The sequence below is a fragment of the Leifsonia sp. Root227 genome (assembly GCF_001428745.1).
GTDB lineage: Bacteria > Actinomycetota > Actinomycetes > Actinomycetales > Microbacteriaceae > Leifsonia.
On sequence record NZ_LMIO01000002.1, the window covers coordinates 572,097 to 629,767 of the forward strand.

50 protein-coding genes and 1 pseudogene (2 of these 51 cut by a window edge) are annotated in these 57,671 nt (G+C 68.8%); 41 read left to right on the forward strand and 10 right to left on the reverse strand.

Features of this window, described 5'->3' with window-relative positions; translation table 11 throughout:
- The 7 genes and pseudogenes from ASE16_RS07595 to ASE16_RS07610 form a co-directional block, all read left to right on the forward strand.
- Window positions 1-513: the 3' portion of a hypothetical protein gene (locus ASE16_RS07595; protein ID WP_157480195.1), read on the forward strand. It extends 228 nt beyond the left edge of the window; 513 of the gene's 741 nt are visible here — the last part of the coding sequence; its start codon lies off the left edge, out of view; it ends in the stop codon at window positions 511-513.
- A gap of 8 nt (window positions 514-521) precedes the next feature.
- Complete coding sequence (locus ASE16_RS19740; protein ID WP_157480197.1) at window positions 522-689, forward strand: hypothetical protein; 168 nt, start codon at window positions 522-524, stop codon at window positions 687-689.
- The gene (locus tag ASE16_RS19745; RefSeq protein ID WP_157480199.1) at window positions 686-931 is read left to right on the forward strand and encodes a hypothetical protein; all 246 of its coding nucleotides are present in this window, start codon (window positions 686-688) and stop codon (window positions 929-931) included. Before ASE16_RS19740 ends, ASE16_RS19745 begins: the two co-directional genes overlap by 4 nt.
- An 839-nt stretch (window positions 932-1,770) precedes the next feature.
- A pseudogene (locus ASE16_RS20360) lies at window positions 1,771-1,890 on the forward strand (ATP-binding protein); the annotation flags it as partial.
- A 6-nt stretch (window positions 1,891-1,896) separates the two neighbouring features.
- Complete coding sequence (locus tag ASE16_RS07600; RefSeq protein WP_055893117.1) at window positions 1,897-2,379, forward strand: hypothetical protein; 483 nt, start codon at window positions 1,897-1,899, stop codon at window positions 2,377-2,379.
- A 235-nt stretch (window positions 2,380-2,614) separates the two neighbouring features.
- Complete coding sequence (gene dprA, locus ASE16_RS07605) at window positions 2,615-3,883, forward strand: DNA-processing protein DprA (RefSeq protein WP_082581300.1); 1,269 nt, start codon at window positions 2,615-2,617, stop codon at window positions 3,881-3,883.
- Between the two features lie 127 nt (window positions 3,884-4,010).
- On the forward strand, window positions 4,011-4,916 hold the full coding sequence (locus ASE16_RS07610) for a tyrosine recombinase XerC (RefSeq protein ID WP_055893120.1): 906 nt from the start codon (window positions 4,011-4,013) through the stop codon (window positions 4,914-4,916).
- A 65-nt stretch (window positions 4,917-4,981) separates the two neighbouring features.
- Here ASE16_RS07610 and ASE16_RS07615 read toward each other — a convergent pair whose 3' ends face one another.
- A complete protein-coding gene (locus ASE16_RS07615; protein WP_055893125.1) occupies window positions 4,982-5,500 on the reverse strand; it encodes a M23 family metallopeptidase in 519 nt (172 codons plus the stop codon).
- A 594-nt stretch (window positions 5,501-6,094) separates the two neighbouring features.
- On the opposite strand from ASE16_RS07615, the gene ASE16_RS07620 reads away from it, so the two are divergent.
- From ASE16_RS07620 to ASE16_RS07670, 11 genes are all read left to right on the forward strand, one after another.
- On the forward strand, window positions 6,095-7,615 hold the full coding sequence (locus ASE16_RS07620; protein WP_082581302.1) for a sugar porter family MFS transporter: 1,521 nt from the start codon (window positions 6,095-6,097) through the stop codon (window positions 7,613-7,615).
- A gap of 274 nt (window positions 7,616-7,889) precedes the next feature.
- The gene (gene rpsB, locus ASE16_RS07625) at window positions 7,890-8,855 is read left to right on the forward strand and encodes a 30S ribosomal protein S2 (protein WP_055893132.1); all 966 of its coding nucleotides are present in this window, start codon (window positions 7,890-7,892) and stop codon (window positions 8,853-8,855) included.
- Between the two features lie 48 nt (window positions 8,856-8,903).
- Window positions 8,904-9,731, forward strand: a complete 828-nt coding sequence (tsf, locus tag ASE16_RS07630; RefSeq protein WP_055893137.1) for a translation elongation factor Ts — start codon at window positions 8,904-8,906, stop codon at window positions 9,729-9,731.
- 115 nt (window positions 9,732-9,846) lie between these two features.
- Window positions 9,847-10,560: a UMP kinase gene (pyrH, locus tag ASE16_RS07635; protein WP_055893140.1), complete on the forward strand. Its 714-nt coding sequence runs from the start codon at window positions 9,847-9,849 to the stop codon at window positions 10,558-10,560.
- A gap of 77 nt (window positions 10,561-10,637) precedes the next feature.
- Complete coding sequence (gene frr / locus ASE16_RS07640) at window positions 10,638-11,192, forward strand: ribosome recycling factor (RefSeq protein ID WP_055893143.1); 555 nt, start codon at window positions 10,638-10,640, stop codon at window positions 11,190-11,192.
- A gap of 6 nt (window positions 11,193-11,198) precedes the next feature.
- Window positions 11,199-12,194 carry a phosphatidate cytidylyltransferase gene (locus ASE16_RS07645; RefSeq protein WP_082581303.1) on the forward strand — a complete coding sequence of 332 codons (996 nt, stop codon included), beginning with the start codon at window positions 11,199-11,201 and terminating at the stop codon, window positions 12,192-12,194.
- Window positions 12,195-12,206: 12 nt separating this feature from the next.
- The gene (locus tag ASE16_RS07650) at window positions 12,207-12,770 is read left to right on the forward strand and encodes a DivIVA domain-containing protein (RefSeq protein ID WP_055893147.1); all 564 of its coding nucleotides are present in this window, start codon (window positions 12,207-12,209) and stop codon (window positions 12,768-12,770) included.
- A 54-nt stretch (window positions 12,771-12,824) separates the two neighbouring features.
- Window positions 12,825-13,535 carry a lytic transglycosylase domain-containing protein gene (locus ASE16_RS07655; protein ID WP_235500413.1) on the forward strand — a complete coding sequence of 237 codons (711 nt, stop codon included), beginning with the start codon at window positions 12,825-12,827 and terminating at the stop codon, window positions 13,533-13,535.
- Between the two features lie 85 nt (window positions 13,536-13,620).
- Window positions 13,621-15,369 (forward strand): cation:proton antiporter, encoded by a 1,749-nt coding sequence (locus ASE16_RS07660; RefSeq protein WP_055893152.1) that lies wholly within the window; start codon window positions 13,621-13,623, stop codon window positions 15,367-15,369.
- A 49-nt stretch (window positions 15,370-15,418) separates the two neighbouring features.
- Entirely contained in the window at window positions 15,419-15,724 is a 306-nt protein-coding gene (locus tag ASE16_RS07665; protein ID WP_055894404.1) for a hypothetical protein, read from the forward strand.
- 17 nt (window positions 15,725-15,741) lie between these two features.
- On the forward strand, window positions 15,742-16,470 hold the full coding sequence (locus ASE16_RS07670) for an alpha/beta hydrolase (RefSeq protein ID WP_200949589.1): 729 nt from the start codon (window positions 15,742-15,744) through the stop codon (window positions 16,468-16,470).
- 43 nt (window positions 16,471-16,513) lie between these two features.
- Here the strand turns inward: ASE16_RS07670 and ASE16_RS07675 are convergent, their stop codons facing one another.
- Together ASE16_RS07675 and ASE16_RS07680 are read right to left on the reverse strand one after the other, a co-directional pair.
- Complete coding sequence (locus ASE16_RS07675) at window positions 16,514-17,551, reverse strand: AI-2E family transporter (protein ID WP_055893154.1); 1,038 nt, start codon at window positions 17,549-17,551, stop codon at window positions 16,514-16,516.
- A 25-nt stretch (window positions 17,552-17,576) separates the two neighbouring features.
- Window positions 17,577-20,411, reverse strand: a complete 2,835-nt coding sequence (locus ASE16_RS07680; protein WP_055893157.1) for a DivIVA domain-containing protein — start codon at window positions 20,409-20,411, stop codon at window positions 17,577-17,579.
- Between the two features lie 185 nt (window positions 20,412-20,596).
- On the opposite strand from ASE16_RS07680, the gene ASE16_RS07685 reads away from it, so the two are divergent.
- The 3 genes from ASE16_RS07685 (at window position 20,597) to ASE16_RS07695 (ending at window position 24,322) form a co-directional block, all read left to right on the forward strand.
- On the forward strand, window positions 20,597-22,486 hold the full coding sequence (locus ASE16_RS07685; RefSeq protein ID WP_055893159.1) for a hypothetical protein: 1,890 nt from the start codon (window positions 20,597-20,599) through the stop codon (window positions 22,484-22,486).
- The gene (locus ASE16_RS07690; protein WP_055893162.1) at window positions 22,483-23,469 is read left to right on the forward strand and encodes a tetratricopeptide repeat protein; all 987 of its coding nucleotides are present in this window, start codon (window positions 22,483-22,485) and stop codon (window positions 23,467-23,469) included. The genes ASE16_RS07685 and ASE16_RS07690 overlap by 4 nt, the downstream gene beginning before the upstream one ends.
- Window positions 23,470-23,536: 67 nt before the next feature.
- A complete protein-coding gene (locus ASE16_RS07695; RefSeq protein ID WP_055893165.1) occupies window positions 23,537-24,322 on the forward strand; it encodes an SDR family oxidoreductase in 786 nt (261 codons plus the stop codon).
- On the opposite strand, the gene glgB is transcribed toward ASE16_RS07695, so the two are convergent.
- The gene (gene glgB, locus ASE16_RS07700; protein ID WP_055893169.1) at window positions 24,303-26,513 is read right to left on the reverse strand and encodes a 1,4-alpha-glucan branching protein GlgB; all 2,211 of its coding nucleotides are present in this window, start codon (window positions 26,511-26,513) and stop codon (window positions 24,303-24,305) included. The two genes, ASE16_RS07695 and glgB, sit on opposite strands and share 20 nt — an antisense overlap.
- Window positions 26,513-28,609, reverse strand: coding sequence for an alpha-1,4-glucan--maltose-1-phosphate maltosyltransferase (locus tag ASE16_RS07705; protein ID WP_414843025.1), 2,097 nt, complete (start codon window positions 28,607-28,609; stop codon window positions 26,513-26,515). The genes glgB and ASE16_RS07705 overlap by 1 nt, the downstream gene beginning before the upstream one ends.
- A gap of 56 nt (window positions 28,610-28,665) precedes the next feature.
- On the opposite strand from ASE16_RS07705, the gene glgP reads away from it, so the two are divergent.
- Complete coding sequence (gene glgP, locus ASE16_RS07710) at window positions 28,666-31,239, forward strand: alpha-glucan family phosphorylase (protein WP_055893174.1); 2,574 nt, start codon at window positions 28,666-28,668, stop codon at window positions 31,237-31,239.
- A 3-nt stretch (window positions 31,240-31,242) separates the two neighbouring features.
- Here glgP and ybaK read toward each other — a convergent pair whose 3' ends face one another.
- Both ybaK and glgX read right to left on the reverse strand, forming a co-directional pair.
- On the reverse strand, window positions 31,243-31,761 hold the full coding sequence (gene ybaK, locus ASE16_RS07715) for a Cys-tRNA(Pro) deacylase (protein WP_055893178.1): 519 nt from the start codon (window positions 31,759-31,761) through the stop codon (window positions 31,243-31,245).
- On the reverse strand, window positions 31,761-33,875 hold the full coding sequence (gene glgX / locus ASE16_RS07720; RefSeq protein ID WP_055893181.1) for a glycogen debranching protein GlgX: 2,115 nt from the start codon (window positions 33,873-33,875) through the stop codon (window positions 31,761-31,763). Before glgX ends, ybaK begins: the two co-directional genes overlap by 1 nt.
- 56 nt (window positions 33,876-33,931) lie before the next feature.
- On the opposite strand from glgX, the gene ASE16_RS07725 reads away from it, so the two are divergent.
- The 12 genes from ASE16_RS07725 (at window position 33,932) to ASE16_RS07780 (ending at window position 49,497) form a co-directional block, all read left to right on the forward strand.
- Window positions 33,932-35,155 (forward strand): cysteine desulfurase family protein, encoded by a 1,224-nt coding sequence (locus ASE16_RS07725; protein WP_055893186.1) that lies wholly within the window; start codon window positions 33,932-33,934, stop codon window positions 35,153-35,155.
- A gap of 64 nt (window positions 35,156-35,219) precedes the next feature.
- Entirely contained in the window at window positions 35,220-36,323 is a 1,104-nt protein-coding gene (mnmA, locus tag ASE16_RS07730) for a tRNA 2-thiouridine(34) synthase MnmA (RefSeq protein WP_235500414.1), read from the forward strand.
- 58 nt (window positions 36,324-36,381) lie between these two features.
- Window positions 36,382-38,721, forward strand: coding sequence for an NAD-dependent DNA ligase LigA (gene ligA, locus ASE16_RS07735; protein WP_055893192.1), 2,340 nt, complete (start codon window positions 36,382-36,384; stop codon window positions 38,719-38,721).
- A 257-nt stretch (window positions 38,722-38,978) separates the two neighbouring features.
- Complete coding sequence (locus tag ASE16_RS07740) at window positions 38,979-40,190, forward strand: alpha/beta hydrolase (protein WP_235500415.1); 1,212 nt, start codon at window positions 38,979-38,981, stop codon at window positions 40,188-40,190.
- A 50-nt stretch (window positions 40,191-40,240) separates the two neighbouring features.
- Window positions 40,241-42,025, forward strand: coding sequence for an alkaline phosphatase family protein (locus tag ASE16_RS07745; RefSeq protein ID WP_055893196.1), 1,785 nt, complete (start codon window positions 40,241-40,243; stop codon window positions 42,023-42,025).
- Window positions 42,026-42,062: 37 nt separating this feature from the next.
- Window positions 42,063-42,359 carry an Asp-tRNA(Asn)/Glu-tRNA(Gln) amidotransferase subunit GatC gene (gene gatC / locus ASE16_RS07750; protein ID WP_055893200.1) on the forward strand — a complete coding sequence of 99 codons (297 nt, stop codon included), beginning with the start codon at window positions 42,063-42,065 and terminating at the stop codon, window positions 42,357-42,359.
- A 9-nt stretch (window positions 42,360-42,368) separates the two neighbouring features.
- Window positions 42,369-43,916: an Asp-tRNA(Asn)/Glu-tRNA(Gln) amidotransferase subunit GatA gene (gene gatA / locus ASE16_RS07755; RefSeq protein WP_055893204.1), complete on the forward strand. Its 1,548-nt coding sequence runs from the start codon at window positions 42,369-42,371 to the stop codon at window positions 43,914-43,916.
- Window positions 43,916-45,418, forward strand: a complete 1,503-nt coding sequence (gene gatB / locus ASE16_RS07760; RefSeq protein WP_055893205.1) for an Asp-tRNA(Asn)/Glu-tRNA(Gln) amidotransferase subunit GatB — start codon at window positions 43,916-43,918, stop codon at window positions 45,416-45,418. The genes gatA and gatB overlap by 1 nt, the downstream gene beginning before the upstream one ends.
- 258 nt (window positions 45,419-45,676) lie before the next feature.
- Complete coding sequence (locus ASE16_RS07765) at window positions 45,677-46,225, forward strand: YbaK/EbsC family protein (RefSeq protein WP_055893209.1); 549 nt, start codon at window positions 45,677-45,679, stop codon at window positions 46,223-46,225.
- Between the two features lie 10 nt (window positions 46,226-46,235).
- Window positions 46,236-47,141, forward strand: a complete 906-nt coding sequence (locus ASE16_RS07770; protein WP_055893215.1) for an oxygenase MpaB family protein — start codon at window positions 46,236-46,238, stop codon at window positions 47,139-47,141.
- Between the two features lie 119 nt (window positions 47,142-47,260).
- A complete protein-coding gene (locus ASE16_RS07775) occupies window positions 47,261-49,012 on the forward strand; it encodes an APC family permease (protein ID WP_055893219.1) in 1,752 nt (583 codons plus the stop codon).
- The gene (locus ASE16_RS07780) at window positions 49,009-49,497 is read left to right on the forward strand and encodes a PaaI family thioesterase (protein WP_055893223.1); all 489 of its coding nucleotides are present in this window, start codon (window positions 49,009-49,011) and stop codon (window positions 49,495-49,497) included. Before ASE16_RS07775 ends, ASE16_RS07780 begins: the two co-directional genes overlap by 4 nt.
- Before the next feature lie 15 nt (window positions 49,498-49,512).
- Here ASE16_RS07780 and ASE16_RS07785 read toward each other — a convergent pair whose 3' ends face one another.
- Together ASE16_RS07785 and ASE16_RS07790 are read right to left on the reverse strand one after the other, a co-directional pair.
- The gene (locus ASE16_RS07785; RefSeq protein WP_082581305.1) at window positions 49,513-51,210 is read right to left on the reverse strand and encodes a long-chain-fatty-acid--CoA ligase; all 1,698 of its coding nucleotides are present in this window, start codon (window positions 51,208-51,210) and stop codon (window positions 49,513-49,515) included.
- Between the two features lie 103 nt (window positions 51,211-51,313).
- On the reverse strand, window positions 51,314-51,979 hold the full coding sequence (locus ASE16_RS07790; RefSeq protein WP_055893230.1) for an SDR family oxidoreductase: 666 nt from the start codon (window positions 51,977-51,979) through the stop codon (window positions 51,314-51,316).
- 86 nt (window positions 51,980-52,065) lie between these two features.
- Between ASE16_RS07790 and ASE16_RS07795 the strand changes: the two genes are divergently transcribed.
- The 7 genes from ASE16_RS07795 to ASE16_RS07825 all read left to right on the forward strand — a co-directional run bounded on the left by ASE16_RS07795 (window position 52,066) and on the right by ASE16_RS07825 (window position 57,305).
- Window positions 52,066-52,371, forward strand: coding sequence for a DUF6412 domain-containing protein (locus tag ASE16_RS07795; protein ID WP_055893234.1), 306 nt, complete (start codon window positions 52,066-52,068; stop codon window positions 52,369-52,371).
- A gap of 108 nt (window positions 52,372-52,479) precedes the next feature.
- A complete protein-coding gene (locus tag ASE16_RS07800) occupies window positions 52,480-53,262 on the forward strand; it encodes a YidC/Oxa1 family membrane protein insertase (protein ID WP_055893238.1) in 783 nt (260 codons plus the stop codon).
- Window positions 53,263-53,305: 43 nt separating this feature from the next.
- Window positions 53,306-53,599, forward strand: a complete 294-nt coding sequence (locus tag ASE16_RS07805; RefSeq protein WP_055893241.1) for a hypothetical protein — start codon at window positions 53,306-53,308, stop codon at window positions 53,597-53,599.
- A 3-nt stretch (window positions 53,600-53,602) separates the two neighbouring features.
- Window positions 53,603-54,139, forward strand: coding sequence for a DUF1697 domain-containing protein (locus tag ASE16_RS07810; RefSeq protein ID WP_055893245.1), 537 nt, complete (start codon window positions 53,603-53,605; stop codon window positions 54,137-54,139).
- 73 nt (window positions 54,140-54,212) lie between these two features.
- Entirely contained in the window at window positions 54,213-54,845 is a 633-nt protein-coding gene (locus tag ASE16_RS07815) for a TetR/AcrR family transcriptional regulator (protein WP_055893249.1), read from the forward strand.
- Window positions 54,842-56,524 carry an MDR family MFS transporter gene (locus ASE16_RS07820; RefSeq protein WP_055893252.1) on the forward strand — a complete coding sequence of 561 codons (1,683 nt, stop codon included), beginning with the start codon at window positions 54,842-54,844 and terminating at the stop codon, window positions 56,522-56,524. The genes ASE16_RS07815 and ASE16_RS07820 overlap by 4 nt, the downstream gene beginning before the upstream one ends.
- A 133-nt stretch (window positions 56,525-56,657) precedes the next feature.
- Complete coding sequence (locus ASE16_RS07825) at window positions 56,658-57,305, forward strand: hypothetical protein (protein WP_055893256.1); 648 nt, start codon at window positions 56,658-56,660, stop codon at window positions 57,303-57,305.
- Window positions 57,306-57,427: 122 nt separating this feature from the next.
- Here ASE16_RS07825 and ASE16_RS07830 read toward each other — a convergent pair whose 3' ends face one another.
- On the reverse strand, window positions 57,428-57,671 hold the 3' end of the coding sequence (locus ASE16_RS07830; RefSeq protein ID WP_055893261.1) for an aldo/keto reductase family protein. 761 nt of this gene lie beyond the right edge of the window; 244 of the gene's 1,005 nt are visible here — the last part of the coding sequence; the start codon falls outside the window, past its right edge; the stop codon is at window positions 57,428-57,430.

A 57,671-nucleotide genomic window follows, 5' to 3' on the forward strand; every position in this document is an offset into this window, starting at 1 on the left:
CAACCGATTCTCGACGCCAAGAACGCGACGCTCTATTGCAACCTCGCGGGAGGCCAATGGATCATCAGCGACAAGACCACTGGTAGCCCCTTCACAGGGACGGCCACGATCACGTACGGCGACAATCTTGTTTCCGCTGTCGGCTCGGTTGACCTCGAACGCGGCGACTGGGGCGACGCCGCCGCCGTCTCGTATCGATGGGCAGACGCGGCGGGTGTGTCTCGCACGAAGTTCTACACGTCGAGCATCGTCATCCCGTATCACCGGACATTCGTCCAAGCTTTCAACACACCTGATCCGGGCTTCGACTCCTCCTCAGGCTTGGCGAACCGCGCCTACACTCGCGGCGTCATCCTCACGGTGACGTGCCTTTCAGACCGACAAATCTTCCCCGGCTACACAGTCACGGTTGTACTGCCGGATGGCACATACACGGCAACCGTGCGCGCCTGCGCGTGGGAGTACCCGGCAGACACCATCACCCTCACGCTCGAAAACGTTGTGAAGATTTAGGAAGACCCATGAATGCACGCGCCATGATCGAAGCCGCCATTGCCGCAGCGGTCGCACGGCTCTCCGACAAGCAGACCGCAGCCGCCGACCTAGCCGAAGACATCCGTAAGGAACAGGCCACTATCGCTGACCTCGACGCGGCACTTTCCGCCTTGCCCGAAGCGCCGGATCAGTGAATCACGACGAAGGCTTTACCGCGCTCGCCGTTGCAATCGGACGCATTGAGGAGAAGGTCAACTCAATGACCGGAATGGACGACCGTCTGCGCGAAGTCGAAAAGAGCGTTGAACGCATCGAAGCTCGCGAAGTCCCGCGCGCCCCCTGGTACGCAGTTGTCGGCGGTATCGCGGGAGTTGTGGCCACCGTTGTATCCGCAGTTACGCTCATAGCATTCGTCGCCCAGGGAACGGCGCACTAGTGACTTGCTGCACTACCCAACGTCTACGCAACCTGTTGCATTAGCGGCGCTCTGCGCGGTCCTCGCATCCGCGAGATACACTGTCGCTGTCGCAGTGTTCAGGCCCGCTTGTGCAGCTTTTGCCACATCCGCGAGCGCCTCAGCATAGAGCGAAAGGGCAGACTTGCACGCCCGAACTTTCGTTTCAGAATCCGAGAGGTTTCCTCGCAGGTCGCTGGCAACAGCCGTCGCGCTCTCCGCATCAGTCTTGGCTCGTGCCAAATCGTTCTTGAGCCTCGATATGTCCGACTGGGCTCTCTTCTCGGTCGAAGCGTGTGCAACGTTCACTGACACAGACCACGCGAGCAAACCGGCGGTAACGGCGAGAAGGGCGCCAAGACATATGGCGGTTATCCCTTGCCAGGTCATGCGTCGAGCTGTGGAACCTGGCACAGCTTCTTCATTGGACATGTTGACCTCCCAATCAGCTAAAGCCTAAGAATCTGATGGCCTGATCAATAGCCCCAAAATGAGGGCGGCTCAGATTTTCTGGGATTAAGCAGGAAAGGACCGGCAGCGCTACCGGTCCGATCATGCCTTTCGGGTCAGATCAATGTGTCACAGTCAGGGCAACTCTGCCCCATCGGCCCAACATGATCGTCCCTATTGGGGCACACGTTGAGAGATTCGATCTCGTCTTGCTTAGGGGTTGATTCAATCAAAACCACTCCAATGCTCAAGGCGTATGGGTTAGCGGTTGTTGAATCGTCCTCACCTAATTATCGAACGCGCCTTCTTCAAAACCCGCGACCGTTCGCCACGGGTGAACAGCGCTCTATATGCCTAATTGATCTTTCGCGATCGCGACCTTTCCCGCTCGCTTCCAGCTCGTCCTCGCCTCCAATCCGTGCCCGTGCGGCCGCTACGGCTCCGTCGACGACGAGTGCACCTGCACCCCGATCGCCCGCCGTCGCTACCTTGCTCGCATGTCCGGCCCCCTGCTCGACCGCGTCGACATCCGCCTCACGGTGAGGAGCGTCGGCCTCGCCGCGCTCCGCGTGCGTGCGCACGAGCAGGCGGATGCGGAGGGGCTGCGCGCGGGACATGGCGGTGGGGAGTTCGATGCCCCTCCGGACGCATACGGCGCGGCCTCGACACCGGGAACGCGCACCGTCGAATTGAGGCAGCGGGTGATCGTCGCCAGGGCCATCGCCGCCGAACGCCTCGCCGGCACAGCCTGGGCGAGGAACGCCGACGTGTCGGGCACCTGGCTGCGCACCGGCCCCCTTCGCCTTCCGAGGGCCGCCGCCGGCGCACTCGATCGTGCCATCGACAGGGGTGCGATCACCATGCGCGGCTACGACAGGACGCTGCGCCTCGCCTGGACGATCGCGGACCTTGATGGCGCCTCCACTCCGACCGGCCACCACATCGGTGCCGCCCTCTACCTCAGACGGGGCGACGCATGACCACAGCACATCGAAACGACAGGACGACGATGACAACGGACCAGATGACAGCGGATCGGGCGCGGCCGAATCAGGTCCGATCGGACCAAATGACACCGGACTCAACGATCGGGGATGACGCGAGCAGCTGGGTCGCCTGCACCGCGTGCCCTGTCCGACTGTTCGTCGGCGTGAGGCGTTCCCATCCGCACGGCCTCGGCGGACGGGAGTTCGAGTTCGGCGAGAGTCACCGGTGATGGCGGAAGACTTCCTGGGCATCGCGCACAGCCACATCGCGGACCTGCTGACCCCCATCACGCACGGGCGGGGCGACGACCTGACCGGCGACGAGCTGGAGACGCGCTTCGCCTGGGCCGCCTTCTCCACCCTGGTCGAGCCGGGGGACACTGACGCCCGCGCTCTCGTTCAGGCGCTCGGTCCAGCGGAAGCCCTGCGGATCGTCGTCCACGGCGAAGCAGCGGACACGGTGGCCGCCCGGATGCGCGAGGCGGACCAGGCCGCGGCTCTCTCCGTGACCCCGAGGCTGATGGCGGCCATGGCGCGCTGGAAACCCCGTGTTGCTCTCTCGACAGCCACGCGCGCTCTGACGGCGGCAGCGCACCTGCGTGCGTTCCTCCTCACCCCGGACGACACGACGTGGCCGCTGACGCTGGATGCGCTGGGTGACGGCGCTCCGCTCGCCCTGTGGGTGCGCGGCGACCTCGCGCGCCTTCCCGAGCTGAACCGGTCGATCGCCCTCGTCGGCGCCCGCGCCGCGACCGGCTACGGCGAGCACGTGGCGATGGAGAGCGCTGCAGGGCTGAGCGATCGCGGTTTCGCGATCGTCTCCGGAGGGGCATACGGAATCGACGGCGCCGCACACCGGGCTGCCCTGGCGAGCGACCGGACGACCGTGGCGTTCCTGGCGGGCGGAGTCGACCGCCTCTACCCGGCGGGTAACAGCCGGCTCCTGGAGCGCATCGCACATAGCGGTCTGCTGATCGGGGAGCTCCCGTGCGGTTCGCCGCCGACACGATGGCGCTTCCTGCAGCGCAACAGACTGATCGCGGCGGTCGCGACCGCCACCGTCGTCGTCGAGGCGGGACGCCGTTCCGGTTCGCTCAACACCGCTGGGCACGCAGCGATGATGGGACGACCGCTCGGCGCTGTGCCAGGTCCGATCACGTCGCCAGCGTCGTCCGGCTGCCATCGCCTCATCCGCGAGTACGACGCGGTCTGCGTCACCTCTGCAGACGAAATGGCCGAGCTGGCCATCGGAGCCGCGGTTTCCGAGCCCGCGCTGGCGCCCGTCGCGGGCACTGATCGGCGAACCCACGCCACAGCGACGGGCGCCGCCGAGGAGACGCGCCTCCTGGATGCCCTCAGCACACGGCGCTCGCGTCCGATCGCCGACATCGCCGCCCGATCGGGGCTCTCGGCCGCCGAGGTCATGGCCACCCTCGGCCGCCTCGAACTCGCCGGATGGGTCGTAGAGGACGAGGGGAGCTGGTGCAAGGTGCACTGAGCGCGCTCGGCGATGGTCGTCCACAGCGGGGAGGAGTGATGGTGGTGACCGTTGCCTATCGGTGGGGGATCCGGCGCGGCGCGGCGTCGCGACCGGTCTTCTGGTGGGCGTGGTGGAGACTTGAGGGGTGGAACTTGTTCGCGCCATCGACGGCTTCGCCGTGCATCTCACGGTGGAGCGTGGGTACTCGCCCCAGACCGTTCGTGCGTACCGGTCGGATTTGAACGCGCTCGCCGTGTTCGCAGGGACCAGGGGGGTCGCCGACACCGCAGGGCTGACGCTCGAGGTTCTGCGCGACTGGCTGTGGGAGTCGTCGCAGCGCGGGCTGTCGAAGGCCACCCTCGCCAGGAGATCGGCGTCGGCGAAAGGCTTCAGTGCGTGGGTGGCGCGCCAGGCGGGCGACCTCAACGATCCTGCCGTCAGGCTCAAGGCGCCCAAACCGGACAAGATGCTGCCGCGGGTGGTCAACCTCGCGCAGATCGACGCGCTACTGAGACGGCTCGGTGCGCTCGCCGAAGACGGGGACGCCAACCGGGTCCGCGATCTCGCGGTCATCGAGCTGCTGTACGCGACCGGTATTCGCGTGTCCGAACTGACCGGACTCGATGTGGACGACGTCGACCTCGACCGGCTCACCGTTCGCGTGCTCGGCAAGGGCTCCAAGGAACGCGTGGTTCCGTTCGGCGTGCCGGCCAAGACCGCGATCGTCGACTACCTCCGACGCTCACGTCCTCTGCTCGCGACGGAGCGATCGGGCCCCGCCCTGCTGCTCGGTCCCCGCGGGGCGCGGCTCGGGTCGCGCGCCGTCTACGGATTGGTCGCCGGGCTCCTCGCGGACATCCCCGGCGGGGGACCAGCTGGACCGCACGCACTCCGCCACACAGCAGCCACCCACCTGCTCGACGGCGGCGCCGACCTGCGCGCTGTGCAAGAGCTCCTCGGCCACGCCAGCCTCGGCACCACCCAGATCTACACGCACGTCTCGACGGAGCGGCTGAAGGAGAGCTACCGCATCGCCCACCCGCGCGCCTGATCGCGTGCGCCGGGAAGGCTTGATCGCTTGGACCCGGAAGGGATGATCGCTTGCGTCGCGCGGCCTCATCGCGTGTACCGGGAAGGTCCCATCGCGCTTCCCGAGCGCCTGCGCAGGGAAGGCGGGGGCCGCAGGCCGGCGCTCGCGGTTGCCGCCGTGCCCTCCGTTGCCGCCGTGCCCTCCGTTGCCGCCGTGCCCTCCGCCGGTGCGCCAAGTGGGAGCAGGACGGCGCGCGGCACCCTGTCGTAGAAGCGGAGCGGCGAGACGTACTCGCCGTGGATGCGGACGCCGATATGGAGACACCGAGCGGCGCAGTGCCCGCCCTCAGCGACCAGGCCGAGCGGGGTGCCGGCGGCCACCTCTGTGCCGACCGAGAGACCGGAGGCGAGCGGTTCGTAGCTGGAGAGCACGTCGTTCCCATGGTCCAGCGTGAGGACCGGGCGATCGACCACGACGCCGGCGAATCTCACGGTGGCCCGTGACGGCGACGAGACCGCTGATCCGACGGCCGCCGCGAGGTCGATGCCTCGATGACCGGCGGCATACGGCGTCGGGGGAGCGGCGTACGCGTTCGACAGGATCACTGGGGACAGCGGCCATCGCCACGTCGATTCGCCCTCCACACTCGCAGAGAATGTCGTGCCCGAGGCGACGGTCCCCCCGGCAGAGACGGACATGCACACGACCACCGACGTCGCAATCGCGGCGATCGTCCAACGCCTCCGAACCGGCCGCACCCGACCCGTCGCGCCCGCAACCCGATCTCCCGTGCCCCGGCGTCCCACGACCCGACCTCTCGCGCCCCGACGTCCCACAACCCGACCTCCCGCACCCCGCACCACCTGTGCCTCCACTTCTCGCGCCGCTGCTCCCGCACCACCCGTGCCTCCACTCCTCGCGCCGCTGCTCCCGCACCCCACTCTCCATTGCCGCCCCTGCCCGCCGCTCCGTGCATCCGGAACCGGTGGACAACGCACCGCATCCGTCGCCTGTGCAGAACCACCGGCGCGGCCACCGATCCGGCCAACGCGCGCCTCGCCGGACGGCGCGCTCCGCGACCCACCGGCCGCGCTCTTGCCCGTCGTCGGCTTCGGAGTATCGTGTGGGTCGCCGGCCCGCCGCAGGCAGCATCCAGCAGCACGTGGCGCAGCCTTCATCCGCAACCGAAAAGGTCTTACATGTCTGATCAGCAGAGCGCGTCGTCATCGTCGTCTTCCGCAGCCTCGTCGGAGTCCGACGCCACCGTGCCGACGCCGACTGGGGCCATGCGCAGGAAGGTCATCGGGCTGGCGATCGCCGCGGCCGTCGGCGGGTTCCTGTTCGGGTTCGACTCGTCCGTGGTCAACGGCGCGGTCGACTCCATCCAGAAGCACTTCGCTCTCAACGCGTTCGTGACCGGCTTCATCGTCGCCATCGCCCTTCTCGGCTGCGCGGCGGGCGCGTACATCGCCGGGCGGCTCGCCGACCGGTGGGGGCGGCTCAAGGTCATGCTGCTCGGCGCCGTCATGTTCCTGGTCAGCTCGATCGGGTCGGCGCTCGCGTTCTCCGCGTGGGATCTGGGGATCTGGCGCATCATCGGAGGTCTCGGCATCGGCATCGCGTCCGTCGTGGCACCGGCGTACATCGCCGAGATCGCGCCGAAGCAGTCGCGCGGCAGTCTCGCGTCGCTGCAGCAGCTCGCCATCACGATCGGTATCTTCGTGGCGCTGCTCTCCGACGCCCTGCTCGCCGGGGTCGCAGGGTCCGCATCCAATCAGCTCTGGCTGGGGCTCGAGGCGTGGAGGTGGATGTTCCTCGTCGGCGTGATCCCGTCCGTCGTCTACGGCGTGCTCGCCCTGACGCTGCCGGAGTCCCCGCGGTACCTGCTGGCGACGGGCAAGCACGACGAGGCGCGGAAGATCTTCGCGACGCTCGTCCCGGAGAGTGACGTCGACCGTCAGATCTCCGACATCGAGCGCGCCATCGCCGAGGACAAAGAGGGCAAGAAGGCCACCCTCCGCGGCAACAGGTTCGGGCTGAAGCCGATCGTCTGGATCGGCATCATCCTGTCCGTCTTCCAGCAGTTCGTCGGCATCAACGTGATCTTCTACTACTCGACCACGCTGTGGCGGGCGGTCGGCTTCACGGAGAGCAATTCGCTCCTGATCACCGTCATCACCTCGGTGACCAACGTGGCCGTGACCATCGTCGCCATCCTGCTCGTCGACAGGGTCGGAAGGCGTCCGATCCTCCTCACCGGCTCGATCGGCATGACCGTGTCCCTCGGCGTGATGGCGCTCGCCTTCGCGTTCTCGCAGAAGACGAACGGCGAAGTGAGCCTTCCTGGAGCGTGGGGGCCGATCGCCCTGGTGGCGGCCAACCTGTTCGTGGTGTGCTTCGGCGCATCCTGGGGTCCACTGGTCTGGGTGCTGCTCGGCGAGATCTTCCCGACCAAGATCCGAGGCAAGGCGCTCGGCGTCGCGGCAGCCGCCCAGTGGATCGCCAACTTCCTCGTCACCATCAGCTTCCCGCCGATGTCCGACTTCTCCCTCCCGTTCACATACGGCATGTACGCGATCTTCGCGCTGCTGTCGTTCTTCTTCGTGTTCTTCAAGATCCCGGAGACCAACGGCATGGCGCTGGAGCACGCGGAGACGCTGTTCACGAACGCGGGCAAGAACCGCGGGCCCCAGGTGCGGTCAACCGGCGACACCGTCTGAGGGCGGATGCGCGGGACGTCCGGAGTTCCTGGTAAGCTTTCCTGAGCACTCCGCCCGTCGGAGTGACTACGCGTGCCCATCTGGCCCTCACGGGCTGGCGCCGCATCCACCGGTCTTCCTTCTCCAGCGGTCATCCGCGCGGTGAGCGAAGCGGATGTGCGCGCAGGGCGCCAGGAGCGTCGGCCAGTCGGCCGTCACTGACAAACCGCAACGCGCATCCGCCTGCCAGGACGAAGTCTCCTGCTCCGGATGCCCAGAAAAGGAGAACGGCACAATGGCCGTTGTAACCATGCGCCAGCTGCTCGACAGCGGCGTCCACTTCGGACACCAGACCCGTCGCTGGAACCCGAAGATGAAGCGCTTCATCCTCACCGAGCGCTCCGGCAGCTACATCATCGACCTGCAGCAGTCGCTCGCGTACATCGACAAGACGTACGAGTTCGTCCGCGAGACGGTCGCCCACGGTGGCACCATCCTCTTCGTCGGCACGAAGAAGCAGGCTCAGAACGCGATCGCCGAGCAGGCGACCCGCGTCGGCCAGCCCTACGTCAACCAGCGCTGGCTCGGTGGTCTGCTGACCAACTTCCAGACGGTCTCGAAGCGCCTCGCCCGTATGAAGGAGCTCGAGGAGCTCGACTTCGACGGCACCACGAGCGGCTTCACCAAGAAGGAACTGCTCATCAAGAAGCGTGAGCTCGACAAGCTGCACAAGTCGCTCGGCGGCATCCGCAACCTGACGAAGACGCCGAGCGCTCTCTGGGTGGTCGACACCAAGAAGGAGCACCTCGCGATCGACGAGGCCAAGAAGCTGGGCATCCCGGTCATCGGCATCCTCGACACCAACTGCGACCCTGACGAGGTCCAGTACCCGATCCCGGGCAACGACGACGCCATCCGTTCCGTCGGCCTGCTCACCCGCATCGTCGCAGACGCGGCGGCGGAGGGCCTCATCCAGCGTCACCAGAAGCCGGAAGAGGGCACCGAGCCTGCCGAGCCGCTCGCCGAGTGGGAGCAGGAGCTCCTGAAGTCCTCCGGCGAAGAGGTCCAGGCCAGCGCAGAGACCGAGAAGGCGGCTGACGCCGACCTCGCAGAGGCCAAGGCGGACTCCGCCGAGGTCGTCGCAGAGGGCGAAGCAGTCGCAGAGGCCGTCGCGGAGACCGAGGCTGCCGACGAGGCCGCCGCCGTCGCGACCGACGACGCCACCGAGGCGGTCGTCGAGGCCGAGACCGAAGCCAAGTAGTCCGCTTCCTCTCCAAACAGTTTCGAAAGACAAGGGTTCTCAACGAACATGGCAAACATCAGCATCGCTGACATCAAGGCCCTGCGCGAGCAGCTCGGCACGGGCATGGTCGACACCAAGAAGGCGCTCGAGGAGGCCGATGGCGACATCGACAAGGCCACCGAGATCCTGCGCCTGAAGGGTGCGAAGGGCAACGCGAAGCGCGCGGACCGCTCCACGAGCGAAGGTCTCGTCGCGGCCAAGGAGAACGGCACCTCCGCCACGATGATCGAGCTCGCCTGCGAGACCGACTTCGTCGCGAAGGGCGAGAAGTTCGTCGCCCTCTCCGAGAAGGTCCTCGACGCGGTCACCGCCGCCGGCGCCACCACGGTCGAGGAGGCCCTCGCGGCCCCCGCCGGCAGCCAGACCGTCGCCGAGGTCATCGGCGACGAGGCAGCCATCCTCGGCGAGAAGGTGGAGCTGCGTCGCGTGGCCGTCGTCACGGGCGAGCACTTCGCGATCTACCTGCACAAGACCTCCAAGGACCTGCCCCCGCAGGTCGGTGTCGTCCTCGGCTACGCCGGAGACGACGCGGAGACCGCGCGCAGCATCGCTCAGCACATCTCCTTCGCCAACCCGGAGTACCTCACCCGTGAGGACGTCCCGGCAGAGGCGGTCGAGAACGAGCGTCGCATCGTCGAGGAGATCTCGCGCAACGAGGGCAAGCCGGAGGCAGCGCTTCCGAAGATCATCGAGGGTCGCCTCGGTGCATACTTCAAGCAGGTCGCGCTCCTCGAGCAGGACTACGCCAAGGACAACAAGCTGAGCATCAGCCAGGTGGTCAAGGATGCGGGAATCACCGTGTCCGGCTTCGCCCGGTTCAAGGTCGGCGCCTAGCACGAACATGAAGGAGTCCGGATCGTCTCGTACGATCCGGACTCCTTTTCTGTGCGCAGCCACTGCGCGCACCCAGTAGCTTTAACGAGATCGCTCACGGAAGGACGCAGTACGCATGTCGGAATCCAACAAGAGGCGCAGGGTCCTTCTCAAGCTGTCGGGTGAGGCGTTCGGCGGAGGCCAGCTCGGCGTCAACCCGGACATCGTCAGTGCCATCGCCAGGGAGATCGCACAGGCGGCCCAGGACGTCGAGATCGCGATCGTGGTCGGCGGAGGCAACTTCTTCCGCGGGGCAGAGCTCTCGCAGCGCGGTATGGACCGCGGACGGGCCGACTACATGGGGATGCTCGGCACCGTCATGAACTCGCTCGCCCTGCAGGACTTCCTCGAGCAGGCAGGCGCTGAGACGCGCGTGCAGTCCGCCATCGCCATGACCCAGGTGGCCGAGCCGTACATCCCGCGCCGCGCGGAGCGTCACCTGGAGAAGGGCCGCGTCGTCATCTTCGGCGCCGGCGCAGGTCTCCCGTACTTCTCCACGGACACCGTCGCAGCCCAGCGCGCCCTCGAGATCGAGGCGGACGTGGTGCTCGTCGCCAAGAACGGCGTCGACGGCATGTACGACGACGACCCCCGCACCAACCCGGATGCGCGCAAGATCGACCAGATCAGCCACCAGCAGGCGCTGCAGCAGAACCTCAAGGCCGTCGACTCCACGGCGCTCAGCCTCTGCATGGACAACGGGATGCCGATGCGCATCTTCGGCATCGAGCCGGCAGGAAACGTGACAGCCGCGCTGCTCGGCGCCGAGATCGGCACCCTGCTCGGCTGACACCGGCTCCCTGCCGCCCGGCCGTCCCCATCCGGGGCTCTAGACTAGAAACCGATTCACCGACTGAAGGAGAGACCGTGATCGCGGATGTGATTTCCGACGCCACCCAGCGCATGAGCAAGACCGTGGAGTCTGCGAAGGACGACTTCAGCACGGTGAGCGCCGGGCGTGCGAACCCCGCGCTCTTCCAGAAGGTGCTCGTCGACTACTACGGCTCCCCGACGCCGCTCGCGCAGCTCGCGGGCCTTCAGAACCCCGAGGCCCGCGTCCTCCTGGTCACGCCGTACGACAAGTCGGCGCTGAAGGAGATCGAGAAGGCCATCGTCGCGATGCCGAACCTCTCCGCGAACGTCGGCAACGACGGCGACATCGTGCGCGTCACCCTGCCGGAGCTGACGGAGGACCGCCGCAAGGAGTTCGTCAAGATCGTCCGCAACAAGGGCGAGGACGCCAAGGTCGCGATCCGCAACATCCGTCGCAAGGCGAAGGACGAGCTGGACGCCCTCAAGAGCGAGGTCGGGGACGACGACGTCGCCCGCGGCGAGAAGGAGCTCGAGAACGTCACCCGTGCGCACGTCGACGCCGTCGACGAGGCGTTGAAGCGCAAGGAAGCCGAACTCCTCGAGGTCTAGGCGCTGATGACTGACGGCACACCGGGCGATCCTGAGAAACCGGTCCTCCCGAAACGGAACCGGTCGGCGTCGAAAGCCGAGTTCCGGGCCCAGGTGCAGGCCACCAGGGCAGATTTCGAGCGCCAGGTGCTCGCCAGGAAGGCCCAGCTGGATGCGACGAACGAGCGCATCGCGGAGCGCACGGGCCGCAACCTGGTCCTCGCGATCCTGATCGGCGTCGGTGTCGGAGCGCTCCTGCTCTTCAGCCTGATCTTCATCAAGGAGATCTTCCTGGTCTTCGGGATGGCGATGGTCGGCTTCGCGTCGTTCGAGCTGACTCAGGCGTTCCGCGGAGCAGGTCACCGCGTTCCGCGCACGCCGACGCTGATCGCGGCGCTGGCGATCGTCCCGGCGTCGTTCTTCTTCCACTCCGGCGGCCAGCTCGTTTCGCTGGCGGCGGGGATCGTGTTCGTCGTCGTCTGGCGACTGGTCGAGGAGGCAGCCAAACCGGATGCGCGCCGCGGGGGAGCAGCGCTCGCCCGCGACCTCACGTGGAGCGTGCTGGTGCAGCTCTACGTCGTGCTGCTCGGCAGCTTCGCGATCCTGCTGCTGGCGGAGGACGGCGGAGAGTGGTGGGTGCTGGCGTTCATCATCCTGGTGGTCGCCGTCGACACGGGCGCGTACGTGAGCGGCCTCTCGTTCGGCAAGCACCCGATGGCGCCGACGATCAGCCCGAAGAAGACCTGGGAGGGTTTCGCCGGTGCGGCGGTCACGAGCGTGATCGCGGGCGTCCTGCTTTCGGTGTTCATGCTGCACATGACCTGGTGGTTCGGCGTCGTCTTCGGCATCGCCCTGCTGCTCACGGCGACGCTCGGAGACCTCGCGGAATCGCTGATCAAGCGCGATCTCGGCATCAAGGACATGAGCTCGTGGCTTCCCGGCCACGGCGGTTTCCTCGACAGGCTCGACTCGATCCTGCCGTCCGCTGCCGTCACCTACGCGCTGTTCCTCATCTTCGGATGACAGAATGGGGGAGTGAGCACCTTCCCCCGCACTCGCAAATCTGAGCTCGGCTACGACACCGAGCAGGTCGACGAGTTCCTGCAGACAGCGCGCCGCGCATACGACGGCGGCGCCGACGACGCCGCCTCGGACAGTTCTCCGACGCTGACGGCGGCCGACATCAGGCACACCGCGTTCTCGATGAAGAAGGGCGGATACTCGACGTCGCACGTCGACGCAGCCCTCGAACGCCTCGAGGACGCCTTCGCCTCCCGAGAGCGCGAAGCGAAGAGAGCCGCCATGGGGGACACCGAGTGGTTCGAGCAGGCGCGCACGACGGCGCAGGTCATCCTGAACCGCCTGGAGCGTCCGGTCGGCGAGCGATTCGAGCGGGTGAGCTTCCTCACCTACGGGTACAACAAGGGCGATGTGGACCGTTTCGCCACCCGGCTGTCCCGCTATTTCCAGGACGGACGGCCGATGAGCGTCGAGGAAGTGCGCACGGTGACCTTCCGCCCGCAGCGCGGCGGATACCGGGAAGTGCAGGTCGATCTGCTGCTCGACGGCGTGACGGATGTGATGCTGGCTGTTCGCTGAGTATGGGTGGGCTGTGTTGGCAGTTCGTCAATTGTTCGTTATGGTTCTGTGATCGTGGGTAGACGAGAAGCAGAGATCATTCCGCTGTCTCCGGCCAACCCGGTCGGCGTAGCGTTCAAGCGACCCCGGCGTCCGCACATCCGGTCGCGCGCAGCCCTGTACGGTTTCGCCTTCACGGCCGCCGTCGGCTTCGCGCTCGTGAATGTGGTCGACCCGTACTCCGGCTCGGCCGCGACTCCCGCGTACGCGGACACCGGGCAGACCACCAGCAGGTTCGGCGATGCCCCTGTGCAGTCCCTGACGGCGCCCGGCTCGTACACGGCGACCGTCTCGCGGGAAGCGATGACCGTCAAACCGAAGCCCAAGCCCGTCGTGACCGTCGCTCCCAAGCCGGCGACGACGTCCAGCGACTCCGGCTCCAGCGGAGGCGGCGGAGGCGCACCAGCGGCAGGCACGCCTGACCCTGGCTCTGCCCAGGCCATCGCGTACCAGATGCTGCAGGCCCGCGGCTGGGGCGACGACCAGTACAACTGCCTCGTCTCGCTCTGGAACCGCGAATCCGGCTGGAACGTCTACGCGTACAACGCGGGGAGCGGGGCGTACGGCATCCCGCAGGCACTGCCAGGCAGCAAGATGGCCTCGGCGGGTCCAGACTGGCAGAACAGCGCCGCCACCCAGATCACCTGGGGCCTCGGCTACATCTCCGGGCGCTATTCGACGCCGTGCGGCGCGTGGAGCCACTCGGAGAGCTCCGGCTGGTACTGATCCCCTTCGGAGCATCCTGAGCGTTCTCCGGCGCGCTGAGCGCCGTACGGCGTGCGGAGGCGTCTGCGTGGCATAGCGTTGAGCCATGGAGTTCGCGCTGATCGGGGTCATCGGGGTGATCGTCCTCGTCGTCGTCTCGAAGTTCTCGAAGCAGCTCGGCGTCGCGGCGCCGTTGATCCTGGTGCTCGTCGGCGTCGCCAGCTCCTTCATCCCAGGACTGCCGTCGCCGATCGAGGTCCCGCCCTGGGTGATCCTCTCCGCCGTGCTCCCTCCGCTGCTCTACGCCGCGGCCATCCAGGTGCCGCTGATGGACTTCCGGCGGAACCTCGGCACGATCTCCGTCCTCTCCGTCGGGCTGGTGATCGTGACCGCGGTCATCGTCGGCATCGTGCTCTCCGCTCTGCTTCCCGACCTTTCCCTCGCGGAGGGCATCGCGCTCGGGGCGGTCGTCAGCCCGACGGATGCCGTGGCGGCGACGGCCGTCGCCAAACGTCTCGGGCTGCCGGCCAGGCTCGTCACCGTGCTCGAGGGCGAGAGCCTCGTCAACGATGCGTCGTCGCTCGTGCTGTTGAAGTCGGCGCTGGCCGCGACGGCCGCTGCGGTGAGCATCGGTTCTGTCGCCTGGAACTTCGCGTTCTCCGTGGTGGTCGCGATCGTGATCGGACTGGTCGTCGGGATCGTCACGGTGTTCTTCCGCTCGCGGCTCAACGACTCTGTGCTGGAGACGGCGATGTCGTTCGCGGTGCCGTTCATCGCGTACATCCCCACGGAGGAGCTCGGCGCATCCGGAATCCTCGCCGTCGTGGTCGCGGGGCTGTACACCGGCCACAACGCCGCCAGGAGGTTCAGCGCCCAGGCGCGCATCGCCGAGCGCCTGAACTGGCGAACGGTGCAGTTCGTGCTGGAGAACGGCGTCTTCCTGCTGATGGGGGTGCAGCTCAACACCATCGTGCGGAGCGTCCAGTCCGATCGGGAGTCCATCACCGTGGTCACCGCCGTGGCCATCGGGCTGCTGATCTGCGTGCTGCTGCTCCTCGTGCGCGCGGCCTTCATGGCGCCGGTGGTGCTCTCGCTCCGGGCAGCGCAGCGTCGCGCAGAGCAGATCGGCGACAGGGTCAGCGACGGGCTCGACCGGGTGCGCAACCGCGACGAGCCGACCACGGAGCGCGGCCATCGGCGCTGGCGGCGGCTCACCCGTTATCTGGAGCGCCGCTCGGCCGACATCACAGAGCTGCAGGACTCGCCGGTCGGCTGGCGCGGCGGCGCCGTGCTCACCTGGGCCGGGATGCGCGGAGTGGTCACGCTCGCTGCCGCACAGTCGCTGCCTGCGGACGGGAGCATCCCGTACAGGGCGGAGCTGATCCTGATCGCGTTCACCGTGGCGCTCGTCACCCTGCTCGTCCAGGGCGGCACGCTGCCGCTGATGATCCGTCTGCTCCGGGTCTCCGGCACGGATGCGGCGGCAGACCGCAGAGAGCTGGCCGGACTGCTCGAGGAGCTCAGCGAGGCGGGCATCGCGGCGCTGGAGCGGCCGGAGATTCCGCTCGCAGACGGCCAGGAGCTGGACGAGGACGTGGTGGAGCGGGTGCGGCAGGACACGCTGCTGCGGGTCGAGGCGGAGTGGGAGCGCGTCGAGCGCGACGAGCAGCAGGCGGAGACGGTGGGGCCGCACCAGCAGTACCGCGCGCTCAGGGCGGCCGTGCTCGACGCGGAGCGCGCCGCCCTTCTGGAGGCACGCAGCAGGGGCAACTACTCGTCGCGCATCCTGAGCAGGGCGCAGACGATGCTCGACTTCGACGAGTCGCGGATGGCGCAGCGCGAGGACCGTCCGTAGTCGTCGTCGGCAGGACGGCGCGCGGAGGCGTGGCGTTTAGACTGGACGAATGCCGCGCAGCAACCGTCCCAGAGGTCGTCAGGGCCGGGTGCCGGACGACGACGACGAGGAGAACGGCCTCGGCCGCCTGCTCGCCGGCTGGCGGCGCACGGAGACGCGCCGCGGCATCGTGTGGAACGTGCAGCCCGTCTCCGCTGTCCAGGCGCAGAAGAGCTACGTCTGCCCCGGCTGCGGGAAGGACGTCGCTCCCGGCGTGGCGCACGTGGTCACCTGGCGAGCGGACGGAGTGATGGGCGACGCGGCGGACATCGCGGCCAGGCGGCACTGGCACGCCCACTGCTGGAAGATCAGCTGACGAGAGAGGTCACCGACGTGACGACTGCCCCAACAGAGATCCGTGGCGCCATCGAGCTGCCGGCCAGGCGCGAGGACATCGAGCTGCGCACGCGCGACGGTCTGACGCTGGTCGGTGAGCTGGCGAGCCCGCTCGACCGGCCGCCCGTCGCGACGCTGGTGACTCTGCACCCGCTGCCGACCGCGGGCGGGTTCATGGACTCGCACATCCTGCGGAAGGCGGCAGGCCGTCTGCCTGCTCTCGCCGACATCGCGGTGCTGCGCTTCAACCTGCGCGGCACGACCTCGCCGCGCGGCACCAGCCAGGGCGCTTTCGGGCACGGCGTCGACGAGCGCTACGACGTGGAGGCGGCGATGGACTTCGTGGCGGAGCGCGGCCTTCCGAACCCGTGGCTGGTCGGCTGGTCGTTCGGGACGGAGCTGGCGCTGATGTACGGCCGCCAGTACCCCGTCGCAGGGGTGATCCTGCTGTCGCCCCCGCTGCACAGGGCGAAGCCGGAGGATCTGGCGGCCTGGCAGGGGGATGCCCGCCCGATCGTCGCCCTCATCCCCGAGCACGACGACTACCTGAAGCCGGACGCTGCGGCCGAGCGTTTCGCGCCGCTGCCGCAGATCGAACTGGTCGACGTCGCAGGAGGCAAGCACCTGTGGGTCGGCGAGACCCAGACCCGGCGCGTTCTCGACGAGATCGTCGCCAGGGTCAACCCGTCCGCGCTGCCCCTGCCGACCGAGTGGCCTGCGCCCTAGCTTCGACGGCCTCAGCGTCGCCTCGACGGCTGCGGGGCGGCTCTCAGAGTTCGTTCTGGCGGGGGATGACGACCTGCTTGATGATGAGCAGGATGGCGGCGGCGAACGGGATGGCGACCAGGGCGCCCAGGATGCCGAGCAGCGTACCGCCGGCGAGGGCGGCGACCACGACGAGGGCGCCTGGCACCGCGACTGCGCGGTTCATGATGCGCGGGCTCAGCACGTATGCCTCGACCTGCATGTAGATGATGTAGTAGATCGCCGCCGTGATGGCGGTAGGCGGACCGGCCAGCAGGCAGACCAGCGTGATGATGATCGAGCCGGTGATCGTGCCGACCAGCGGGATCAGCGAGAAGAAGAACGCGACGGACGCGAGCAGGATCGGGAACTTCGCGCCGATGATCGACAGGAAGATGGCGCTCAGGATGCCGTTGACCAGCGCGAGCGCGACCTGCCCCATCACGTACTTGCCGACCGAGTCGGTGATCTGGTCGCCGAGGTCGGCGAACCGCGACCGCTTGGAGGCGGGAACGAGCTGGTAGGTGGCGCGCTTGATGCTCGGCAGCGACGCGGTGAAGTAGATGGTCAGGATGATGATGATGATCCCGCCGAAGACTCCGCTGACGATCCCGATGCCGGTCTGCAGCACCTGCGAGGTGATGTTCGGCAGGTTCTGTTGCAGCCACTTGGTGACCGCGTCGATGTTGTCCTGGTTGACGATGGTCGGGAACTGGTTCTGCAGTCCCTCGAACCACTTCTCCGCATCCCCGTGGTTGACCCAGGTGATGATGCCCTGGATGAGCTGGGAGAGCTGATCGACCGCCACGGGCACGATCGCCCAGATGAGCAGCGTGACCAGGCCGATGATCACCACCAGCGTGACCGTCAGCGCCGCCCAGCGCGGGAACTTGCGCCGTTCGAGGAACGAGATCAGCGGTTCGATGCCGAGAGCGATGAACAGCGCGGCGCCGATGTACGTGATGATCGTCGCGAGGTTGACGATCGACGTCAGCAGCAGGAAGCCGAGTCCGACACCGAGGGTGCCGATCAATCCGACGCGGAACGGGTTCTGGATCTTCACGCGGCGGCCCCCTGGGTGCTCATGGTCAGTCTCTGTCGGTCGTCACCTTCTCCGCCTGCTGCAGCACGCCGCGCAGGTTCTCGAAGTAGCCGGCAACGGCTTCGCGCTCAATCCTAATCTGGGCCAACCGCTCCTCGGCGTCCGCCACCAGGCGGCGTGTCCGTTCTTCGGCGTCCTCGACCAGCGCAGCAGCACGTTCCTCGGCGTCGGCGACGATGGTACGCCCTGTTTCGTCCGCTTCGGACTTCGCGGACTTAATCGTCGCGCGGGCCTCGTTCTCCGCCTTCTCCGCCTCCGCGCGCGCCTGCGCCGTCCGCTTGACGGCGTCGGCGAGCTGGGTGTTGGCCTCGTCGAGGTACTTCTGGGTCTGGGCGACCGCTTCCTGGTGGCGCAGGAGGTAGTCCTTCTCCGCCTCGTCGCGCCTGGCCTTGAGTTCGACATCGAGGTCGATGCGGGCCTGCTCGATCTCCCTGGTGCGCGCATCCACTGTCTCGAGCACCTCGGTGCGCATGGTGGTGAGCTCGGTGTCGAGTGCCGCCCTGGCCTGCACGGACTCCTGCTCGAACGCGCTCCTGAGCGAGGCGAGCTCTGCTTCGAGGGCGGTGCGCGCCTCTGCAATCTCTGCGGCGAGCGTCGCGCGCGCCTCTGCCGTCTCGCGCTCGATGGCGACCCTGGCCTGCTCGGTCTCGGCGGCGAGCTCGACCCTGGTCTGCTCCGACTCGCGCTGCAGGGTGAGACGCTGCTGCTCCCTGTCGTTCTCCAGCTCGTTCGCCGTCGCCTCGCGCTGGTCGGCCAGGTCGACGCCGGTGCGGCGGGTGTCCTCCGCGAGGGTGCTCTGGATGCGCTGGACCTCTTCGTCGAGGCTGGACTTGGTCTGCTCGACCTCGGCGGCCAGGGCGGACTTCGTCTGCTCGACCTCAGCTGCGAGGGCCGACTTCGTCGTGGTGACCTCGGTCTCCAGGGCGGACCTGGTCTGCTCGACCTCCGCTGCGAGGGAGGACTTGGTCTGCTCGACCTCGGCCGCGACGGCTGCCCTGGTCTGCTCGACCTCGGCGGCCAGCTCTGCCTTGGTCTGCTCGACCTCCGCAGCCAAGGTGGATGTGGTCTGCTCAACCTCGGCAGCGAGAGCCGCTTTCGTGGTGCTGACCTCTGTGTCGAGCGCCGACTTCGTCTGCTCGACCTCCGCCGCGAGGGCCGACTTCGTGGATGTGACCTCCGCGTCGAGCTGCGAGCGCGTGTTCGCGACCTCTGCGGCGAGAGCGCTGCGCTCCCTGGCGAGTTCGTCGGCGAGGGTGCTCCGTGCCGTGTCGACCTCCGCGGCGAGGGATGCGCGCAGTTCGGTGGCCTCCGCGTCCAGCTCCCTGCGCTGCCGCTCCGCGTCGGCCGCGAGCGCCGCCCTGGTCTGCTCGACCTCCGTGGCGAGCGAAGACGCGGTCTGCTCCCTGTCTGCCGCGAGCGACGCCGCCGTGGTCGCACGGTCGGACTCGAGCTGAGCGCGCGTCTCCGTCGCCTCTGTCTCGAGCGCCGTCCTGGTCTGCAGGACCTCGTCTGCGAGCTGCTTCCTGGTGCGCTCGACCTCCTCGGCCAGCGCGCTCCGTGCGGTGGCCGCCTCGGTCTCCAGCGCGCTCCTGGTGCTGCTGACCTCGGTCTCCAGCGCGCTCTTGGTCGTGGTGACCTCGGTCTCCAGCGCACTCTTGGTCGTCGTGACCTCGTCGGCCAGCGCGCTCTTGGTGCGGGTGACTTCGTCTGCGAGCTCCTGCGTGGTGCGGGTGACCTCGTCGGCCAGCGCGCTCTTGGTCGTGGTGACCTCGTCGGCCAGCGCCGACCTGGTCTGCTCGACCTCCGCATCCAGTGCAGCCTTCGTCTGCTCGACCTCGACGGCGAGGGCGTTCTTGGTCTGCTCGACCTCCGTCTGCAGGGCGAGGCGGGTCGTCTTGGACTCATTCTCCAGATCGGCCCTGGTCTGCTCGGTGTCTGCTTCGAGGGCCGCGCGCTGCTGCTCGACCTCTGCCGCGAGGTCGGCGCGTGCCTGCGCAGCCTCCGCCGCGAGGGCGTTGCGGGTGGCGGTCTGCTCCGCGTTCAGCCGGTCCGTCGTCTCGGCGACCTGGCGGGCGAGGTCGAGCCTGGTCTGCTCCGACTCGCGCTCGAACGCCGCCCTGTCCTCGGCGAACGCCGTGGCGAGTTCGGTGCGCCTTGTCTCGATCTCTCTGTCGAGCTGTGCGGCCTCTGCGCGGGCGGCCTCCGCCTCCCTGGTGGCGACGGCCTTCAGCTCCGCGGCTTCCCGGTCGGCCTCTGCGCGCACGGCGGACGCCTCGCGCTTGCTGGTGGACCTGACCTCGGCCGCCTCGGTGGCGACGGCGCCACGGATCGCCGCCGCTTCGCGCATCGCGTCGGTGAGAAGGGTCTCTTTGTCCGCCCTGGTCTTCTCGAGCAGCTCCGCCGACTCGATCTGGGCGTCCTCGATCGCGGTCGTCGCGCGAGCGCGGGCATCCGCCAGGATGCGCGCCGCCTGCTGGGAGGCGGTGGTCTTGATCTTCTCGACATCGGCGGCGACTCCTGCGCGCAGCTTCTCCGCGTCGATGTCGGCCTGGGCGATCAGCCGGGTCGACTGCTCCTCCGCGACCCTGAGGGTGTTCTCCAGCTTGGTGCCGAGCCCGGAGAACGTCGGGCTGCCGACCTCTTCGATCTCGGCGTTGAGCTCCTCGACGCGCACCTGCAGGCGCTTGATCTCCTTGGTCGCGTCCGCGGCCTGCGTGTTGGACTTGATCAGGTCGCGGCGCAGCTCCTGCAGGGCCTTGTCGACTTCGTCCTTGTCGTAGCCGCGGAAGACCTGGGTGAAGTTCGATTCGTCGGTGGCCACTTCATACTCCTGAAAGCTCGGGGGTGCGGCGCCTGGCGTGCACCCCGACGATCCTACATTTCGCAGGATGGGCGCGCACCGGTGGACAGCGCATCCGTTGAGGCAACGGTTAGACGGCTCCCAGGGTCACCCGGTATCTTTGAGTAACTGTGCCTCCCGTCGTCTCCGGCACAGAAGGAGCTTGCTTGCGTTTCGTATTCGCCATCGTCGCGTTCGTCGTGGCGGCCGTCATGATCGTCGCGGGAATCGCCCAGCGCACCGTTTTCGCGCCCCCGTCGCAGATCGCCGCCACCACGACGGTCAAGGGCGACCCCCGATACATCGTCATCGACGGCGCCGTGCTGAACGCCCATCCTGGCCAGCAGACCCTGTCCGTCGGCGGCGGAGACACCAAATCCCAGGTGGTCGCGTACGGCAGGACGGCCGACGTCAAGGCGTGGCTCGGCACAGAGAAATACGTAAGCCTCGGGCTCGACAAGACCACGGGTGACATCACGATGAAGTCGGTCACCACGAAGGCGACGGACGGGGGCTCCACCTCCACGCCGTCCCCGACGAGCACCCCGGCAGCGCCCGCCGACCCCGCCACCACGACGCCGGCCGAGGGAGCGACGACAGGAGACGCTGTCGCCACCCCCAACCCGAACCCCGCCGGTTCGGACCTCTGGCTCGAGGAGTTCGACGGCGAGGACGCCCAGGTCACCCGGATGAACGTGCCGGACAGCATCAGCGTGATCGTCGCGGGCGACGGAACGAAGGCCGCTCCGAACCAGATCCGCGTCACCTGGCCCGTCGATTCGAGCACCCCGTTCGCGTTCCCGCTCATCGTCGGCGGCCTCGTGCTGCTGGTCATCGGAATCGGCCTGTATCTCTGGGGGCTGTACGCGATCCGCAAGTCGCGTGGACCGCGCAGGAAGGGCGGTCCGAAGATGCCGAAGCTGCCGAAGGCGCCCAAGTACAAGCCGTCGAAGGCCGTCGAGGCCACGCCGAAGGGCCGCAGGTCGGTCAGGCGCTCGATGGTCGCCGTGCCGATCACTCTCGTCGGCGCCCTCGCCCTCAGTGGATGCTCGATCGGAGCTGCTCCCTCGGCGTCCGTTCCCGTCCGCACGGCGAGCCCGATCACCACGGAGCTCCCCAAGGCCAAGGACCAGCTTCCCCCCGCCGTGACCGTGCCGCAGCTCGAGCGCATCGTGAAGCGCATCTCCGCCACCGCGACGACGGCGGACGCGAAGGCCGACCCGGCGATCGCGAAGCAGCGCTTCACCGGCCCCGCACTGCAGCTGCGCGAGGCCAACTACGCCATCCGCGCGAAGAAGGCGGACGAGCCGGCGCTGCCCGCCATTCCGGCGAGCCCGATCATCCTCTCCCTCCCGCAGGCCACGGACACCTGGCCGCGCACGGTCACGGCCGTCGTCGAGACGCCGAAGGACGCCAACGGCGCAGCGCAGGCCCCACTCTCGCTGACGCTGGTGCAGGAGACACCGCGCGACAACTACCTCGTGACGTACGCGGTGTCGCTGGAACCGAAGGCGAAGGTCCCGAACCTCGCCCCGGCGAGCATCGGCTCCGCCGTCGTTCCTCCGGACTCCAAGCTGCTGAAGCTTCCGCCGAAGGACCTGGCCGCCGCATACGGCGACGTGCTGATGAACGGCGACGCGAGCACCTCCGCCGACCTGTTCAGCGCGGAGGGCGACACCCTGCGCACCCAGGTCGGCTCCGACTGGAAGGCGCAGCAGAAGGCTGAGCTGCAGCAGAAGTACGGTGCGACGTCGTCGCTCGACTTCACCAGCGCGGTCGGCGCCGGTCCCGATATCGCCATGGCGACGAACGACTCCGGCGCGATCGTCTGGGTCAACCTCGAGGAGACGCAGACCCTGAAGGTCGTCGAGGCAGGCGCCGAAGTGGATGCCGGACCGACCTCCGCCGCGCTATCCGGAGTAGCGTCGTCCAAGACGGGAATCGCATCCACGTACGGATACCAGCTGGCGTTCTACGTGCCGCCTGCCGGCTCGTCCGCCAAGATCACCCTCCTGGGCTTCGCCCAGGGCCTCGTCTCAGCCAAGGAAGTGCAATGAGCCAGATCCCGCCGAGCCCCATGAACCTGCGGGGAGCCGTCGACCTCACCTCGCTCGTGAACAGGGCCATGACGGCCGGTCAGCCGCCGGCGGCCGGCGCCCCAGCCGCACCGGCGGGGGAGCAGGGCGGCGACGTCGCGCTGCCGAGCCTCTACTTCGAGGGCACGGACGCCAACTTCAACGACTTCCTCGACCTGTCGATGACGGTTCCGATCGTCGTCGACCTCTGGGCGGAGTGGTGCGAGCCGTGCAAGCAGCTCAGCCCCATCCTCGACAAGCTCATCGCCGAGTACGCGGGCCGGCTCGTGCTCGTGAAGGTCGACGTGGATGCGAACCCCCAGCTCACGCAGGCGTTCCAGGCCCAGTCGATCCCCGCCGTCGCCGCCGTGATCGGCGGACGCCCCGTGCAGCTCTTCCAGGGAGCCATCCCGGAGCAGCAGGTGCGCGACGTGTTCGAGCAGCTGCTCCAGCTCGCCGCGCAGAACGGCGTGACGGGACGCGCCGCCGTCGATGGAGCAGAAGTCCCTGCAGCGGACGACGCCGAGCAGGCGGAGCCTGCCCCCGAACCGCTGCCGCCGCACCACGCGGAGGCGTACGAGGCGATCGAGCGCGGCGATTTCGCGACCGCCATCGCCGAGTACAAGACCGCCATCGCCCAGGACCCGCGCGACTTCATGGCCGTGGCCGGTCTTGCCCAGGTGAGCCTGCTCGCGAGACTCGCAGGGAAGTCGCTGGACGAGATCCGGTCGGCGGGCGCCTCAGCAACCGATGACGTCGACGCTCAGCTGCTCGTGGCCGACCTCGACATCTCCGGCGGGCACGTGGACGACGCCTTCGACCGCCTGCTCACCCTGTTCCCGAAGCTCGACGCAGCGGGCAAGGACGCGGTGCGCACGCGCATCCTGGACTATTTCGAGATCGTCGGTGTGGATGACCCTCGCGTCGTGAGGGCGCGGGCTAGGCTGGCGTCGCTGCTGTACTGAGCCGACTCACCGGCCTCGGCGGCTTCGCTCCTTTCCGCATCGCATCGATCAGCCGGGAGGCCACTGCATGACCCGCGTTCTCGTCGTCGGAGGCACCGGCCTGGCCGGGCGCGCCGTCACCTCGGAAGCCATCGCCCGCGGACACGACGTGGTGGTCGCCTCCCGCCGGGTTCCCGACGACGACAGCGAGCAGTACGTCGACGGAGCGGTCTACGAGACGGCGGACATCGTCTCCGGCAACGGCCTCGAGGCGGTGCTCGACGGCGTCGACGTCCTCGTTGACACCACGAACGGCTCCGGCCGCACGGCGGCGCACGTCTTCGCGCACGGGTCGCAGAACCTGCTGCACACGGCCGCCCGCTTCGGCGTGCACCAGGCCGTGCTGCTCTCCATCGTGAACGTCGACCGCTCGACATACGCGTACTACCGCGCGAAGGCGGCTCAGGAGCGGGTCTACCGGGAGTCGCCGCTGAACACCCGCATCCTGCGCACCACGCAGTTCCACGACTTCGTGTCGGCGATCTTCGCCCGCGGCACCGCCGCCGTCGTGCCAGCGCCGACGAAGACCAGCTTCCAGCCGATCGCCGTCTCCGACGTGGCGAGGCTGCTGGTGGATGCGGCGGAAGGGCAGGGCGAGGCCGACTCGACCCTCACGGTCGGCGGCCCGAAGGTCGAGACGGCCAGGGCTCTCGCCGAGCAGTGGAAGGCGGCGACAGGCGCGCGCGGTGCGATCGTGCCCGTCCGGCTCGGCGGGGCGCTCGGCAGCTTCCTGCGCGCGGGGGAGAACCTGATCCCCGGCAACGCCCTGCCGGGGATCGACTACGGCACCTGGCTCAGCTCGAACGCGGCTTGAGCCACAGGCCGCCGAGCGGCGGCAGGGTCACCAGCGCAGAGGCGGGGCGTCCCGCCCACGGCTCGTCCACGGCGACGACGGCTCCGAGGTTGCCGACGCCGGAGCCGCCGAACGCCTCGGCGTCCGTGTTGAGCAGTTCCTCCCACTCGCCGGCGAACGGCAGGCCGAGCCGGTAGCCGCTGTGCGGCGCGCCGGAGAAATTCATCACGATCGCGATCGGCGAGCCGTCGACGTCCTTCCGGAGGAACGCCACCACGTTGCCTGCGGCGTCTGAGCCGTCGATCCACTCGAACCCTGCCGGGTCGCTGTCGAGCGCCCAGAGCGCAGGGTTGGCCTTGTAGACGGCGTTGAGCTGGGCCACGAGGTCCCAGAGGCCGCGGTGCGACGGCTGGTCGAGGATCCACCAGTCCAGGCCGCGCTCCTCGCTCCACTCGGACGGCTGACCGAACTCCTGTCCCATGAACAGGAGCTGCTTGCCCGGATGCGCCCACATGAACGCGAGGAACGCTCGTACGTTCGCGAGCTGCTGCCAGTGGTCGCCCGGCATCTTGCCGAGCAGGGAGCCCTTGCCGTGCACGACCTCGTCGTGACTGATCGGCAGGAGGAAGTTCTCGCTGAACGCGTAGACGAACGAGAAGGTGATCTCGCTGTGGTGGTAGCTGCGGTACATCGGGTCCTCGTGGATGTATTGCAGGGCGTCGTGCATCCAGCCCATGTTCCATTTGAAGCCGAATCCGAGGCCGCCGGACGAGGTCGGCTGGGTCACGCCCGCCCAGCTCGTAGACTCCTCGGCGATCATGACCGTGCCCGGGTTGCGCTTGTACGAGGTCGCGGTGACCTCCTGCAGGAAGCCGATCGCCTCCAGGTTCTCCCGGCCCCCGTGGATGTTCGGCAGCCACTCGCCGTCGGCGCGCGAGTAGTCCAGGTACAGCATCGAGGCGACGGCATCGACCCGCAGGCCGTCGACGTGGAACTCCTCGAGCCAGTACAGCGCGTTGGCCACGAGGAAATTGCGCACCTGCGAGTTGCCGAAGTCGAAGACGTATGTGCCCCAGTCCTTCTGCTCGCCGCGGCGTGGGTCCGCGTGCTCGTACAGAGCCTGCCCGTCGAAGCGGGCGAGTGCCCAGTCGTCCTTGGGGAAGTGGCCGGGCACCCAGTCCATGATCACGCCGAAGCCCGCCTGGTGCAGCCGGTCGATCAGGTAGCGCAGGTCGTCAGGAGAGCCGAACCGGCTGGTCGGCGCGTAGTACCCGGTGACCTGGTAGCCCCACGACCCGCCGAAGGGATGCTCGGACAGCGGCAGGAACTCGACGTGCGTGTAGCCGAGGGCGCCGACGTAGTCGATGAGCTGGTCCGCCGCCTCGCGGTAGCCGAGGCCGGGGCGCCAGCTGCCGAAGTGCAGTTCGTAGATGCTCATCGGACCGGCGTGCGCGTCTCGGGAGGCGCGGTCGCGCATCCACTGGTCGTCGCCCCAGGCGTGCTCGGAGGCGGTGACGACGGATGCGGTCGCCGGGGGAGTCTCCGCCGCCCGCGCCATCGGGTCGGCCTTGCGCACCCAGGCGCCGTTCTGGCCGAGCAGGTCGAACTTGTAGATCGCGCCTGCCCCGATGCCGGGCAGGAAGATCTCCCACACGCCGGACGAGCCCATGCTGCGCAGCGAGTGGCGTTCGCCGTCCCAGTCGTTGAAGTCGCCGACGACGCGCACGGCGCGGGCGTGCGGCGCCCACACGGTGAACGCGGTCCCGCTCACCCCGTCGATCTCGCGGACGTGCGCTCCGAGGGCGGTCCAGAGCTGCTCGTGCCTGCCCTCTCCGATGAGGTGGATGTCCAGCTCGCCGATGGTCGGAGCGAACCGGTACGGGTCTTCCGCGTCCCAGACGCTCCCGTCCGGGTAGCGCGCCTCGATCGTGTACGCGTCGGCGCCGATGATGTCGATGCCCTGCCAGATGCCGTGGCCGACGTGCGCCAGCTCGATGTGCGCCCCCGTCGAGAGCACGGCGGCGACCTCGCTGGCCAGGGGCCGCAGCGTCCTGATGACCGTGATCCGGTCGGCGATGCCCTCCGCGCTGACAGCGTGCTGGCCGAGGATCGCGTGCGGGTCGTGGTAGCTGCCGGTCGCGACGGCGAGCAGCAGCCCGTCGTCGAGGTCGGGGAGCACGACAGCGGCCGCGCCTTCGGGGATCGGGGTCATCAGGAACCTGCCTTCACAGTGGACTCTGCCTTGACAGAGAGGATGTGCACGGGTTCGGTGAACGCGTCGAGCCGGACGTAGTCGTCGGCGCCCCAGGTCCACTTCGCACCCGTGACGATGTCTTTGACCTCGAACAGCGCGCCGGGCTCGACGCCGAACGCCGTCACGTCGAGGTGCACCATCGTCTCGCGCACGGAGTGCGGGTCGACGTTGGCGACGACGATGACGGCATCCGGTTTGCCGCTGCGGGTGAACTCGCCCGCGAGGTACTTGGAGTAGACGAGGATCGAGTCGTCGTCGCTGCCGTGCACGCGCAGGTTGCGGAGCTGGCGGAGAGCAGGATGCTCGCTCCGCGCCCTGTTGAGCATGGTCAGGTACGGCGCGAGCGACTGGCCGAGTGTCTGTGCCCTGGCGTAGTCGCGCGGCCGGTACTCGTACTTCTCGTTGTCGATGTATTCCTCCGCTCCCGGCCGTGCGACGTTCTCGTACAGCTCGAAGCCGGAGTAGACGCCCCACGTCGGCGCTGCCGTCGCCGCGATGGCCGCGCGCACCTTGAACGCGGCAGGGCCGCCGAACTGGAGGTACTCGGTGAGGATGTCCGGGGTGTTAACGAACAGGTTGGGCCGGAGGAAGTCGGCCGTCTCCGTGGCGAGCCCGGTGAGGAACTCCTCGAGCTCTTCCTTCGTGTTCCGCCAGGTGAAGTAGGTGTACGACTGCTGGAAGCCCGCCTTGGCGAGCGTGTGCAGGATGGCGGGACGGGTGAAGGCCTCCGCCAGGAACACCACGTCGGGGTCCGTCGCGTTGATCGTGCGGATCAGCCACTCCCAGAACGCGAGCGGCTTGGTGTGCGGGTTGTCGACGCGGAAGATGCGGACGCCGAGCGACATCCAGTACCGGACGATCCGCAGGATCTCCTGGCGCAGGCCCTCCGGGTCGTTGTCGAAGTTGATCGGGTAGATGTCCTGATACTTCTTCGGCGGGTTCTCCGCATACGCGATGGTCCCGTCCGGCAGGGTGGTGAACCACTCGGGATGCTCGGTGACCCACGGGTGGTCAGGAGCGGCCTGGAGGGCGAGGTCCAGGGCGACTTCGAGCCCGGCCTGCTTGGCCTTGCCGACGAAGTAGACGAAGTCCTTCTCTGTGCCGAGATCGGGGTGGATCGCGTCGTGACCGCCCTCCGCCGAGCCGATCGCCCAGGGCGACCCAGGGTCGTTGGGGCCGGCGACGAGCGTGTTGTTCGGTCCCTTGCGGAACGCATGGCCGATCGGGTGGATCGGCGGCAGGTAGACGACGTCGAAGCCCATCGCAGCCACCTCTGGCAGGCGCTTGGCCGCCGAGCGGAAGGTGCCGGACTTCCAGGAGCCGTCCTGCTGCTTCTTCGCTCCCTCCGAGCGGGGGAAGAACTCGTACCAGCTTCCGACGCCGGCGCGGGTGCGCTCCACCTGGATGCCGAGCGTTGGCGACAGGGTGGGCAGATCGACGACAGGACGCACGGTGAGGATGCCGGCGACGCGCGGTTCGATGGCCGCTGCGAATCGTTCATCCGCTGTTCGTGTCGTGTCGGCGACCACCTTCGCCGTCTCGGTCAGGTGGCGGCGCTCCGCGGTGCTGCGGCGCTTGTCGGTCGCTGCGCGGGTGAGCAGTTCGTGGCCGATGGTCAGCATCAGGTCGGTGTCGATGCCGGCGGGGATCTTCACCTCGGCGTTGTGCCGCCAGGTCGCGTACTCATCTGCGTATGCCTGCACGCGGTACTTCCAGAGGCCTTCGGTCTCCAGCTGAACCAGCACTTCCCAGCGGTCGGTGCCTGGGTCGACAGGGTGCATCCTGTGCTCTGTCTGCACCCCGTGCGGGTCGAGCAGCAACAGGTCGACGCCGATCTGGTCGTGGCCCTCCCTGAACGCGGTCGCCCTGAACGGGATCACCTCGCCGCTGAACGCCGCCGCGGGCCAGAGGCCGTCGTCCACCTGGGGGGAGAGCCCCAGGATCGGGATGCGCCCCAGCAGGGGAATGTATTCGGTCTGCGCCGGTGCGCCGCCGTCCGCAGGGGATGCAGGCTGTCCGGCCGATGCTGTCTTGGTCGCTGCACTCTTAGCCACACCCCGACCGTACACGCATTAACGTGCCGGACATCAGGCTCCCCTAGAGTGGCACCGTGAAGGCAATCCGTAGGTTCACCGTCCGTGCCGTTCTGCCAGAGAATCTCTCTGCGCTCGAAGAGATCGCGGGCAATCTGCGCTGGTCATGGCATGAGCCGACCCGCCAGTTGTTCGCGAGGATCGCCCCGGAGCTGTGGCAGCAGGTCGGCCACGATCCGATCGCGCTGCTCGGCGCCGTCGAGCCGTCGCGCCTCGCCGAGCTGGCCGCCGACCAGGGATACATCGACTGGGCCACGCACATCAGGGACGACCTGCGCGCGTACCTGAGCGACCCGCGCTGGTATCAGTCGCTCGACGACTCCGCGCCGAAGTCCATCGCGTACTTCTCGCCGGAGTTCGGCATCGCCGCCGCGCTTCCGCAGTACTCCGGCGGCCTCGGCATCCTGGCAGGCGACCACCTGAAAGCTGCGAGCGACCTCGGCGTCCCGCTCGTCGGGGTCGGCCTGTTCTACCGCTCCGGCTACTTCGCCCAGGCGATCACCCCGGACGGCTGGCAGCTCGAGAGCTACCCCGTGCTCGACCCGGACGGCCTCCCGCTGTCCGTCCTGCGCAACCCGGACGGCACCGCCGTTCAGATCACCCTCGCCCTCCCGGACGGCGTCTTGCACGCCCGCGTCTGGCAGGTGGCCGTCGGCCGGGTGACGCTCCTGCTGCTCGACACCGACATCCCCGACAACGAGGAGCGTCTGCGCTCGGTGACCGATCGCCTGTACGGCGGAGGAGGAGAGCACCGTCTGCTGCAGGAGCTCCTGCTCGGCATCGGCGGCGTGCGAGCCGTGAAGGCGTGGACGGAGCTGACCGGCGCGCCGGCGGCAGAGGTGTTCCACACCAACGAGGGCCACGCCGGTTTCCTCGGCCTGGAGCGCATCTCCGACCTGATCGGAGAGGGCCTGACCTTCGACGAGGGCCTGCAGGTGGTCCGCGCGGGCACCGTGTTCACCACGCACACCCCCGTTCCCGCCGGCATCGACCGGTTCGACACCCCGCTCGTGCAGCGCTACTTCTCCACCGACCTGCTGCCAGGTGTCGATCCGCAGCAGGTGCTCGCGCTCGGAGCGGAGGACTACCCTGGCGGCTCGCCCGACGTCTTCAACATGGCCGTGATGGGCCTGCGTCTCGGCCAGCACGCCAACGGCGTCTCCCGGCTGCACGGCGAGGTCAGCAGGCAGATGTTCAACGGCCTCTACCCGGGGTTCGACGCGCAGGAGGTGCCGATCGACTCCGTCACCAACGGTGTGCACGCGCCCACCTGGACAGACCCGATGCTGCTCGCCCTCGCCGAGGAACGTCTCGGCACGGACGACACCACCGCGGCGGACTGGGCCAACAGCGGAGCGGTCAGCGACCTCGACCTGTGGTCGGTGCGCACCAGGATGCGCGAACAGCTCGTGGGCGACGCCAGGCGCCGCCTGCAGGCGGCCTGGGAGGCGCAGAACCCCGGCGGCATCGCCCCGGCGTGGATGGACGAGCTTCTCGACCCGTCCGTGCTGACCATCGGTTTCGCCAGGCGGGTGCCGACGTACAAGCGGCTCACGCTGATGCTGCACAGCCCGGAGCGGCTGCGCGCCATCCTGCTGAACCCCGAGCGGCCGGTGCAGATCGTGATCGCCGGCAAGTCGCACCCGGCGGACGACGAGGGCAAGCGCCTCATCCAGAAGCTGGTGCAGTTCGCCTCCGAGCCCGACATCCGCACCCGCATGGTCTTCCTGCCCGACTACGACATCGGGATGGCGCAGCTCCTCTACCCCGGCACGGACATCTGGCTGAACAACCCGCTGCGCCCGCTGGAGGCGTGCGGCACCTCCGGCATGAAGGCGGCCCTGAACGGCGCGCTCAACCTGTCGATCCTCGACGGCTGGTGGAACGAGTTCTACGACGGCGAGAACGGCTGGGCGATCCCGTCCGCGGACGCGGCGGGCGACGGAGCGGAGCGCGACGCCCTCGAGGCGGAGGCGATGTACGACCTCATCGAGCACCAGATCGCCCCGCGCTTCTACGACCGCACGGTCGACGGAGTTCCCGCGGCCTGGGTCGGCCAGATCCGGCACACCCTCTCCACGCTGTCGCCGGAGCTCAGCGCAGGCCGGATGGTGCGCGAGTACGTCACCCGCCTGTATGTGCCCGCCGCGTCGTTCGAGCGCAGGCTCACCGCGGACGGCTTCGCCGACGCGCGCAGCCTCGCCGCCTGGAAGGCCCGCGTGCGCGCTGCGTGGCCGGGCGTCAACGTCGCCCACGTCGACGCGGGAGGGGTGGATGCGGTGCCGCAGGTCGGCGACGAGCTGCACGTCCGCGCGCTGGTGCACCTCAACGGCCTCTCGCCGGACGACGTGGAGGTGCAGGTGGTCTACGGCCGCAGCCACGAGGGCGACGAGCTCACCGACGTGCGCCACGAGGCGCTGACCCTCGACAGCGCTGCTCCCGGAACGGACGACCCGTCCGTGGCCCGTGAGTACCGAGGGACGGTCAGGTTGCAGCTCGCTGGCGGCTTCGGATACACCGTGCGGATCGTGCCGAAGAACGCGCTGCTGATCTCGGACGCCGAGCTGGGACTGGTGGCCGTCGCCTCGTAGCTGTCAGGCGGCGATGTCCGCGAACGTGCCGCCCGTGGCGGTGAGCAGGTCGGCCGGGGAGAGCTCCACATCAACGCCCCGCTTGCCCCCGGAGACGAACACGGTGTCCCAGAGCTGAGCCGTCTCGTCCACGACGGTGACGTGCCTGGTCTTCTGGCCGATCGGGCTGATGCCGCCGACCACGTAGCCTGTCCTGCGTTCGGCCACCGCAGGGTCGGCCATGGTCGCCCGCTTGGCGCCGACCGCGGCCGCGAGCGCCTTGAGGTCGAGCATCCCTGTCACGGGGACGACCCCGACGACCAGGCCGAGCTCGGTGTCTGCGAGGAGGGTCTTGAACACGCGGTCCGGCTCGACGCCGAGCGCCGCGGCGGCCTCCAGGCCGTATGAGGCAGCAGCCGGGTCGTGCTCGTATGCGCGGACGGCGAACGGGATGCCGGCAGCGCTGAGTGCGACGGTCGCCGGAGTGCCGGCGGTCGGCCTGGCCGCTGTTCCTTTCGTCCCTGGCGCTTTTGAGCGGGGCACTAGCGCTGCGCCTCCACCTCGGACGGGTGCTGCTCAACGGCCGTCTCCGACGGCTCCAGCCTCGGCCCGTTCGCGCGGAAGAGCTGCATCGACGCCCCGCCCACCAGCCGGGAGGCGCCGGGCGCGAGCGTGCCGCTCTCCTCGTCGATCGGCACCTCGGTGGCGCTGTCCCAGAGCAGGCGGTACGAGTCGACGCCCGGCGCGACGGGAAGCCGCACCTCCACGTCGTCCTCCACGCCGTGCACGATCAGCAGGATGCGGTTGAACTCCTCCCTGTCCGGGGTGGAGGCCGCGAGGTACTGCAGGGTGCGGTTCTCCGGGGAGTTCCAGTCGTCGTCGTCCATCAGAGCGCCGGTGGCGTCGAACCAGTCCATGTGGCTGGCGTTCTTGGTGGTCTCGCCGAACACGGCGTACTTGCTCGGGCGCAGCGCCGGATTGTCGCGGCGCAGCTCCAGCAGCCGCTTGGTGGTGTCGTACATCTCCCGCTGGTCGCGGGTGCGCAGCCAGCTCAGCCAGGTGAGCTCGCTGTCCTGGCAGTAGGCGTTGTTGTTGCCGCGCTGGCTCCTGCCGAACTCGTCGCCGGCCGTGACCATCGGAACGCCGGCGCTCAGCAGCAGCGTCCCCATCAGATTGCGCATCGCCTTGTGACGGTCGAGCAGGACGGCTTCGTCCGTCGTCACGCCCTCGACGCCGTGGTTGAACGACCGGTTGTTGTCTGTGCCGTCGCGGTTGTTCTCGCCGTTGCCGAGGTTGTGTTTGACGTCGTACGCGGTCAGGTCGGCCATCGTGAAGCCGTCGTGCGCCGTGACGAAGTTCACCGACGCGAGCGGGCCGCGCTCGGGGGAGAAGGTGTTGGAGGACCCGGCCAGGCGCGTGGCGAACCCGCCGATGCCCACCGGAGCCTGCCCGTTCTTCCGCGCGTCCGCGATGTCGGCCAGCCAGAAGTTCCGCACCCTGTCGCGGTAGCGGTCGTTCCACTCGGACCAGCCCTCAGGGAAGTTGCCGGTCTGCCAGCCGCCCATGCCGACATCCCACGGCTCCGCGATCAGCTTCACGTCGGCGAGTGCCGGATCGTTCAGCACTCCCTGCAGCAGGGGATGCTCCGGGCTGTACTCCACATCGGCCCCGCGTCCGAGCGTTGCGGCCAGATCGAACCGGAAGCCATCGATCTGCACCTCGTTCGCCCAGTAGCGCAGCGAGTCCTGCACCAGCCGGATGGGGACCGGGTGCCCGAAGTTCAGGGTGTTCCCGCATCCCGTGACGTCGATATACGCGCCGTGCTCGTCCTGCCGGTAATAGGTTGCATTGTCGATGCCGCGGAAACTCGTGCGCGGCCCGCCGAGCCCTTCCTCTGCGGTGTGGTTGTAGACCACGTCGAGGATGACCTCGAGCCCGGCCAGGTGCAGCAGCTTCACCATGCCCTTGAACTCGGCGAGCACGGCGTCCGGACCGGCCGCCTGCGCCGCATGCGACGCGTACGGGACGTGCGGCGAGAAGAAGTTGAGGGTGTTGTAGCCCCAGTAGTTGGTGAGCCCCTGCTGCAACAGCCGCTGCTCGGAGACGAACGCGTGCACGGGCAGCAGCTCGACGGCGGTGACGCCCAGGTCTTTCAGGTAGCCGATGGTCGACTCGTGCGCGAGCCCCGCGTACGTGCCGCGCAGCTCCTCTGGCACATCGGGGTTCAGTTTGCTGATGCCCTTGACGTGCGCCTCGTAGACCACGGTGTGGTCGAGCGGGGTGTTCGGCTTGCGCGCATCCCCCCAGTCGAAACCATCGGAGACCACCGTGCCGCGCCAGCCATCGGCGCCCACCCGCACCAGCCCGCGCGCATACGGGTCGAGCAGCAGCGTCTCCGGATTGAACACGTTGGTGGGGGAGGACGGCCCTGACACGCGGATGGCGTAGCGGCTGCCGACCGCGAGGGAGCGCGACCTGCCCACCCACACGTTGTTCGCATCCTTGGTCATGGTGACGGTCTTCACCAGCCAGTTCGGGTCCTTCGCATCGAACAGGCACAGCTCCATGCCGTCGGCGTGCTCGGACCACACCCGCAGCTCACCGCCGTGGGTACCGACGCGGACGCCCAGATTGCGCAGAGGATCAGCGGAGGTCATGCGATCTACAGTAGTGAATGCGGGTAACGATCCCGCTGAGAGCGAAGGAGGGGCAGGTGCCGGTCTACCTCGACCACGCGGCCACCACGCCCATGCGGCCGGAGGCCATCGCCGCATACGCGGAGGCGATGGGCGTCGTCGGCAACCCGTCCTCCATCCACAGCCAGGGCCAGCAGGCCAAGCGGATGCTCGAAGAAGCCCGCGAGACCGTCGCGGCCACCCTCGGCTGCGACCCGATCGAAGTCGTCTTCACCTCGGGAGGCACAGAGGCGATCAACCTCGCCATCAAGGGGCTGTACTGGCAGCGCAACACGGACGGACGGCGACCGCGCATCCTCGCCCCCGGCGGAGAGCACCACGCAACGGTCGACACGATCGACTGGCTCACCAGCGCGGAGGGAGCGAACGCCGACTGGCTCCCGCTCGACGGCGAAGGACGCATCCGGATCGACGCCGTCACCGACGCGCTCGCCGCGCACGCGGACGACACGGCGCTCCTCACCTTCCTCGCGGTCAACAACGAGGTCGGCACCATCCAGCCCGTCTCGTCGCTGGCGGCGCTCGCCGTGGACGCCGGGGTTCCTGTGCACGTCGACGCCGTCGCGGCGTACGGGCACCTGCCGATCGACTTCGCGTCGCTCGGCGTCGCCGCCCTCAGCGTCTCTGCGCACAAGATCGGCGGCCCCGTCGGCATCGGGGCGCTCGTGCTCGCCCGCACGGCGAATGTGGTGCCGCTCGTCCACGGCGGCGGCCAGCAGCGGCAGGTGCGCAGCGGCACGCAGGACGTCGCTGCGGCGGTGTCGTTCGCGGTGGCGGCGCGGGCGGCGGCGGACGAGCTCGCGGGGGAGAGCGCGCGGCTGACAGTGCTGCGCGACCGGCTGATCCGCGGCGTGCTCACCGCGGTCCCGGAGGCGCGGCTCAGCGGACCGTCGCCGGACGGCCCCTCTTGGGACGGCCCCCCGTCGGACAGCACGGGGCGCGTGGCATCGAACGTGCACGTCACGTTCCCAGGAGCGCAGGGCGACTCGCTGCTGTTCCTGCTCGACCTCGCCGGCGTCTCCGTCTCCACGGGGTCCGCCTGCCAGGCGGGCATCCCCGAGCCGTCGCACGTGCTGCTGGCGATGGGGCGCACAGAGGACGATGCCCGCAGCGCCCTGCGCTTCACCCTCGGCCGCACCACCACGGACGCCGACGTGGATGCGCTGCTCTCCGCTCTCCCCGGCGCGTACGCGCAGGCCGCCCGCGCCGGCCTCGCCACGCGCGCCCCTCGCCTCGCCTGAGGCGGCAGACCGCGCCGCGGCCTGCCCGAATCGTGCGCTCAGAGTGGGCGCGTACAATCGCCTGGTGAAGATTTTGGCGGCAATGAGCGGTGGCGTGGACTCCGCGGTGGCGGCGGCGCGCGCCGTCGACGCCGGGCACGAGGTGGTCGGCGTGCACCTGGCGCTCAGCAGGATGCCGGGGACGCTGCGCACCGGAAGCCGCGGCTGCTGCACGATCGAGGACTCGATGGATGCGCAGCGCGCGGCCAACATCATCGGCATCCCTTACTACGTCTGGGACTTCTCGGAGCGCTTCAAGCTCGATGTGGTGGACGACTTCATCGCCGAGTACACGGCGGGCCGCACACCCAACCCCTGCATGCGCTGCAACGAGAAGATCAAGTTCGCCGCTCTGCTGGAGAAGGCGCTCGACCTCGGCTTCGACGCGGTCTGCACAGGGCACTACGCCACGATCCTCACCGACGAAGAGGGCAACCGCGAGCTGCACAGGGCGAGCGCCTGGGCCAAGGACCAGTCGTACGTGCTCGGCGTGCTCACCTCGGAGCAGCTCGCGCACGCGATGTTCCCGCTCGGCGCGACCCCGTCGAAGGCGGAGGTGCGCGCGGAGGCGGCCGAGCGCGGCTTCAGCGTGGCCAACAAGCCCGACTCGCACGACATCTGCTTCATCCCGGACGGCGATACCCGCGGCTGGCTCGCCGAGCGCGTCGGGGCGGAGACCGGAGACATCCTCGACCGCGAAGGCAACAAGCTCGGCGACCACGGCGGAGCGCACGCCTTCACCGTCGGTCAGCGCAAGGGCCTCAACATCGGCTACCCGTCGGACGACGGCAAGCCCCGTTTCGTGCTCGAGGTGCGCCCCAAGGACAACACGGTGGTCGTCGGCCCGAAGGAGGCGCTGGACATCGCGGAGATCGCCGGCTCCCGGTTCACCTGGGCTGGCCGCGCTCCGGAGAACGCGGACGAGGAGTTCGCCTGCGACGTGCAGATCCGCGCGCACGCCGACCCTGTTCCTGCTGTGGCCGTGGTGCGCGACGGCGAACTCGTCATCCGGCCGGACGTTCCGCTGAACGGCGTCGCCCCCGGGCAGACCGCTGTCGTCTACGTCGGCACGCGCGTGCTCGGCCAGACCACGATCGATCGCACGGTCTCCGCCGTCCCGGTCGGCTAGCCGCAGGGCGCTTCGCAGCAGGGGCGCGTCCCTCCGGGGGACGTCGGTGGTGGTGAATATGCTGTCTGACGTGGCAGACGACACCAGCACGGCAGACGACACCAGCGACGCGATCGAATCCAGCGGCGCGCAGAGCGACACGGACGCCCGCGCGGAGGCGGCGGAGCTGACCACGCGCATCCTGGAGCTGCGGGATGCGTACTACGAGCGCGACACCGTGCTCGTCAGCGACCAGGACTACGACCGCATGATCCAGCGGCTCGAAGAGCTTGAGCGGCTGCATCCGGAACTGCAGAGTCAGGACAGCCCGACGCAGACCGTCGGCGGCCGTGCCCAGACCACCCTGTTCGCGCCTGTCGAGCACGCCGAGCGGATGCTCAGCCTCGACAACGTGTTCTCGATCGAGGAGTTCGAGGCGTGGGCAGCCAAGGTGGAGCGCGACGCCGGGAGGAGCGTGCACTACCTCAGCGAGCTCAAGATCGACGGGCTCGCCATCAACCTGCGCTACGAGAACGGCACGCTCGTCACGGCGGCCACCCGCGGAGACGGGGTCGTCGGCGAGGACGTGACGGAGAACATCCGGTACATCCCCGCCATCCCCACGAAGCTGTCCGGATCGGGGCACCCGCCGCTCGTCGAGGTGCGCGGAGAGGTGTTCTTCCCCGTCGCCGAGTTCGAGGCGCTGAACGCCGCGCAGCTCCAACAGGGCGAGAAGGTGTTCGCCAACGCGCGCAACGCCGCGAGCGGTTCGCTCCGCCAGAAGGGCGAGAACAAGAACCAGGCGCAGCTCGCGCTCATGCGGGCGCGCCTCGGCAGGCTGCACATGCTCGTGCACGGCATCGGAGCGTGGGCGAACCCGCCCGTTGCCAGCCAGTCGGAGGTCTACGACCTGCTCAAGGAGTGGGGTCTGCCCACCTCGACCCACTACCGCGTGTTCGAGAGCGCACACGAGGTGGCCGACTTCATCCAGTACTTCGGCGAGCACCGCGCGAGCGTCGAGCACGAGATCGACGGCATCGTGGTGAAGGTCGACGAGCTCGCGCTGCACGACGAACTCGGCGCGACGAGCCGTGCCCCGCGCTGGGCCATCGCGTACAAGTACCCGCCTGAGCAGGTCAACACCAAGCTGCTCGACATCGTCGTGAGCGTCGGCCGCACCGGGCGCGCCACGCCGTTCGCAGTGATGGAGAAGGTGAAGGTCGCCGGCTCCGAGGTGCGCCAGGCAACGCTGCACAACCAGGACGTGGTCAAGGCCAAGGGCGTGCTGATCGGCGACACGGTCGTGCTGCGCAAGGCGGGCGATGTCATCCCCGAGGTCCTCGGCCCCGTGGTGGAGCTGCGCGACGGCACGGAACGTGAGTTCGTGATGCCGGAGAACTGCCCGGAGTGCGGCACCAAGCTGGCCCCGGCGAAGGAGGGCGACATCGACCTCCGCTGCCCCAACTCCGAGTTCTGCCCCGCCCAGGTGCGCGGGCGCGTCGAGCACATCGGCTCGCGGGGCGCGCTCGACATCGAGGCACTCGGCGAGGTGGCGGCCGCTGCGCTCACCCAGCCGCTGCATCCGTCGACCCCTCCGCTGCCGACCGAGGCCGGGCTGTTCGGCCTGGAGATGGCGGACATCTTCCCGGTCGAGGTGGTCGTGCGCGACTCGGAGACGGGGCTGCCCAAGCTGACGGACTCCGGCGCGGAGAAGACGGACACCCCGTTCCGCAGGCGCAGACAGAAGAAGGACGGCGCGTACGACCCGGACGCCGCGGAGTTCGGCGGAGACGCCGATTTCGTGCCGTCGAAGAACGCCGTCGAGCTGCTGGCGAACCTGGCTGCGGCGCGGGTGAAGCCGCTGTGGCGCATCCTCGTCGCGTTGAACATCCGGCACGTCGGGCCGGTCGCCGCGCGTGCGCTCGCCAACCACTTCGGGTCGCTGGATGCGATCCGCTCGGCCAGCAGGGACGATCTCGCCGCGGTGGACGGCGTCGGCGGGATCATCGCTGACGCGGTGCTCGCCTGGTTCGAGGTCGACTGGCACCGCGAGATCGTTGAGCGCTGGGCGGAGGACGGCGTGCAGTTCGCGACGCCGGGGCACCCAGGGCCCGGCGCGGCAGCGGAGGCCGGAGGGGTGCTCGCGGGCCTCACCGTCGTCGCCACCGGCTCGCTGGAGGGATACACCAGGGAGGGTGCGCAGGAGGCGATCATCGCCGCCGGCGGCAAGGCGGCGTCCAGCGTGTCGAAGAACACCGACTTCGTGGCTGCGGGACCCGGCGCAGGATCGAAGCTGGCGAAGGCGGAAGCGCTCGGGCTGCGCATTCTGGACGCCGAGCAGTTCCGCATCCTGGTCGAGCAGGGGCCGGCCTCTTTGGACGATTCGACCGATTCCGAGGCACCGGAGGCGCATTCCTGACCCGAGAACGGTCCTTCTACTCCTGAACAGGGGGTAGAATGACCGGCCTGACACGATCGTGCTACCGATAGCATCGGAGAGTGCGCTCGCCCGGGGCGCACTGCAAGGGCTTAGCTCGTCGCTCTCGGAGGGACCCGGACGGAGTGCTGGTCGGCTTTGCAGCTGTTATCGCTATAACCTCGGTCGCCAGTGGGCTGACCGGGGCCTTCGTCGCGCCCGCAGATGCCGTCCCAGCCGTCTCGGTCTCGTACCACTCCGTGGTCGCCGACGCCCCGTCAGGCAGCGGCACCGCCGCCGTCGCTCCCGGCTCGCTGCTCGGCTCGATCGCCGGCCTCAGCGCCTCCGCGGTCCCCGGGTTCATCAGCGCGCATCGTGCCGACCTGGACAGGATGCTCGTCACGCCTCCGCGCGCCGGCGACGTCTCCGCCGTCTGGCGCCTGCTCGACCCCGTCAAGCAGGCGGCCCTCGTCAACGAGGCCCCGCACGTCATCGGCAATCTGGAGGGCGTCCCGTACGCGGTGCGCGGCACCGCGAACGCGCTCGATCTCAAGCGCACCATCGCGTCGACCACCGAACGCCTCACGACGGAGAACGGCAAGGCTGTCCGTCTCGAACTCGAGCGCAGGCTGAGCACGCTTGACAACGTGAAGAAGGCGCTCACGGTCAAGGACGGCGTCAAGCGCACCCTCGTCAACCTGGACACCTCGGACGACGCCCGCGCATCCATCGTCGTCGGCGACCTCTCCACTGCCCGCTACGTGAGCGTGCTGGTGCCGGGGATGTACATGTCGGTCGGCGAGCAGATCGTCGACTGGGCCAAGGTGGCGCAGAACCTGCACGACCAGGAGACCGCGTTCCTGCACCGGCTGCTCGGACCCCGGTCGTCCGGCGGCACGCCCGGCGTCGCCGTCGTCGCCTGGATCGGCTACCAGACCCCCGTGCTCACCAACATCGGCGGAACGCAGCTCGCTATGGACGGCGCCGACAGTCTGGAGCGTACCCTGGTCGGCATTCAGGAACTCCGCACGGAGAATCCGCCGTACCTCAGCGTGTTCGCGCACTCCTACGGGTCGACGGCCGCGCTGCTCGCGCTGGAGCGCAAGACGGTGACCGTGGACGCCCTGGCACTGATGGGTTCGCCCGGCAGCGACGCGCAGTCCGTCGCCGAGCTCAGCGTGCGCGACGGAAACGTGTTCGTCGGGCAGGCCGAACTCGACCCCATCGTGCACAGCGCGTTCTTCGGCAGCGACCCAGGATCGCCGTCGTACGGTGCGCAGCGGATGGATGTCGGCGGAGCGGTCGACCCCGTCACCGGTCAGACGCTCTCCGGGTCGTCCGGTCACAACGAGTACTTCTCCGCCGGCACGGAGTGCATGCGGAATCTCGCCATGATCGGCATCGACCAGGGCGGCCTGGTGATCAGCAGCACAGGATCGTCTGGCGCGGTCGTGACGGCCGCCGAGCGCTGATCCGGCGCGGCTCCTTCCGCGAACCACCGATGCGCGCATAATGGACGGCGATGCAGCCGGATGACGATGAGCCTGCCGAGGCACAGCCCGCAGGCGACCAGCCCGTAGGCGATACGAGCCGCGCAGCCCCGTCCCGGCGCGCCTTCCTCAGGACGGCGGGCATCGCGGCCGCGGGAGCAGCGGTCGGCGGTGTCGTCGGTGGAGTGATCGGCGCATCCGTCGCGTCGCACCCGGAGGACGAGGTCGAGCACGAGACGGGGGAGGAGTACCCGCCGCTGCCTGCGCCTGCGACGCCGGGCTTCGAGCACCTCATCGTGCTGATGTACGAGAACCGGTCGTTCGACAACCTGCTCGGCTACCTCTACGACGAGAAGACCCTGCCGAAGGGGAAGCACTTCGACGGGCTGGCGTTCGGCGAGTACAGCAACCCGGACCCGGCGGGCGGCGTCATCCCGGCGCATCCGTACGACGGAACGACCGACTTCATCATGCGCCAGCCGTCGCCCGACCCTGGCGAGGCGTATCCGCACGTCAACACGCAGCTCTTCGGCACCGTCGACCCCGCCTCGAACGCGACGGCCAGGGAGCACGACATGCTGCCGCCGTTCAACGCGCCTCCCGCAGGGAGCGAGCCGCGGATGCAGGGCTTCGTGCGCGACTACGTGGACGAACTGCGCAAGGATCTGCGGCGCGAGCCCGTCGCGGACGAGTACCGCAGGGTGATGGGATCGTTCACGCCGGAGATGCTTCCGGTGTTCTCCACCCTCGCCAAGCAGTTCGCCGTCTACGACGACTGGCACTGCGCCGTTCCGTCGCAGACGTTCTGCAACAGGTCGTTCTTCAACGCGTCGACGTCGCACGGCTACGTGACCAACGGAGGAGCCGGCGGCCTGAAGAAATGGTTCGACGCCGACAACTCGTCGCCGACGATCTTCAACAGGCTGGAGGAAGCGGGGGTGAGCTGGCGGGTCTACTTCGACGACCGGCAGATCATCTCGCTCACCGGGTTCATCCACGCGCCGGTGCTCGAACCGTACTGGCACACCAACTTCCGCACGATGACGGACTTCTACAAGGACGTGGAGGAGGGCACCCTCCCCGCGTACGCGTTCGTGGAGCCGCGGCTGCTCTACGACCACAACGACATGCATCCGCCAGGCGGACCGATGACCGAGGTGGATGTGGACGGGCAGGTGATCGTCGGCGGCGCCATCTCCGACGTGCGCGCAGGCGACCTGCTGCTGCACCAGGTGTACTCGGCCGTGCGCTCGTCGCGCAGCGCGAAGGGCTCCAACGCGCTCAACACCATGCTGCTGGTGACGTTCGACGAGCACGGCGGCACGTACGACCACGCCGTGCCAGGGCCTGCGACGCCCCCGGATGCGAGCGGTCCCGGCGAGATGGGCTTCGCCTTCGACCGCCTCGGCCTGCGGGTCCCCGCCATCGCGATCTCCGCGTACACGGAGCGCAACACGATCATCAACGAGGAGATGCACCACGCCGCCGTCGTGAGCACCCTGGTGAAGAAGCACAAGCTCAAACACCTGACCAACCGGGACAGGGGAGCGACGACGATCGACAACGCCGTCAACCGGCGAACGCCGAGGCAGCCGGGAACCTGGCCGGACACCCACCCGCAGTACCTCCCGGCCAACCCGGAGCAGCAGGCGCCGGCACCGGGCGACGACGACCGGCCGCTCAGCCCGCCCGGCATCGGCCTGGTCGGCCTGCTGCTGGCGCGCTATGGGCTGCCGGACGATCAGACGCCCCGCACGTACCGGGAGGCGTACGAGGCGGTGGACCGGCTGGGAACGGGACTGTTCGGCTCGCCCTAGAATTGAGGAGTCCACCCTCGAGTCACCACGGAGACGTATGTCCGAAATCAGTGCAGAGCAGGTCGCGCACCTGGCGAGCCTCGCCAGAATCGACCTCAGCCAGGAAGAGATCGCGAGCCTGACCAGCGAGCTCGGCCAGATCGTCGAAGCGGTCGCCAAGGTCACAGAGGTGGCAGGGCCCGACGTTCCGGCCACCAGCCACCCGCTGCCGCTCACGAACGTCTTCCGCGACGACGAGGTCGTCCCGTCGCTGACGGTCGAGCAGGCGCTCTCCGGAGCGCCGGACCGCGACGGGGACAAGTTCAAGGTCGCCGCCATCCTGGACGAGGAGTAGGACGCACGCATGACTGATCTGACCAGGCTCTCCGCAGCCGCCCTCTCCGACCTGCTGTCCGCGGGCGACGTCTCCAGCGTCGACGCGACGCAGGCCCACCTCGACCGCATCCAGGCAGTGGATGCGGACGTCCACGCCTTCCTGCACGTCGCGGGGGAGAAGGCGCTCGCCACCGCAGCCGCGATCGACGCCCGCCGTGCGTCCGGCGAGAAGCTGTCGCCGCTCGCCGGTGTGCCGATCGCCATCAAGGACGTGCTGGCCACCAACGACATGCCGTCTACCTCCGGATCGAAGATCCTCGAGGGTTGGCTGCCTCCGTACGACGCCACCGTCGTGCGCAAGCTGCGCGAGGCCGACCTTGTGCCGCTCGGCAAGACCAACATGGACGAGTTCGCGATGGGCTCGTCCACCGAGCACTCCGCGTACGGCCCCACCCGCAACCCGTGGGACCTGGAGCGCATCCCCGGCGGGTCCGGCGGTGGCTCCGCCGCTGCCGTCGCCGCGTTCGAGGCTCCTCTCGCCCTCGGCTCCGACACGGGAGGGTCGATCCGCCAGCCGGCCGCCGTCACCGGCTCCGTCGGCGTCAAGCCCACCTACGGCGGCGTCAGCCGCTACGGCGCCATCGCGCTCGCCAGCTCGCTCGACCAGGTGGGTCCCGTCTCGCGCACCGTGCTCGACGCCGGTCTGCTGCACGACGTGATCGCCGGACACGACCCGCTCGACTCCACCTCGCTCAGCGACACCTGGCCGTCGATGGCGGACGCAGCGCGCGCCGGTCTCGTCGACGGCGCCCTGAAGGGCATCCGCGTCGGTGTGATCAAGGAGCTCTCCGGCGACGGCTTCCAGGCCGGCGTCAAGCAGCGCTTCGACGAAGCCCTCACTCTGCTGGAGGCGGCAGGAGTCGAGATCGTCGAGGTCAGCGCCCCCAGCTTCGAGTACGCGGTCGCCGCGTACTACCTGATCCTCCCGGCAGAGGCGTCCAGCAACCTGGCCCGCTTCGACTCCGTGCGGTTCGGCCTGCGGGTCAACCCGGAGGACGGCCCCGTCACGGTCGAGCGCGTCATGTCCGCCACCCGCGACGCCGGGTTCGGCCCTGAGGTCAAGCGCCGCATCATCCTCGGAACGTACGCGCTGAGCGCCGGTTACTACGACGCGTACTACGGCAGCGCGCAAAAGGTGCGCACGCTCATCCAGCGCGACTTCGCCTCCGCCTTCGAGAAGGTGGATGTGCTGGTCAGCCCGAGCGCTCCGACCACCGCGTTCAAGTTCGGCGAGAAGCTGGCGGATCCGATGGCGATGTACCTCAACGACATCACCACCATCCCGGCCAACCTCGCAGGCGTGCCAGGCATGGGCCTGCCGATCGGCCTCGCACCGGAGGACGGCCTGCCGGTCGGCCTGCAGCTCATGACCCCGGCGCGCGCCGACGCCAGGCTGTACACGATCGGCGCGGCGCTCGAGCAGCTCCTGGAGCAGAAGTGGGGTCGCACCCTGCTGAGCCAGGCGCCCGACCTGAGCGCCACCGAGATGTTCGCGAGCGAAGAGGGAGCCGTCTGATGGCCAAAGCGGAACTGATGGATTACGACAAGGCTCTCGAACTGTTCGAGCCGGTCCTCGGCTTCGAGGTGCACGTCGAGCTGAACACCAAGACGAAGATGTTCTGCGGGTGCGCCAACGAGTTCGGCTCCGGCGCGAACACGAACACCTGCCCCACCTGCCTCGGCCTGCCAGGCGGACTGCCGCAGGTGAACAAGAAGGCCATCGAGTCGAGCATCCGCCTCGGCCTCGCCCTCGGCTGCGAGATCGCGGAGTCGAGCAGGTTCGCCCGCAAGAACTACTTCTACCCGGACACGGCCAAGAACTTCCAGACCTCGCAGTACGACGAGCCGATCGCTTTCGAGGGCGCCGTGACCATCGAGCTGGAGTCAGGCCGCACGATCACGGTCGACATCGAGCGCGCCCACATGGAGGAGGACGCGGGCAAGCTGACGCACGTCGGCGGGGCGACCGGCCGCATCCAGGGCGCTGACTACTCGCTGGTCGACTACAATCGCGGCGGCGTCCCGCTGGTCGAGATCGTTACCAAGATGATCGAGGGCGCAGAGCACGACGCTCCGGAGATCGGGCGCACGTACGTGCACGCCATCCGCGACATCGTGAAGGCGCTCGGCGTCTCCAACGCGCGGATGGAGGAGGGCAACGTGCGCTGCGACGCGAACGTCTCCCTGCGCCCGCGCGGCTCAGGGAAGCTCGGCACCCGCACGGAGACCAAGAACGTCAACTCGCTGCGCTCCGTCGAGCGCGCCGTGCGCTACGAGATCCAGCGGCAGGCGGCGATCCTCGCAGCAGGCGGCACGATCATCCAGGAGACCAGGCACTGGCACGAGGACACCGGCACCACGAGTGCCGGGCGCCCGAAGTCCGACGCCGACGACTACCGCTACTTCCCCGAGCCGGACCTCGTGCCGGTCGCCCCGGCGCGCGAGTGGGTCGAGGAGCTGCGCGGAACCCTCCCGGAGCAGCCGTCGCTGCGCCGCAAGCGCCTGATCGAGGCGTGGGGCTTCACCGCCCTGGAGTTCCAGGACATCGACAACGCCGATCTGCTCGACGAGGTCGAGGCGACCATCGCCGCCGGAGCGACGCCGGCGGCCGCCCGCAAGTGGTGGTCCGGCGAGATCGCCCGCCTGGCGAACGCGCAGGGCGTTCCCGCGGGAACGCTGGTCAGCCCACAGCACGTCGCCGAGCTGGCTGCGCTGGTCGACGCAGGAACGCTCACCGACCGGCTCGCCCGCCAGGTGCTCGAAGGGGTCATCGCCGGCGAAGGCGGACCCCAGCAGGTGGTGGATGCGCGCGGCCTCGCTGTCGTCTCCGACGACGGCGCGCTCATCGCGGCCATCGACGAGGCCCTCGCTGCCCAGCCCGACGTGCTCGCGAAGATCCGCGACGGCAAGGTGCAGGCGGCGGGAGCCGTGATCGGCGCCGTCATGAAGGCGATGAAGGGCCAGGCGGACGCCGCCCGCGTCCGCGAACTCGTGCTCGAGCGGGCAAGCGCCCAGTAGCGCTGCGCTGACACGCACCGCGCACGACTCCGTCCGAACGGAGAATCCGGCCATTCGCTGCCGATTCTCCGTTCGGACGGAGTTCTTTGCGGCGTGTCGCCGCGATTCTCCGTCCGGACGGAAAAGCCAAACGTCCCGCGGCGCGTCGCTCCGTTCGGACGGAATCTAGGAGCCTGGCGCCCGCATTCTCCGTTCGGACGGAGAATCCACGCCGTGCGAGGTTGGCGTTCCGGCGTCGGGTGTTGCAGATTAGGGAGTATGGGCGTCTTCACTCTCGGCGGGCTGACCACAGCACCCGCCTCCACTGCCACGGAACTCCTCGCGCCGACGACGGCCGGCGCACTGACCGCATCCGGATGGCTGGACGATGTCGGCGTGGTGGAGATCGACCCCGCCGTCTCCGACACCGCCGCCACGCGTGAGCAGTTCGGGCTGGATGCGTCCACCCTCGCGAACTGCGTGGTGGTGGCAGGCAAACGTGAGGGCGTCGAGCGGATCGCCGCGTGCGTCGTGCTCGCGACCACTCGCGCCGACGTCAACAACACCGTGAAGCGGCTGCTGGATGTGCGGAAGGCGTCGTTCCTGTCGATGGACCGCGCCGTCGAGCTCACCGGCATGGAGTACGGAGGCATCACCCCGATCGGATTGCCCGCGGAGTGGCCGGTGTTCGTCGACGGCCGGGTGGCGGAGACGGACGTCGTCATCATCGGCTCCGGTGTGCGCCGCTCCAAGATCCTGCTGCCCGGGCGACTGCTCGGCGAACTGCCGAACGCGACCGTGGTCGACGGACTCGGCCAGGAGTCGTGAGGATCGGGAGATGACCGGCATTCTGGAGCCCGTCCGGTCGCGGCTCATCGAGACGCTCGCCGGTCGCTCCGACGAGGTTCCGCGCTGGGTGCTCGCGCTGGAGGACGGCGACGACGCAGGCTTCTTCTCCGCAGGCAGCGCACCGTGGGTGGTGCACGGCGGGATGCCGACGCTGGTGGCCGGAGTGCGGGCGTTGCTGCTGCAGGCGCTGCACCCCGGCGCGCTCGCGGGCGTGCGCGACTTCTCCCGGTTCCGCGAGGATCCGCTCGGCCGTCTGGCCGGCACGATCCAGTGGATCCACACGGTCACGTTCGGCAGCACGGGGCAGGCTCTCGCGAGCTCGCAGATGGTGCGTGCGATGCACAAACGGGTCACCGGCACGTTCGTGGACGGGCACGGCGTCACCCGCCCGTATGCGGCGAACGACCCTGAGCTGGCTGCGTGGGTCCATGTCGCCTTCGCCGACGCCTTCCTCACCGCGCACGAGCACTGGGGGAGTCCCATCCCCGGGGGCGCCGACGAGTACGTGGCGCAGTGGGCGACGGCCGGCGAGCTGATGGGCGTGGAGCGGCCGCCGCGTAGCGCGGAGGAGCTGCGGGCGCAGATCGACGGATACACCGACGCAGGCGAGCTCCGCGGAGGTCCTGAGGTCGAGGAGATCGTGCGGTTCATCCGGCGCCCTCCGCTGCGCAGGATGCTGCGGCCGTCGTACCGGGTGGTCTTCCGCGCCGCGGTCTCGACCCTCGAACCGCGTCACCGTGCGATGCTCGGCTTCCGGGCGACGCCGTTCGACAGGGCGTTCCCCGTCCACACGGCGACGTCCGCCGTCCTGAAGGGCGCCGGGGTCCTGCTCGGCCCGCAGACCCAGGCGGAGCTCGCCGCACGCCGCCGCCTGGCGCGCCTCGCAGCAGCCTGAAGCGATTCTCAGAGGTCGCATCGGCGTCGCCTGTGGCGCATTCCGGTGGTTTTGGAGTTAGCCTGTGTCCAGCCGGCCCGCTCAGTGGTGAGCGGACCCGAGTCGGTGGGAGCAGCAGAATGACAGCGACCGTCCCCTCCAAACCGGAGGATGTGGAATCCAAAGGGCTGAAAGGCGGAGCCCTCGGCCTCGTCTCCAGCGTCGTCGTCGGAGTGGCATCGACCGCTCCCGCGTACAGCCTGGCCGCGAGCCTCGGCTTCATCGTCGTCGGCGGCACGGTCGTCGCCGGCGTGAAGGCGCCTGGCATCGTGCTGCTCGCCTTCATCCCGATGTATCTCATCGCCGTGGCGTATCAGGAGCTCAACAAAGCGGAGCCGGACTGCGGGACGACGTTCACCTGGGCCACCAGGGCGTTCGGCCCTGTGACCGGGTGGATGGGCGGCTGGGGCATCATCGTCGCCGACGTGATCGTGATGGCGAATCTCGCGCAGATCGCCGGATCGTACTCGTTCACCTTCGTCGGCAGCTTCGGTCTGCCTGCTGTCGCCGATCTCGCCACCAATACGGTCGCCACGACCATCGCGGGGCTGCTCTGGATCGCGATCATGACCTGGATCTGCTATCGCGGCATCGAGATCTCGGCCAGGCTGCAGTACGTTCTGCTGTCGTTCGAGGTCATCATCCTGATCTTCTTCGCGGTGTTCGCACTGGTGAAGGTCTACACCGGCAACGCGGAGCCGTACTCGCTCATCCCGCAGTGGGACTGGTTCAACCCGTTCACCCTCGACTTCAGCAAGACGATCGCCCCGGCCATGCTGACCGCGATCTTCATCTACTGGGGCTGGGACACGGCCGTCTCCGTCAACGAGGAGACGAAGGACCCTGGCAAGACGCCCGGCCGCGCCGCCGTCATCAGCACCCTGCTCCTCCTCGCCACCTACGCGGTGGTCACGGTCGCGACCGTCGCCTTCGCCGGGGTCGGCGAGAAGGGCATCGGCCTGGCGAATCCCGCCAACTCCGGCGACGTGTTCTCCGCGATCGGCCCGACCCTGTTCGGCGGGGGACCTCTCGGGGCGATCCTGATGGCACTGCTCGGCTTCTCCATCCTGACCTCGGCATCCGCCTCCACCCAGACCACCATCCTCCCCACGGCGCGAACGGCGCTCTCGATGGCGGCATACAAGGCCATCCCCGAGCAGTTCGCGCGCATCCACCCGAGGTTCCTCACGCCGACCTGGGCGACGATCGGGATGGGGATCGTCTCGGCGGTCTTCTATCTCATCTTCACCTTCATCAGCCCCGCGCTGCTGCTGGCGCTGATCGGCTCGATCGGCCTGATGATCGCGTTCTACTACGGACTCACCGGGTACGCCTGCGTCTGGTATTACCGCAAGACGCTGTTCCGCAGCTTCCGCAACATCGTGATGCGCGGCCTCTTCCCGCTGGTCGGCGGCATCATGCTCACGTACGTCTTCATCTACGGGCTGATCAACTTCGCCGCCGTCGACTGGCTGGTGGACGACAACGGCAAGAACGTCACGATCTTCGGCATCGGCGCCGAGGCGGTCGTAGGCGTCGGCGGGCTGCTGATCGGCCTGGTGCTGATGGCCATCTGGTGGTGGCGCAGGCCGGACTACTTCCGCGGCAGGACGCTCCCGCGCCGGTCGGACGACCTGGTGCTGTCGCCGGAGGGCGTCGTCCCCGCGTTCGGTCTGCCGGACTCCGGCATCCCGCCGACCATCATCGCGCCCGACTTCTCCAATCTTCCCCCTGGACAGATCCCCATCAACGCGGAGACACTCGAACCGGTCAAGGAACCGTCAGAGCTCCCGCCCGACGACCCGGCCCTCCCCAGAAAGGACACCGAGTGAGCGAACGCCAGCGCCTCGTCGAATGGGAGGACCCGGCACCCGGTGTGGCCGTCATGCCCACCATGAGCGGTCTCGACTACCTCCGGTCGATGCTCGCAGGGGAACTCCCTCCGCCGCCCATCACCAACCTGATGAGCATGCGGCTGACCGAGGTGGGGCAGGGGACGGCGACGTTCGTCTGCGAGCCGGACGAGTCCCACTACAACCCGATCGGCACGGTCCACGGCGGCCTGGTCTGCACGCTCCTCGACTCGGCCCTCGGCTGCGCGGTCCAGACCACGCTGCCGCAGGGCCAGGGATACACGTCGATCGAGATCAAGGTCAACTACCTGCGCCCCGTGCTCGCCGGCGCCGGCCGGCTGACCTGCGTCGCGCACGTGACCAAGCCAGGCAACAGGGTGGCCTTCGCCGACGGCGTGGTGACGGACGGATCTGGCAAGGTGGTCGCGACGGCGACGGGATCGCTGCTGGTGTTCGCCCTCTGAGGCTCGGTCTGCTCGCTAGTTCTTCGCGGCGAGAAGCTGGTCGCGCACCTTGCGTCTGATCACCTTGCCGACGATCGAGCGTGGCAGGTCGTCCACCTGGGTGATGTGCTTCGGCACCTTGTACGCCGTGAGGGTGTCCCTCGCGAACGCGCGGATGGCCGCCTCGTCGAACGATGCGCCCGGCTTCATCACGACCGCTGCGACGACATCCTCGCCCCCGCGCTGGTGCGGGACGCCGACGACGGCCACGTCCGCGACGCCTTCGAACGCCCGCAGCGCGTCCTCGACCTCGGTCGGCGAGACGTTGAAGCCGCCCGTGACGATGAGCTCCTTGATCCGGTCGACGATGCGCACGAAGCCGTCCTCGTCCATCGTGACGATGTCGCCGGTGCGGAACCAGCCGTCGTCGGTGAAGACCTTGGCCGTCTCGTCGCTCTTGTGCCAGTATCCCGAGAAGACCTGCGGGCCCTTCGCCAGCAGCTCGCCCTCCTCGCCGAACGCGCGGTCGGTCGCCGGATCCTCCGGGTCCACAACGCGCAGCTGCGTGCTCGGAAGCGCGAGGCCGACCGTGCCGTCCCGGCGCGTCGAGCCGACAGGGTTGGCCATCAGCACGGGGGAGCACTCTGAGAGCCCGTAGCCCTCGACCAGGTACCCGCCCGTCTTGCCCTCCCACAGCTTGACGATGCTGTCCGGCAGGCTCATCGCGCCGGAGATCGCGATCTCGATGCCGGAGAGCGACACCTTCCGCTTCTCCGCCGCCGTCACCAGGCGCTCGTAGATCGGGGGCACGGCGGGAAGGAACGTCGCAGGGTGCTTCTTGACCACGTCCAGCACCAGGTCGGGGTCGAACTTGGGGAACAGCACGAGACGGGAGCCCATGCTCATCGCGAAGGTCAGACAGAGCGTCAGCCCGTAGGCGTGGAACAGGGGGAGGACGGCGTAGACGACCGAGGTTCCGCGCTCGATAGTCGGCACCCACGCCCGCGCCTGCGCGGCGTTCACCCCGAGGTTGAGGTGGCTGAGCATCACGCCCTTCGGCTGCCCGGTGGTGCCGCTGGTGTACTGGATGAGCGCGAGATCGTCGCGCTCCGGCCTGGGGTACGACGCCTTCAGCTTGCGGCCGCCGATCAGCGTCTCCCAGGTGACCGTGCCGCTGACCTTCGCGGTGAGCTGCTCCCTGGCCTGGCGTGCCGCGCGGACGGGCAGCCGGAGGGCGACCCGCTTGGATGCAGGCATCGCCCTGGTGATGTCGATCGAGATGACCGTGGTCACCCCGAGGTCGGCCGGCAGCTCCTGCACGGTCTTCGCGACCTTGTCCCAGACGATCGCGACGGTCGCCCCGTGGTCCTCGAACTGGTGCCGGAGCTCGCGCGGCGTGTAGAGCGGGTTGTGCTCGATCACCACCGCCCCGAGACGCAGCGCCGCGTAGAAGGCCACGACGTGCTGCGGGCAGTTCGGAAGCACGAGCGCCACCCTGTCGCCCTTGCGGACCCCGCGCTTGCGCAGCCCCTCCGCCGCCCGGGCGATCTGGTCTCCCAGCTCGGCGTATGTCGTGGTCGCGCCGAAGAACTCCAGCGCGACGTTGCGCGGGTAGCGCGCGACGGAGTCGTCGATGAGGTGCGCGAGGGAACCGGCGGGCAGCTCGACATCGTCGGGGACGTTGGGCGCGTAGCTGCGCAGCCATGGCCTGGTGGCGTAGTCGCCGGGGGCCATACCCGAAGCGGTGCTGCCGGCTCCGGAGCTGCCCGCTCCGGTGCTCTCGGCTGATGGGGTGTCTTCGGCGGCGTTGTCGACTTCGGAACTCACGGTCGCAAGCCTACGCGGCGCCGACCTGCGCGCGCACGGCGTCGGCGATCGGCGTCGAGCCGGAGACGACCTCCCAGACATGCCCGATGCTCGCAGGCTCGTCGATGCACGCGCTGATCAGTCGCGCGACGTCCTCGCGCGGAATGCTGCCGCGCTCCACGCTGTCGCCGAGCGTGACAAGCCCCGTGCCTTCGTCGAAGGTGAGGCCGCCAGGGCGGAGGATGGTCCAGTCGAGCCCTGACTCGCGGAGCACAGCGTCCGCGTCGCGCTTGGCCTCGACGTATGCGCGCCAGACCGGCTCGGTGTCCTCCGGCAGCGGGGCGTCGACGCCCCAGGCTGACACCTGCACGAAGCGGCGGACGCCCGCGATCACGGCGCCCTGCATCGACTTCACCGAGCCCGCGTAGTCGACCGTGCGCTTGCGTTCGATGCTCGACCCTCCGCCCGCCCCGGCGGTGAACACCACGGCGTCCGATCCGGAGAAGGCCGTCGCCAACTGCTCGGGCGTCGCCTGCTCGATGTCGAGCAGCACGCCCTCGCCGCCGAGACGGTAGACGTCGTCGGCGTGCTCCTCCCCGCGCACGATGCCGACGAAGTCGTCCCCGTTGTCGTAGAGGACGCGCATCAACTGCTGGGCGACTTTTCCATGGGCACCGACGATCACAACACGAGTCATGCTTCCATCATGGACCCGCTGGACACGGATGCGCCCACGGCGAACACCTCCAGCGAATCGGCTGGGAATTTGTTACGGTCAACACCATGCTGACGTTCTTCGAGCTTCTGGGGCGGCTCTTCGCCACCTCGCTCGAGAACGTGCTCTCCGCATCCACGCCGGCCAGCATCATCGCTCTCGCCGGTATGGCGGGTGCCATCGGACTGGTCGCGGTCGTCGCGGCCGCCGGGCTCAGGTCGATCGTCGCCATCGCGGCGTCGCTGCGGGTGCGCGCACGCCTGGAACGCCCGATCGAGCCGGCGGACAAGAGCGCCATGCTCAGCCAGTCCGATCCGGATGCGGACGGTCGCCCCCGCCCGCGAGCGCCCGGCATCGCCCTGCAGACCGCGTAGCAGGCGCGGGCCCCGTCCAGCACGGCTCCGCCCTGCCTGGCAGGCCGACGCCTGCCACCGCGGTCAGACGGAATCCACCCATCCGTTCGACAGCAGGGACACCCTCTCGTGGACATCTTCTCCTTCGGCCCCATCGCGGCCATCCTCGACGCGACATACGGTCTCGTCACCGGTCTCTCCGACGCTCTCGCGCCGGTCGCAGGAACCCTCGGCGGCCTGCTGGCCGTCGTCGTGCTCACCGTGCTCGTGCGCGCTCTGCTCATCCCTGTCGGGATGAGCCAGGTGCGCGCCGAGTACAACCGCAGGCGCCTCGCGCCGCACCTGGCCGAGCTGCAGCGCAAGCACGGCAAGGATCGCGAGCTGCTGACCAGGAAGACGATGGAGCTCTACCAGCGGGAGAAGGTCTCGCCCTTCGCCGGGATGCTTCCGCTGCTCGCGCAGCTTCCCGTCATCTCCCTCGTCTACGCCGTCTTCACACATCCGATGATCTCCGGCCACGCCAACGCACTCCTCGGCGAGCACGTGTTCGGCGCTCCGCTCGGCACGAGCTTCGTCGGGCTGACCAGTGCGGGAGCTGCCGTCTGGCCGGCGATGGTCGTCTACCTGGTCGTGCTCGCCATGATCGCGATCGTGACCACGGTGTCGCGGCGCGTGCTCACCCTTCCGCAGCAGGAGGGCGCCGCAGGCCAGACGCCGGTCGGCCTCGTGCGGGCGATGTCGTTCCTTCCATATGTGACCGTCGTCTTCGCGGCTTTCGTGCCGCTGGCCGCCGCCGTCTACATCCTCACCTCCACGGCGTGGACGGTCGCGGAACGCTTCACCCTGCGCCGCCTTCTCGACCCGGCGCGGCACCGGCCGGACGGCAGGATCGAGCCGTCCGCGGCGCGCTGACCAGGCGCGTGTCGTCCGCAGGCGCGAGTGGGATGCTTGGTCCATGAAGAACCGCAAGACCGCCGTCGACGCCGCTCCTGGGTTCGGCGTCGGTGTCCAGGTGTACGTGCGTGAGCCGCAGACGGAGAGCGGAGAGGACTGGGTGGGGGAGCCGACCGGCGTGATCATCGCCCCCGGCGCCGCCAGCCTCCGCAGCGTGAACCTGCCGGCGGGCGACGTCACGTCGTGGCTGGTCGCGTTCAGCGAGCCGCAGCACCGGCGCGACGGCAGAGGGCCGTACGAGCAGGCGACCATCGCCCAGGCGCTGCTGGTCACCGCCGACCCGATCGACGGGTAGGGGATGCACGGGGTCGGGCTGGTGCGCGGCATCAACGTCGGCGCATCCACCAGGGTAGCGAAGGCCGACCTGGCCGCGGCGTTCGCGGACGCGGGATTCGCAAACGTCACGACCTTCCTGCAGAGCGGGAACGTCGTGTTCGACGCGGACGCCGTCCCGACCGCCACCGTTGCGGCGACCGTCGAAGCCGGCATCGAAAAGCGCTCAGGGGTCGCCGCCCGCGTCGTCCTGCTCACGGAGAAGCAGTTCCGCGCTGTCGCGGCCGCCAATCCGCTGCTGCAGGAGGGCGACGATCACTCGAAGCTGATGGTGACGTTCCTCGACCATCCCGTGCCTGGCTCCCTCGCCGTTCCGGAGGAGGACGCCATCCAGCCGGAGCTGGTCAAACTCGGTGAGCGGGCCGTCTACCAGTGGTGCCCGCTCGGAGTCTCGAAGTCGAAGCTGAAGCCGGCCTTCTGGCGCGAGGTCGGCTCGGTGGCGACCGGCCGCAACTGGCGGACGGTGCTCCGCCTGATCGAGGAGCTGGACGCGAGAAGCTGAACGTTCTCCGCGAATAATGCAGAACTGCATTCTTACAGTTTAGAAAAGTTGCAGTTGATGCAACAATAGCAGGGTGACATCGGAAACCCTCGGACTGCGCGAGCGCAAACGCCTGGAGACACGGGCGCAGCTCGAACGCGCCACCGTGCTCCTGGTCGCGGAGGTCGGGCTCGAGAACGCCACCGTCGACGCGATCTGCGCCAGGGTGCTCGTCTCGCCCCGCACATTCTTCAACTACTTCGAGAGCAAAGAGGACGCCATCCTCGGGATGCGCGACCTCCCCGTCGACGACGCGTTCGTCGCGCAGCACAGGGCAGACACCGCAGGGCAGAGCATCGTCGAACAGATCGTCGGGCTCCTGCTGCACGTGATCGGCCCCGCCATCGGGGACACCGCGTTGCACGATGCCCGCCTGGCGATCGTCAAGGAGCACCCGGAACTGCTCCGTCGACAGTTCGCCCAGATGACCAGGATGGGGGAGCAGCTCGTCGCGGGCGTCTCCGACCTCCTCTCGCACGACCAGGCGTTCTCCGCGTACGACGCGGCGGAACGCGCATCGCTCGCCGAGCTGATCCTGCCGCTCTGCGGCGGCGCCATCCGCGCCGCCGTCAAGGAGTGGGTGGCGGACGGCACGGAGCGCGACGCAGACGAACTTCGGACGCGAGCCGTCGAGCTCGCAGGAAAGGCGATTCAGGCACTCTCATGAGTCAGACAGCAACACGGCAGGAGACCGCGGACGCACCGTCCGCCGGATCTCCTCAGAAGAAGACCATCCTCCTGCTCTTCGCGGGCCTGATGGTCACGATGCTCCTCGCATCCCTCGACCAGACGATCTTCTCCACGGCCCTCCCGACCATCGTCGGCGAGCTCAACGGGGTCGACCACATGCTGTGGGTGACCACGGCGTACATCCTGGCCTCGACCATCATGCTGCCGGTGTACGGCAAGCTCGGCGACCTGATCGGCCGCAAGGGGCTGTTCATCATCGCCATCGGCCTGTTCATGGCCGGGTCCGTCATCGGCGGCCTCGCCGGCGACATGACCTGGCTCATCGTCGGTCGCGCCGTGCAGGGTCTCGGCGGCGGCGGTCTGATGATCCTGTCGCAGGCGATCATCGCCGATGTGGTCCCCGCCCGCGAACGTGGACGGTACATGGGCATCATGGGCGGCGTCTTCGCCCTGTCGAGCGTCGCAGGCCCGCTGCTCGGCGGCTGGTTCACCGAGAGCATCGGCTGGCGCTGGGCATTCTGGATGAACATCCCGCTCGGGATCCTCGCCATCGCGTCCGCTGTCGCCTTCCTCCGCCTGCCCAAGAACGCTCAGCGCAAGCCGCGGATCGACGTGGCGGGCATGGGGCTGCTGGCCATCGCATCCACCTGCCTGGTGCTCGTCACCACCTGGGGCGGCACGACGTATGACTGGAACTCGCCGGTCATCCTCTCGCTCATCGTCGGCACGGTCGTGGCCGGGATCGCGTTCGTGTTCGTGGAGCGCGCCGCAGCAGAGCCGATCATGCCGCTCCCGCTCTTCCGTGACCGCAACTTCAACCTGACCACGATCGCCGGTCTCATCATCGGCATCGCGATGTTCGGAGCCCTCGCATACCTGCCGACCTATCTGCAGATGGTGACGGGCGCGAACGCGACAGAGGCCGGGTTCCTGATGATCCCGATGATGGCCGCACTTCTCATCACCTCGATCGTCTCCGGCCAGCTCGTCAGCAAGACCGGCAGGTACAAGTGGCTTCCCGTCACCGGAACCGTGATCGTCGCAGGAGCCCTGGTGCTGCTGTCGACCATGACCCCGACCCTGCCGATCTGGGTGCTCTGCAGCTTCCTCGCCATCATGGGCGTCGGGCTCGGGATGAGCATGCAGATCCTGGTGCTGATCGTGCAGAACTCGTTCCCGGTCAGCCAGGTCGGAACGGCCACAGCGTCGAACAACTACTTCCGGCAGATCGGCGCGTCGCTCGGCTCGGCGATCGTCGGAAGCCTGTTCGCCACCCGGCTCACCCAGCTCCTCACCGAGCGGATGCCGGCGGGCGCCCAGGCGGGCGGTGGCAGCAACTCGCTGACCCCGGCCATCGTCAAGGGCCTTCCCACGCCGATCCGCGACGTGATCGTCGGGTCGTACAACGACGCCCTCACCCCGGTCTTCCTCTACATGGTGCCGCTGCTGCTCGTCGCCGCCGTGCTGCTGCTGTTCGTGGTGGAGAAGCCGCTGGCGACGACGATCGAGCGCGACGCGGTCGCGACGTCGATCGAGACGGACGGCTCGACGCATCCCGTGCTGGATGCGGTCGCCGCCGACCAGGCGGAGGCGGCGTCCGACACGGCGCCCGCCTCTCTGGACGACGAGCGGGACGGCACTCTCATCCGGAGCTGACCCGCTGGACGTCCACGGCCCGCCCTCCCCGGCTTCGGGAGGGCGGGCCGTTTCCGTGTGCTCGGCGTCTCAACCGTGCGTGGTCGCGGGCAGGACACTGGTCACGCGCGGCCGACGCTCCTACAATGACGGCATGTTCGTCGAGGGCACCCTTCGATGGCAGGTCACAGAGGACTGCCCCTGGGACCTGCTGATGGCGCTCGCCCTCCGCGACCTGGGGCACCTCGACGGGATCGGCGATCCGGTCATCCCTCGACTGTCTCCCGCGGTGGCGCCCGTGCTGCATCCGGCGACGGGCGCGCTGCCGGTGCTTCCCGCCCGGCGCCCGGCCGTGCATCCAGGGCAGGGGCGCGGCTCGCTGGAGGAGCAGTGGCTGGCGTGGTTCGAGTTCACCGTCGACAGGGAGCGCAGAGCAGCAGGCTCGCTCCTGCAGCCGCCGCACTTCACAGCGTTCGACCGCGCGATCGAGCTGCAGGACCTCATCCTGGAGCACTTCGACGAAGCGCTGCTGTGGGCGACGGAACGGCACGACGAATACGCGCGGGCGAGCATCGAGACGCACGCCAGACGGGCGGCGGACATCGTGGACGTCGTGCGCGACCGCGAGCACGAGCTGCGCAGGCAGGCCGGATACTTCCGCCTCGACCTCGCCGTGCTTCCCCTGGAGGAGAGCGGCGCCTGGATCGTCGGCCCGCACTCCGTCATCCTGAGCACCAGCCTCCGCGACGACTCCCGCGCCTTCCGCGCCTGGTTCGCCCCCGTCGTCGCCGCCCTCGTCTGACCCTGCCTCTTCCCGGCCCCTGTCCCACATCATCGAGCCGGGACTTGTGCACACGAGACGCCGTGCTCAGGCGTGCACACGTCCCGGCTCGATGGCGGGGGTTGCTCGGGAGGGGGAGGGGGTCAGGCGGGGCGGTGTGCGGGGGAGACGGTCTCGGCGGGGTCGGTGACGGCGACGTCGCCGACGGCCTCGTCGATGCGGGCGAGCACGTCGCCGGAGAGGCGGATGCCGGCGGCCGCGGCGTTGGACGCGACCTGCTCCGGCTTGGATGCGCCGACGATGGCGCCGGCGACGTTCGGGTTCTGCAGCACCCACGCCACGGCGAGCTGCGCCATGGTGATGCCGAGCTCGTCCGCGATCGGGTGG

Bases quoted from the DNA above. Each gene is read 5' to 3' on its own strand.
- gatA (WP_055893204.1), top strand. From the start codon at position 42,369: ATGACTGATCTGACCAGGCTCTCCGCAGCCGCCCTCTCCGACCTGCTG.
- ASE16_RS07825 (WP_055893256.1), top strand. From the start codon at position 56,658: ATGTTCGTCGAGGGCACCCTTCGATGGCAGGTCACAGAGGACTGCCCC.
- ASE16_RS19740 (WP_157480197.1), top strand. From the start codon at position 522: ATGAATGCACGCGCCATGATCGAAGCCGCCATTGCCGCAGCGGTCGCA.
- pyrH (WP_055893140.1), top strand. From the start codon at position 9,847: ATGTCGGAATCCAACAAGAGGCGCAGGGTCCTTCTCAAGCTGTCGGGT.
- ligA (WP_055893192.1), top strand. From the start codon at position 36,382: ATGCTGTCTGACGTGGCAGACGACACCAGCACGGCAGACGACACCAGC.
- ASE16_RS07810 (WP_055893245.1), top strand. From the start codon at position 53,603: ATGCACGGGGTCGGGCTGGTGCGCGGCATCAACGTCGGCGCATCCACC.
- gatC (WP_055893200.1), top strand. From the start codon at position 42,063: ATGTCCGAAATCAGTGCAGAGCAGGTCGCGCACCTGGCGAGCCTCGCC.
- dprA (WP_082581300.1), top strand. From the start codon at position 2,615: ATGGCGGAAGACTTCCTGGGCATCGCGCACAGCCACATCGCGGACCTG.
- ASE16_RS07745 (WP_055893196.1), top strand. From the start codon at position 40,241: ATGCAGCCGGATGACGATGAGCCTGCCGAGGCACAGCCCGCAGGCGAC.
- ASE16_RS07600 (WP_055893117.1), top strand. From the start codon at position 1,897: ATGTCCGGCCCCCTGCTCGACCGCGTCGACATCCGCCTCACGGTGAGG.
- tsf (WP_055893137.1), top strand. From the start codon at position 8,904: ATGGCAAACATCAGCATCGCTGACATCAAGGCCCTGCGCGAGCAGCTC.
- rpsB (WP_055893132.1), top strand. From the start codon at position 7,890: ATGGCCGTTGTAACCATGCGCCAGCTGCTCGACAGCGGCGTCCACTTC.
- ASE16_RS07770 (WP_055893215.1), top strand. From the start codon at position 46,236: ATGACCGGCATTCTGGAGCCCGTCCGGTCGCGGCTCATCGAGACGCTC.
- ASE16_RS07690 (WP_055893162.1), top strand. From the start codon at position 22,483: ATGAGCCAGATCCCGCCGAGCCCCATGAACCTGCGGGGAGCCGTCGAC.
- ASE16_RS07790 (WP_055893230.1), bottom strand. From the start codon at position 51,979: ATGACTCGTGTTGTGATCGTCGGTGCCCATGGAAAAGTCGCCCAGCAG.
- ASE16_RS07765 (WP_055893209.1), top strand. From the start codon at position 45,677: ATGGGCGTCTTCACTCTCGGCGGGCTGACCACAGCACCCGCCTCCACT.
- ASE16_RS07785 (WP_082581305.1), bottom strand. From the start codon at position 51,210: ATGGCCCCCGGCGACTACGCCACCAGGCCATGGCTGCGCAGCTACGCG.
- ASE16_RS07695 (WP_055893165.1), top strand. From the start codon at position 23,537: ATGACCCGCGTTCTCGTCGTCGGAGGCACCGGCCTGGCCGGGCGCGCC.
- ASE16_RS07805 (WP_055893241.1), top strand. From the start codon at position 53,306: ATGAAGAACCGCAAGACCGCCGTCGACGCCGCTCCTGGGTTCGGCGTC.
- glgX (WP_055893181.1), bottom strand. From the start codon at position 33,875: ATGACCTCCGCTGATCCTCTGCGCAATCTGGGCGTCCGCGTCGGTACC.
- ASE16_RS07775 (WP_055893219.1), top strand. From the start codon at position 47,261: ATGACAGCGACCGTCCCCTCCAAACCGGAGGATGTGGAATCCAAAGGG.
- ASE16_RS07660 (WP_055893152.1), top strand. From the start codon at position 13,621: ATGGAGTTCGCGCTGATCGGGGTCATCGGGGTGATCGTCCTCGTCGTC.
- ASE16_RS07645 (WP_082581303.1), top strand. From the start codon at position 11,199: ATGACTGACGGCACACCGGGCGATCCTGAGAAACCGGTCCTCCCGAAA.
- gatB (WP_055893205.1), top strand. From the start codon at position 43,916: ATGGCCAAAGCGGAACTGATGGATTACGACAAGGCTCTCGAACTGTTC.
- glgB (WP_055893169.1), bottom strand. From the start codon at position 26,513: ATGACCCCGATCCCCGAAGGCGCGGCCGCTGTCGTGCTCCCCGACCTC.
- ASE16_RS07665 (WP_055894404.1), top strand. From the start codon at position 15,419: ATGCCGCGCAGCAACCGTCCCAGAGGTCGTCAGGGCCGGGTGCCGGAC.
- ASE16_RS07795 (WP_055893234.1), top strand. From the start codon at position 52,066: ATGCTGACGTTCTTCGAGCTTCTGGGGCGGCTCTTCGCCACCTCGCTC.
- ASE16_RS07820 (WP_055893252.1), top strand. From the start codon at position 54,842: ATGAGTCAGACAGCAACACGGCAGGAGACCGCGGACGCACCGTCCGCC.
- ASE16_RS07620 (WP_082581302.1), top strand. From the start codon at position 6,095: ATGTCTGATCAGCAGAGCGCGTCGTCATCGTCGTCTTCCGCAGCCTCG.